Source organism: Clostridium sp. MF28 (assembly GCF_002969175.1).
Classification (GTDB): domain Bacteria; phylum Bacillota; class Clostridia; order Clostridiales; family Clostridiaceae; genus Clostridium; species Clostridium beijerinckii.
Genome location: NZ_CP014331.1, coordinates 2,535,662 through 2,593,332, shown reverse-complemented (window position 1 = coordinate 2,593,332; position 57,671 = coordinate 2,535,662). Strand labels below are relative to the sequence as shown.

Sequence of the window (57,671 nt, the reverse complement as noted above, 5' to 3'; positions counted from 1 at the left end):
CTTGTACTTTACTTACAAATAGTCAAGGACAAAAAATGGGTAAGACTGTTGGAGGAGCATTATGGTTAGATCCTGCAAAAACTTCACCATATGATTTTTATCAATATTGGAGAAATGTAGATGATGTAGATGTTGAAAAATGCTTGGCATTATTGACATTCTTACCAATGGATGAAGTGAGGAGATTAGGTGCGCTTGAAGGAGCTGAGATAAATGGAGCTAAGAAAGTTCTTGCGTATGAGATAACTAAACTTGTTCATGGAGAAGAAGAAGCTAAGAAGGCAGAAGAAGCAGCAACAGCATTATTTGCTGGTGGAGCTGATATGTCAAATGTTCCAACTGTTACTATAGCTAAAGAAGAAATTGGTTTACCTATATTAGAGGTAATGGCAAGTACTAAAATTATTCCATCTAAAAAAGAAGGTAGAAGATTAATTGAGCAAGGTGGCTTGTCTATTAATGGAGTCAAAGTTGAGGACGTTAATAGAATCTTAACTGAAGAAGACTTCCAAGATGGTGCTGTATTAATTAAAAGAGGAAAGAAAAACTATAATAAGATAGAAATTAAATAATTTTATTATACAAAATATGTTGTTAATTGAAGGTGTAAAAACTTTTAGTTAACAACTTTTTGTTTTTTTGAATACTAATAAAAGCTTTCAAATATTGTTGCCAAATAAGTATAAATCATATATATGGCAGTCTCATCTATAATACATACAAACATATTAATAATATTTTATTATGATGTATCGGCAAGTCAGATTAGTATTTATATTTTTTACGGGTATCATATGTTTGTACATAATAAATTATTATCTTGTAAATAATAAAAAATGAAAATTACTTGAATATAAGTAATCCTAATATTTAAACAAAGGAGAGATACAATTATGAAAAACAAACTAGATAACAGAAAAGATAATGTAGATAGAATTCAATATAACATTGATAGAACCATCTTGAATTGCGAACTTGCAGATGAAATGATAGAAAAAACTGATGATCCTAAAATGCAAGAAACATTAAAAGAGAAGAATGATAGAAGAGAAGAAGCGCTTCGAGGCATGAGAGAAGAAATTAGAGATGAGGCATTGGATAAAGAAAGAGGATATAAGTAGAAGGAATACGTATAAATTTAATAGCATTTAACAAAAAAATGAAGTATAAAGTATATTATTAATATATAGTATATCCTATTAAAATATATTAAGTTACTAAGTGTAAAATAAAAATCACTTGTGAATTATTTATAAGTCACAAGTGATTTCTATTTAAAAGCTTAATGAATATCCTAATTATATGAAAAAAGTATTTGTTAATTTACATAGTTTCAGGTTATAATAGTAAGGTGATGAAAAGGTTTAAATTATATAGTAATTATTTCTTGTAACAATCCGATATACAGTATATAATATTATCGCCAACATATTTGTATTTTCTACAAAATTTTCATTAATGGCAGTAGCAATTAATATTTTTGAATTACTATAAAGTTTAATTTTACAGGTCATATTGGAATATTGAAAATAAAATCTTAAGGGAGGAAAAAGTGTGAGCTATAAATTATTAATAATAAACCCAGGTTCTACGTCAACAAAAATATCTGTATTTGAGGATGAAAAGGAAGTATTTGGAGAAACTATAAGACATTCTTCAGAAGAAATAGGAGAATTTAAACATATCTCTGATCAACAAAACTTTAGAACAGAAGTTATATTGAAGATATTGAAAGATAATAAAATAGATATAAAGGAATTAGATGCAGTAGTAGGTAGGGGGGGGCTTTTAAAACCAATCCTAAGTGGCACATATAATGTAAATGATAACATGTTGAAGGATTTAAAGGAAAGTATTAAAGGAGAGCATGCATCTAATCTAGGTGCTATAATAGCAAATGAAATTTCTAAATCTATTGGCAAATCTGCATTCATAGTAGATCCAGTAGTAGTAGATGAAATGGAAGAAATAGCTAGATTGTCAGGTGTTCCAGAGCTTCCTAGGAAGAGTATTTTTCATGCGCTAAATCAAAAGGCAGTAGCTAAAAGATACGCTAGAGAAAACTCTAAAAATTATGAAGATATAAATGTTATCGTAGCACACATGGGTGGCGGTGTTTCTGTAGGTGCACATAAAAAAGGAAAAATAGTGGATGTTAATAATGCACTTGATGGTGAAGGAGCTTTCTCCCCAGAAAGAAGTGGTGGAGTTCCATCAGGCGATTTGGCTAGAATGTGTTTTAGCGGAAAGTATACATTGGAAGAAATCTTAAAGAAAATAACAGGAAAAGGTGGATTTGTAGCTTATCTTGACACAAACGATGCTAGGGTTGTAGAAAGTGCTGCACTAGATGGAGATCCAAAGGCTAAGATGGTACATGATGCTATGGGATATCAAGTTTCAAAGGAGATAGGTGCGGCAGCAACAGTACTTAACGGTAATGTTGACGCTATAATTTTAACTGGGGGAATGGCATATGGAAAGCCTATGGTTAATCTAATAAGAGAACGAGTAGGCTTTATAGCACCTATGGTGATCTATCCAGGTGAAGATGAAATGCTTGCTTTAGCACAAGGCGTAATTAGAGTACTTAACGGAGAAGAAGAAGTTAAAGAATACAAATAAATTATTAAGTGAATTTAATAAGATAATGATAGAGGTGAGGGTTCTTTAAAACGGAGGCTTCACCTTATTTTTTATAACCTTAAAATTTGCAAGTATAAATGCTATAATGTTATATCGAATAGGTGTGTACTCGGATAATATTATAATAGATTAATCATGCTGAATATCTAAATTGTAATTAATAACATTTAATTTTTTAGTTAACTTATGCTATGTTCATACGATAAGTATAATAGAGTGATCGGGAAAGTACGAATGAAATTAGTAGGGGAGAAGATAATATGCCAGGAATTTGGAATATAAATAATGGATATAATATAAATACAAAAAAAATTTCTAGCAAGTTAACTTTTGAAGTAGGGGAACGCTTTACAGGAAGAGTAGTTGCAAAGGGAGATGGAAAAGATATTACAGTCAAGTTATCAGATGGATGGCAATTTATTGCTGAGCTTGAGGGAAATATCAATTTGGATGATCTTAAGTTAGTTAAGTTCCAAGTAAACGGATTTGAAAATGGGAAGTTAAAATTAAAACTAGTAGAAGATTCTGTAGATGAAAAATCAACTGGTGATGAAAGCTTTCAGGAAATAATCGATAAAGAAGGCCTTTCAAAGGAAGATATTGATATTTTAAAACAGATGGTTAAGCGTAATCTTCCTCTAACTAGAGATAATATTAATTTAATTAAAGGATTAATTCAATTTAATGGAAAGATAAGTTCAAATCCAAAGGAAATAGATGCATTTATTCAAACATATCTTCAAAGTAAAAATATATCTGGAAATAGTGAGGAAGGTCAAGCTGTTAAAGAGATGCTTACCAAGTTCCTGAATGAATTTAAGAATATGTCACAAGACGATATACTTACATTTATAGAAAATAATTTGGATTTTTCGGAAGAAAGTATAGATAGTTTTAACAAGTTGTTTAAAGGAAATTCATCAATAGAGCAAATATTAAAAAAGATGAATGAGTCATTAAATTTTATAGAATCACCAAATAATAACCTTGAGACTGTAGTTAAAAATAAAACAATAGATAGAGAAATTGACTTGATGAAGAATACTACAGATACAACTAAAGCAATAGCATCGAAGTTGTATAATGAGAATGATCCTTCAAATAGGAAAATAAATGTTCTGGATGTATTAAAAACATTAGCAGGAAGTGAAGATAGTGAATTAAATATAGCTCAAAAGTTTGCTGATAATGAGAAAAATAACTTAAATACTCAAAAAGTAAATCTTTCACCTTCGTTAGTTGAAAAATTAAATAATAAAGAAATAGTTGAGCTAATAAAGGAAACAATGGGTAATAGTATCACAACTGATAGTGAACCCAAGACACAAGCACAAAGTCTTATAGAATCATCAAATAAAAATAAATTAGAAATATTATTAAGTAATATTGAAGGCAGGGAAGTTAAACTTACTGATAGTGAATATAAAGAATTCAATAAATTATTGAATAATAGAATTGAAGGAAAAGATCACTATGAAGAAACAGTATCTAATGATAAAGGTGGAAATATACAGCCTAAGGAATTGTCAACATCATTTAAGGAAAACTTTGCTGATCTAAAAAATGAGGATTTACTATTAAGAAGTAATTTAGATAGCAAAGAAGCTATAAAAGCTGATATGAAATTCAAGATAGATGGAGTAAGGGATATAGTTAAGAACTTAATAGCACATGTGGATTTAAAGGATGCAGGATATGAAAAAATAATGGATTTAATAAAAAATAATATAAATGATATTAAGGTATTCAATTCCGTAAGCAATGAGTATTATTATTTAAATATTCCTATAAATGCAAATAGCCAAGAATATCCATGTAAACTAATAATAAAGGATAATAGAAAAGATGGTAAAAAAATAGATAAGACTAATGCTAAAATGGTTGTTAGTGTTAAAACAGCTAATTTAGGAGAGGTCGATGGATATTTGACATTAAGAGATAACAGAATTGATGTAAATTTAAAATGTGAAAGTCATTTTGCATCTATTTTAAACAATAATAAATCTAAATTAGCAGATGGGTTATCAACACTTGGGTTGTTTGTTAATATAAGTGTATCCATGAAAGAAAAGCCTGTGGACTTAGTAAGTTGTAGAAATTTCTTTAACGATTTAACTATTTCTGCTATCGATATTAAGGTATAATAATTAGTGTATTCATTTAAAATACGCAGTTAATGTGCAATAAAGGAGTCTTAATTATAATGCTTTTAGATCGTAAGGAATTTTAGCTTTAATTGTACATTTTGGCACTATTGAAAATATTGGTTAGGAGTGTACAGGAGTATGAATCAGAGGAAGAAAGCCGCAGCATTAAAGTATGAATTTAATAGCGATGCACCAGTAGTTACAGCAGCTGGGATGGGGCATATTGCAGATAAAATAATAGAAAAAGCAACGCAAAACGAAGTACCAATAGTATACAATAAAGAGCTAACTGATTTATTGTGTAATGTAGATGTTGGAGATGAAATTCCTACGGAATTATATGAAGCAGTAGCTCATGTAATTGCTTTTCTTACTGATTTGGATAAGAAGAGATTATAGACAGAAGAAACACGGAAGGTGAGAAAATGGCACTTTATACTATTTCAGATTTACACTTAGGTTTTAATGTTGAAAAGCCAATGGACATTTTTGGAGATAAGTGGAAAGCGCATTCTGATAAAATAAAAGAAAATTGGCTTAAAAAAATAACTGAAAAAGATATGGTGCTTATAGCTGGAATATATCTTGGTCTTTAAAAGAGAATGATAGTAAATATGATTTGGACTGGATAAATGAATTACCAGGTAAAAAGATTATAAGCAAAGGAAACCATGATTATTGGTGGGGGAGCATATCGAAATTAAATAAGATGTATGAAAATACTAAGTTTCTCCAAAATAATTTTTATACTTATGAAGATTATGCTATATGTGGGACTAGAGGATGGATGTGCCCAGGAGGGGATAAATATACTAGCAAAGATGAAAAAATATATACCAGAGAACAAATAAGGTTGAAACTTTCGTTAGATGCTGCGAAAAATAGTGGATTTGAAAAGATAATTGTTATGCTTCATTACCCTCCTACAAATGATAAATTTGAGGAATCTGAATTTACACGAATGATTAAAGAATACAGTGTAGAAAAAGTTATATATGGACATTTGCATGGTCCAGTACTACTTGGAAAAGTATTGAATGGATATTTAGATGGAGTAGAATATATATTAACATCAGCAGATTATTTGAATTTTGATCCTAAAAAGATATTATGATGCAGATAAATATAGAATGAAATTTAATTCAACAAATATAAATAGAAAATTTGTTGGAGTTTAAAATTAATCTGAATAATAAGCAAGTAGGTAATTGTATTTATATATTATTATAAATACAACTGGAATAAGTAGGTTATATTTCTTTACATAATTATAATAAGATTTGGAGTGACGTTTTATGATTTATTCCTTAGAAAATGAAAAAATTAAAATTACTGCTAGTGAACATGGAGGCGAACTACACTCTATAACAGGTAAGAAGGAAGGTACTGAATATCTTTGGAATGGGAATCCGGAATATTGGAAATACCACGCACCACATTTATTTCCTATAATAGGCAAGCTAAAGGATTCTAAGTATAGAGTTGATGGAAAGGAATATGAATTACCATCTCATGGATTAGCAAGAATTTCTCAATTTACCTTGCTAAGTCAAAGCAATGAATCTATTACTTTTGAGTTAAAGTTCTCGGATAAAAGTCTTGAAGTATATCCATATAAGTTTTCTTTGCAGGTTACTTATGATATTAAAGAAAATAGTGTAAAGGTAAGTTATAAAGTTATCAACTTGGATGATAAAAAAATCTATTTTTCAATTGGAGCTCATCCAGCATTTATGTGTCCAATTGAAAAAACAGAGATATTAGAGGATTATTATCTTAAGTTTAATGAGAGAGAGGATAGCTCAATTATGTGTTTTGATAGGAATACATATTTTACTCATGAGAAAAAAGATTATTTAACTAATAGTGATATTATTGAACTTAAAAAAGATATATTTAAAGATGACGCATTAGTATTTGATGATTTAAAATCAAATAAAATTACAATAAAATCAAAGAATCATAATAAGTCTTTAAGTGTGGAGTGTGATGGATTTCCTTACATGGGAATATGGGCTCCAGCTGATGGCGCTCCATTTGTATGTATAGAACCTTGGTTTGGTCATGCTGACTATGGCGATTTTAATGGAGACTTTAAGGATAAAGAAGGAATAATGTTCCTAGAAGAAGGAAAAGAATTTAGCTGTAGCTATATAATTTCTATTGAAGAGTAAAAATTATAGCATAATTGAAATAATAAAAGCTATCTAATTGAAAATATTAGATAGCTTTCTATTGTTTATTAATAAATAGATTTTAAAATCTATGATAAATGTTCTATTGAATTACTCATCTTTTTAATAGCATCTTCTTGGCTATTAAGATCTGTAATAATTTCTTTTGATAAAGATTCATGTTCTTTGAAAAGAACGCTTACGTTATCAATTGAATTAATAACAGTATCTTTTGCCTCAGAAGCAGTAGTCAAATTTTCTATGCAAGTGCTAATTTCTTCAGTGGCATCTTCTATAGAAGTTTTAATATCGGAAAAACTAGTTTTAGCTTCTTGTAGTGAGTTATGTTGAGTTGTTAATGCTGAATTACCAGAATTCATTGCATTAGAAGCTTTTAATATGTCTATTTTAATTTCTTCAAGTATACTAGTTATACTTTGAACAGCAAGTTTTGAGTTTTCTGCAAGTTTTCTAACTTCACCTGCGACAACAGAAAAGCCTTTACCAGCTTCACCAGCTCTTGCAGCCTCTATAGCTGCGTTTAATGATAGAAGATTCGTTTGGCTTGCGATTTGGCTTATAGAATCAGTTATACTGTTTACAGATTCAAGTTTTGATACTAAAGCATTTACTGTTGAAGTTGATATTGTGAAAGCGTCTTCAAGCTCATTTAGAGATGTATCTAAATTTCCTATTGTATTTAATCCTGTATCAGCCAATTTATCAGTATCCAACACTTTAATGTGAACATTAGTAATGTTAATTGCTAAGTCTTCCATATTAGCACGAAAACCTGATAAGATATTCTTAACATTACTTATTTCTCTGCTTTGAGCTTCAGCAGAAGATACTAATTCTGATGCAGTAGACGAAGCGTTTTTTATAGAACTATCAATTAAAACAGCTTTTTCTCTTAAATCATTGATGTTAGTTAAATTTTTCTGACTAGCGTTAGTATTGTTTTCCCCACTGTTAGAAACATTTGATACAATAGTTTCTGTCATAGTAGTATTTTTATTATTGTTTTTGTTAAAAAATCCCATGTTATATTCCCCCTTGAAATGATAAATAAAAATATATTTTTATGTGTTGGCAGTTTTAATTAAATCTTTTCCAACGCGAGCCATCTCTTTAATTTTATAAGAAGAATTTGTATTAACAATAGTTTTAGAGTACCATTGTAATGCATCTTGATTATTTCCTAATCTTCGGTTTAATTCTCCCAAAAGATACATTAAAGAATCTCTTTGTAAGCCATATATAGGAAAAATCTCAGTCATATAAGCAGTGTTGAATCCTTCGAGAGCTTGCTTTAAAAACAAAGTTTCTTGAATATTATTATCCAATAATCTATTCAACCAAGCAATTTTTAGAGAAATCATACCTTTTGTACTATTTGGCAAATCAATAAGCATAGCATTTAATAAAGCCAATTTATAGCGCTCAATTGCTAATTTTTCATCTAAAATATGTGGATATTCTCTTGGTTTCCATTTTGGTGTTACGTTACTTAAAACAAGTTCTTTTTTATGTGATTTTAGTTTTTCAAAATCTGATCTCATTGCAGCGTAGCCGCATGAATTACATATTAATACATCATAAAAATACGGATTTACTACAGAGTATCTTATAAAGAAATCTGAATCCTTAGAAATAACTCGTGGTGACTTAGATTTAACTGTTTTAGCTTTAAAATGTGAATTACAAACAGGACAGACTATCTGTTTGTCAAAAAGATGATTTAATATACTCGTATCACTCATTTTCAGTCACCCCATTAAAAATGCAATCTAGAATAAAATTCTATATTATACATTGATTATAACATATTAAAAGCATTCATAAATAGTCTATGAATATTTTTTAAATAGTTTATTTATTATTAATTACACTTAATTTAAAGTTTTTGATATAATAGATAAGGATGAAATTGAGAAATGATAGTAATGTATTAAAGGGTGATATAATGGCAATGAATGATTGGAAGGTTTTCTTAATGCCTTATGAGCAAGCAGTAGATGAACTGAAAGTTAAGTTAAAATCAATTAGAAAAGAATATAGAAAAAAAAATGAATATTCACCTATAGAGTTTGTAACAGGAAGAGTAAAAGAAGTATCAAGTATGTTAGAAAAAGCTAACAAATTTGAAATACCAATAGATAGGATTAGATATGAACTTGAGGATATTGCAGGAATAAGAATAATGTGTCAGTTTGTTGATGATATAGACACAGTAGTGCAGATATTAAGAGAACGTAAAGATATGCAGATTCTTTATGAGAAGGATTATGTAAGGAATGTTAAAGAGAGTGGTTATAGAAGTTATCATATGATAATAAAATATCCTGTAAATATGGCAGAAGGACTAGTTGAAATTTTGGCTGAATTTCAAATAAGAACATTAGCAATGAATTTCTGGGCAACTATTGAACATTCTCTTAATTACAAATATAAGCAACATATACCAGAACAATTAAAGGAAAAACTTAAAAGATCTGCAGATGCAGCATTTAGATTAGATGAAGAAATGTTAGAAATCAAAGATGAAATTAAGGATGCACAAAAATTATTTGAGGTTAAATCACATTTAATTTCAAATATAATGAATTTACTATTAACTTTAATTTCACTAGGTAAGGAAACAGAGGCAGCCAGATTCCAAAAAACTTTAAATAAGTTAATAGAAGATGGGGAAGTTTGGGAGCTAAATAGTTTATTGTTTTCTGTTAAAAGAGAAATTGAAAAATATACAGATTAAGAGTTTTTGTATATTTAGTTCATAAGGAAAATTATGTTTTGTTGTTCAAATAGTTTAAAATATAGCTGTAGATTTTCAATATTTAAAAGAAATATCTGCAGCTATGTTTTTTATTTTGAAGGGGATATTGTATTTATTAATCAAGCATAGTGAATATGTCAGTAATATCAAGTATAATGTTTTATATAGAAATAATATAGTACGAAATTAATATATATGATAAGGAGATAAAAATGGATAGAGATCAACTATTATTGAGATTGAGAAACAATCCTGAATATATTCAGGAAATAGACAAAGTTGATGAGGAATTAGAGTTATTTATTGTTAAGAATAATGGTAACAATATTAAATATATTAAGAACCCGAGTAAGGAAGTGCAAAAACAAGCTATTGCAAATACCCCGCTGTCAGCAAAATATATTAAAGACATTAATGAAGAAGTTGCTATAATGTGTGTTAAAAGCTTGTGGAACTCTTTAGAGTTAATAAATAATCCTACTAAAAAGGTGATAGAGGAAGCTATTAAGACTAAAGGATGGGCTATACAATTTATAGAGAATCCTAGCGAGGAACTTCAATTATTAGCTGTTAGTAGGGACTATGATGCAATTAAATATATAGAGAATCCTTCTGAAGAAATTCAGCTTAAGGCTATAGAAAACTACTATGTAGCAATTAGATTTATAAAGAATCCAAGCCTTAAGGCGAAAATAAAGGCAATAGAGCTAAATGGAGAAGCTATAAATTATATTTCCAACTATGATTTAGATGAAATAAAGAAATTTATATATGAAAATATAAATGTAGTTAAGTATATTTATGAAAGCATAGATGTAGAACTTGTAATTGATGTGCTTCAAGAAAAAATCAAAGAAGAAGATATTAGTAAGAAGTATATTGAAGATTTCTTAGAGTTAGAGGTTTTGGAAATGGATAAAATTAATTTTGTAAGAGAATATGGAAGCAAGAATGCCAAAAAGTTGCTAGTAGATTATAAATTATCTATATAAGAATGGAGGCGAAAAGATTGAATTATTTAGAGTGCTTAAATACAGTAGATTTAGTAGTCGCATCAAATGATGTGCCTTTAATTATAGGAGAAAGTGGAGTTGGAAAGACTTCATTAGTTAAGCGTATAGCAAGAGAAAATGGATATTATCTTGTTACAATAGATGCAAACTTGCTAAAGGAAGGGGAAATAGGAGGACTACCTGTAGTTGAAAATAGGACGACTATATATGCGACACATAGTAAGCTAATTGAAATCAAAAAAGCATTAGATGAAGATATAAATAGAGATGTTATTTTATTTATAGATGAATTGAATAGATGCGATCATGCCGTAGCACAAGAACTTATGAATCTTATCTTAAATAGAGAGATTAATGGATATATTTTGGATGAGAGAGTTAAAGTAATAGCTGCAATGAATCCTTCTAATAAAAATGATGGCTTTAATAATAGTCAATATGATGTTGTTGATATGGACCCAGCTCAAGAAGATAGATTTGTCTGGGTAAAGTTAGACTCGGATATTAAAGAATGGATTAAGTGGGGAATGAGTAATGATGGAAATATAGATGAACATATCATAGAATTTTTGTCTACATTTCCTGAATATCTTCATACTCCTGATTCAGAAGAAACAATAAAGGCTACTCCAAGAAGCTGGGAGAGAGTATCAAAAGCATATAAGGTATTTGTAAAAAATAAGGGAAAATACTCTTTAGATACTCTACTGAATGTTGTAAAAGGAAATGTTGGGATTAGCATTGCAAATGATTTTGGAAACTTTTTGATAAACCTAAAAACACCTTTAGTAAAGGTTGAAGATATATTCAGCAGTGATATTTTAAATTTTGATCTAAAGGAAAAAATAGAAAAGGAAAATCATTCTAGATTATACATATTGTCTAAAAATTCGCTAAGGTATTTGGAAAATATGCCGATAGAAAGGAATTTAAGGCTATTTTCAGAACTTCTAAATTTATATCCAAGAGATTTGAGACTTGGTATTATGAAGGAAATAAAAAGAGATTATAAGGAAAGTGGACTATATGAAAAGTTACTAGGTACTGAAGAGTTCTTAGAAGCATTTTTTAATATATTTGGTTGATGAGTTAAGATATAAAAGTTTTTAATTAAGCTTTGGAAGGAGGCTGAGTTTGTATATGGATTTTGAAGAAAAAAGACAGCAACTTTTAAAAGAAGCCTATCAATTGAGTGAAGATGATAAATTTAGTGATAATTATAAAAGAAATTTCTTTGAGCTAGTAGAGGATATTATATTATATTTGTTGCAAACTCAAGATGTTTTTTTTGGGCAATTCATGCTTAGAGTTCAACGGAAAATAAATACTACCTTAACAGCGCCAATAGCAACTATTCCAAAGCGTGATAGATTCGAGATGTATTTTAATCCATTTTTATTTTTGGATTGTAATAGAAAAGAAATGGCAGCATTATTTAAACATGAAATATATCATATAATGAATTCTCATTTTGAAAGAGAAAGAAAATTGAAGGATAGATTTAGTAAAGAAGCGGTAAATGTTGCTTTAGATATTTCAATTAATCAGTATATAAAAGATTTACCACCCTTTAGCAAAAGGCTTTATGCAGTTAACATGGAATATAATTTATCACTTGAGGAAAATAGAAGTGTCGAGGAATATGCAGAAGAAATTCATAAATCAATTAAGTCTAGAATAAAGCAAGATAAAGTTGATAAAGATGATGATTCGAAATATGAAGTGGATATGTCAAAAGTCCATGATTTGTGGGAAAGTGCTCAAATAAGTGATGAAGATATTAGCAATTTGACTAAGAAAACGGCTCTAAGTGCTTATAATGAAAACACTCCAAAAGGATTAGAAAACATAATTTTAGCGTACAAAGAAAAGGCAGAAATACCTTGGCAACTTGTTCTTAAAAATATACTCCCAAGTGTGAAATCAGGATATAAGAGGACAATAACAAGAAGGGATAGAAGACAGCCGGAAAGATTAGATTTAAGAGGGAGGTTACCTAAGAGTCAAACTGAATTAATTGTAGCAATAGATATAAGTGCTAGCATGAAGGACAGTGATATGCATAAGATACTAGTGGAGATATTGTCTATAACTTCAAATATTAAGAATAAAATCACAATTATCGAATGTGATAGTGAGATTAGAAAAGTATATGACTTAAGAAATGAGAATGACATAAGAAAGAGAAGCAAAGATAATGGATCTACGAAATTTACACCTGTATTTAGGTATATAAATGAAAATAATTTAAGAAGTGCTGTATTAATATATTTTACAGATGGTGTTGGAGAAAGAGAGCTTGAAGTAAAGCCAATTAACAAAAAAACTATATGGGTTGTATCTGGAAATGAAGAATTATCATTAAAAAATCCTTATGGAGAGATTAAAAGAATAAATACTGAAAAGAAGGAAAGCTCAGGTGGGAATATCGGATTGAAAATGGTAAATGAAGCTATACACGACTGGGCTAGATAGGGAAATTATTAACCAATTTTAAATAGGCAAATATAAGGTAATATGTTAAAATAAATTACAGTATAGAGGAGTGATATTCTTGACCCAAGGAATGAAAATTACAGATTATACAAGGTTTTTATCTATACTTCTTGTAGTAAGTATAATACTTAATATATATGTAGTATTTAAATTAAATAATTATAAATATAAACTAGGTCAGGAATCCTATACTAAGATAGAGGATTTTAAGCAAAGAAATGAAAGCAATATGGATATATTGTCTAAAGGAATTGAAGAGAATAGTTTAAAAAATGAAGATTTAGTAAAGCTTTATAAGAATTATGATGAAATGTCTAATGACATAATAGAATTATGGCAACAGTATAGAGCATACACTCAAAATGCAATACCGTTTTTCTCTAAGGTAATTAAAACTGATAAGATAATGGAAAATAATATAAATGAAAAGATAAAGGAGTATATGTTGTCTACTGTAAGTAAAGAGATGAAAAATGAATCAAATAAAATAAGGCTAGAAAGTGAAGATTTACAATCTTTTAAATATATGTATGAGATTTCTTCAAAAACATACGAATACTTTAATGAATTTAATGAAGAAAATTTAAATGGAGCTACAGGTGAAGATAAGGAAAGTAAGGTTATAAAAAATCATTATTGGATAGATCTTTTGGAAGGTATATATAAAATAAGTGATGACTATGGGAATGTGCAGTGGAAAATAGAGTCGGTTGATAGTACAAATAAGTAAAGTGATTAACTGTAGAGTAAGAATTAAGCTTTTTGTAAGGGGAATGTTAGATGGTATAAGAACTCAGAACAACAAAAAAATGTAGAATAAATATTCTTCATTTATTCTACATTTTTTATTATGATTTTAGTGGCATCCTGAGCAAGAACCACCACATCCGCCTTCAGGCGCTATAACAGGCTTTAAACTTAAGCCATTACCTTCATTTTCATCAGAAGAAAGTATTATAAATCCACCAAATTGTTCTATTAGGGATTTTTCGTATATAAATGAAATATCATTCATTTTTTCAACCTCGTCGGCATCAGTAGCTTCTGAAAGAGATATGTTAAAAACTGGACCGCTACATGCATAACCAGCAAAATTTATTCTAATATTGAAATCAGTTATTTTATTTTCTTCTAAAAAAGCTTTAAATTCATTATAAGCTTCTTCACTTATATTAACATTTTTCATATATAAACACCTACTTTATGAAATATTAATGATATTAAATCATTAAAGTAAGTATAGCATATATATATTAAAATAAAAAGTTAATATTAATAGTTATATTATGTCTAAGAATGTGCTATTATATTATGGTTTATTGAATATATAATGTTAATAAATAAATTATACAATATTATACATAAATTGGAAAATGTGCTATAATAATATAGAACTATTAAAGATTTTGCATTAAATATTGTAAGAAGGGGAATTAACTATGAAACCATATAATAAAAGTTTTGTGTTCCAAGAGATAAAGCGATATAGTGACTTAATTAATCAAGGAACTTGTGGCGACTATAAAATAGTTAAAGATACCATAATAAAGCAAGAATTACAAGGTTATATGTATGAAAATGAAGAAGAATATGATATAGATATAATTCAATTATATAAAAATGGCAGTGATTTAATGAAACTAACACCAGAGACAGTTGAAAGTTCATATGGAGCAATTTCTTTTGCTCACGGAAAAGTTGGTGTAATTGGACTTGGCATTGGATATGTAGTTCAAGAAATTGCAAAAAAAAATAGTGTAGAAGAAGTAATTGTATATGAAATTAGTGAAGAAATAATAAAATTATATAATAATAATTTTCCTAAAAATAAAAAAATACGGATAATAAAAGGGGATGCCTTTAAAGCAAAAAAAAATAAATTTGATTTCTTCTATGTAGACATATATAAATGTGAGTTAAGTTCTAAAATAGTTAAGGATTATAAGATTCTAAATGAGCTTCACGAAATTGAAGAATATGCATTTAGAGGATTAGAACATTTTTTATTAAGTTGTAAATATGAGGATATAGTGTGGATTTATATACCTGAAAATTGGATTTCAATGAGTAAGAAAGCATATGAAGCTCTTGATGCTTCAGGATATTTAAATAGCTATAAGCCTTTAGATGAAGAGAATGTTAAAAAAGTATTGTTTGAGTTTAAAGAAATCTTAAATGCATAAATTTTCTTATATATTGTGATATTATTGGTTAGGCATTTAGAATTTATTAGATTTAATACATTAAAATAATACATTATGAACTATTTATTAAAGTATATAGCTTGGAGGAGAACTAATGATATTATCAGGAAAAGAAATATTAAAAAATATTGGTAGTAATATAATAATTGAACCTTTTGATGAGGAAAAAATAAATCCTAATAGTTATAATTTGTCTTTGCATAATGAATTATTAGTTTATGAAAATGATATTTTAGATATGAAAACTCCAAATCCAACAAAAGTTATAAAAATTCCGGAGGATGGATTATTATTAGAACCAGGTAAATTATACTTAGGTAGAACAAATGAATTTACGAGTACTAGTAAATATGTCCCTATGCTTGAAGGACGCTCTTCAACAGGTAGATTAGGGGTATTTATTCATGTTACAGCTGGATTCGGAGATATTGGATTTTCAGGCTACTGGACGTTAGAAATTTTTTGCGTTCAGCCAATAAAAGTTTATCCTAACGTAGAAATATGTCAAATATATTATCATGATATCCATGGAGAATATGATTTATATAGCAGTGGAAAATATCAGAATAATAAAGGAATACAGCCAAGTTTAATGTATAAAGATTTTGAAAGATAGTTGTATTTATGAGCAATACGTTCTAAAAATTTTAAGCATCAAAATCTGTATTAAGTCATCAGGCAATGCAAGGTAAGCACTCTTATAACGAATGAATTATATTGCTCAAAATCTATACATTGTTATTTTAAAACTAAGTTCGTAAATATGTTCAACTTACTAAGTCTTATTTATAATAATAAAATTGAGATTTATTAAGTTGAAACAACAAATACGATATGCAAATATTATCTGCAAATTCATGTAGTTCATCATATACTTATATTTCAATTTTATTTCCGAAATTGCATTCAGAAATATCACTTATATGTTGGTTAATATGAAAAAAGGTTCGGATGTTTTTTTAGATACTCTAGAAGAAAATATCCGAATCTTTTTTTATCTGAGGATAATTAAAATAAAAAATTTCACATATATCTATTCAAAAGATTCTGATGGGGATGTATCATATATAATATAGATAAAGCGCTTTTAACAAATCATTTTTAAATATAAATTAATATATAAAGGAGAATGAAGTAAATGAAATTAGTGATATTAGAGCCATTAGGTGTAAATAAGGATAAGTTATTGGGAATGGCAAAGAATAGTTTAGGAAATGAAGTAGACATAATATATTATGATACAAGAGTAGAAGATACCGAAACATTAATAGAAAGAAGCAAAGATGCTGATGCTGTAGTAATATCCAATCTTCCATATAAAAAAGAGGTAATAGAAAACTGTCCAAATTTGAAAATGATTTGTGTTGCGTTTACAGGAGTAGACCATGTTGCAATGGATTACTGTAAGGAAAGAGACATTTTAGTATGCAATTGTGCTGGATACTCAACTGCTGCAGTTGCAGACTTAGTATTTGGTATGGTTATTTCTCTATATAGAAATATTATACCATGTGATAAGGTGGCTAGAGAAGGTGGAACGAAGAATGGGCTTGTGGGATTTGAACTCGCAGGAAAGAAGTTTGGAGTAGTAGGGGCAGGAGCTATAGGTATGAGAACTGCCGCAATTGCTAAAGCATTTGGATGTGATGTATACGCTTATAGCAGGACTAAAAAAGATGTTGAAGGAATCGAATTTGTAGATTTAGATACATTAATGGCTACTTGTGATATAGTATCGCTTCATGTTCCACTAAATGAAAGCACTAAAGGATTAATAAATAATGAAAAATTATCATTAATGAAAGAAAGTGCAATTTTAATAAATACAGCACGAGGTCCTGTTTTAGATAGTTCAGCACTTGCGGAAGCTTTAAATAATGGCAAAATTGCCGGTGCGGGAGTAGATGTATTTGAAATTGAGCCACCAATTCCTACAGATCATGTATTGTTTGGAGCAAATAATTTAATAGTTACTCCTCATGTTGCATTTGCAACAGCGGAAGCTTTCGAAAAGAGAGCAGTTATTGTTTTTGATAATATAAAAAAATGGTTAAAAGGTACTCCGCAAAATGTAATTAAATAAGTCAATTTATATATGTTAATTTAGAATTAGAAACCTGGGAAGAAAAGCCTTGATGCTTTTCTTAGATAGTATAAATAGAAATCCCTTTTGAGGGATTTCTATTTTTTTATAAAATTTTTATAATTGCTTTAAAAGATTTTTAAAATTAGATTTTATAATGAATTCATAACAAGCAAGGAAATAAATCTTTAAAAATATTGGGAGGCGTTATAAATGAATAAAATTAAAGTATTATATGATGTATTTAAAACTATGAAGGAAAAAGAAGTGTTTAAAGGAAGCGTAAAATTGGAAGCAACTAAAGGAGATGTAAAAGTATTATCATTTTCCAATGAATTTGAAACTAATACTAAAAGTGGGGAAACAAAAGCTAACATAAGTGTTGATTTAGATGCTGAAGGCAAAAAAGTAAAACATGATAGTAATTCTGAATTTAATATAAAGGAGTGCCCGGATCATGGATTTCATAGAGGAATGCATAATCATGGAATGAATATGCACGGAATGCATGGTCACGGTGGAATAAAAGGAGGACTTTCAAAAGTTACTTTTATATTAAATTTATTAAATAATGTGCAAGTGGAGGAAAAAGATGAAAAGGCTATTATTTCTTTAGAATTGAAAGAGGTATTTAAAGAAATCAAGGACATGCATAAAGAATTCCATAAAGGAATGGATGAAGAAAAGATAATGGAGCATATAAGACAAATGAAGGAAAGTGATGATAGAGGTTTTCATAAGCATCATAAATTTATAAAAGAACTATTATGTTCTGAAAACAGCGATGCTATATTAAAAATATATGCAAATAAAAATAATGAAGTTGAGAAAGTAGAAATTTCTTCTAAAGGCGAAAATGCTGTAAATGGATCACTAGATTTAGTTTGGTAAATTAATTGAGTTAGGAGATAGTAGTAAATGCCCAAATATCTTATTTGTACTAACACTAGAAAGTATAATGAATTAGTTGAAGCTCTAAATAATAGAGGAATTCAATTTGAGACAACGCATTGTGATAATAAATGCTTTAAATGTCGCACTAGAGTGATGATTAAAGAAGATGATAAATATATATATGCAACTGATGTGAAAAATCTATTAAGAAAAATGAGTATTTCTTAATGTAAAGAGGGGTTGAAATTCAGAAATCTCTAAATTATTGATGTAAAATTCAATTATTTAGAGATTTTCATTTATAAATAAATAAGTAAATAAGGAACTTTGTTCCAAATCAAAATTTAAGTATCTCATAGAATGATTTTATTAGAATTATTAATAGACAGTTTTAATTTAATTTATTAAAAGTTAATTTGTAATGTTATAATCATTACAATGGTAGAAATTTATTTTAAGGAGGTGGAAAGCATTAGAAGGTTTAGAGGAAGAGTTTATTCTCATTTTCATAATAGAATTGATGAAGAACATCGGGAATTTTTTGAAAAACTCAAAGAGTTAAATGAAATGCGTTATGAGTTAGTTTATGAGCATCAAAAAATACATCATAAGTCTCATCATAAACAATTTAATGAATTTAATAGGATACATAGATATCTAAGATGGATGCGTCCAACGGGAATTTTAATAAGCATGTTACTTGTTTTTTCCATATTTAAATTTGTAGATGTAAAGGCAATTACTATATTTTTTGCAATAATTTTTATTATTCATCAAAGCTCTCATATATATATAACTATGAGAATGGAAAAAAGAATTATGAAACCTATAGAGAAGTTAAAAGATGGTGTTGAACAGATAGCTAGGGGTAATTATGACGTGAAAATTGATAACGACGTATATAATGAAATAGGAATTTTAATATATGATTTTAATAAGATGGCTGAAACCTTAAAAAAATCTGAAGAGATGAAACTTGAATATGAAGAAAATAGAAAAGCATTGATAGCTAATATTTCCCATGACTTAAAAACACCAATTACTTCAATTAATGGATATATTGAAGCCTTAGTGGATGGTGTTGTTACTTCACCAGATAAAGTGAACAATTATCTAAATATAATTCATAATAATACTACTTATATAAATAACCTTATTGATGATTTGTTTTTATTTTCAAAATTAGATATGCAAAAATTAGATTTTAATTTTGGGATAGTTAAATTTAAGGCATTTATGAGTGATCTTATGGAAGAGTTTGATTTTGTTCTTAAAGAAAAGGATATTGAATTTAAATTTGAAGATAGGTTGTCGGAAGAATTAGAAATTAACATAGATGGAAAAAGAATATATCAAGTTATTAGGAATGTTATAGGGAATGCTATAAAATATGGAAGGCAAAAAGATTCAATAATTAAAGTAGAATTAAGTAATAATAATGAATGGATTAAGATAGAAATTAAAGATAATGGTCCTGGGATTCCAGAAGATAAACTTTCAAATATATTTAATAGATTTTACCGTATAGATACAGAACGTACAAAAGACTTTATGAGTACAGGTTTAGGACTTGCAATTGCAAAGGAAATGGTAGAAGCTCATGGAGGAAAAATTTATGCATCAAGTATAATGGGGAAAGGAAGTACGTTTACTATAGAGCTACCAATAAAGTGAAGCTTTTCAGGTGGAGAGAACTATAGCTGAATTTATACCAACAAGGGGCACAATGCTAAGGAGTGTGCAGATGTTATTCGTGATTAAATAGTGATACGAATCATAGATATCTGACATGTGTCATTTAAGGCATAAATAATAAAGAGGAGGAAGCATATGAAACAAATATTAATTATAGAAGATGATATAAATATCGCTGAACTAGAAAAAGAGTATCTTCAATTAAATGGTTATAAAGTGGAAATAATTCAGGATGGTATTCAAGGATTAAAAAAAGCTCTTATTGGTACATATGATCTTATAATAGTTGATTTAATGCTACCAGGCAAAGATGGGTATGAAATAGTAAGAGAAGTTAGAGAAAAATATGAAATACCTATAATAATAGTATCAGCAAGAAGTGAAGATATTGATAAAATAAAGGGGTTAGGATTTGGTGCAGATGATTATTTAACAAAACCTTTTAGTCCTGCAGAATTAGTAGCCAGAATAAAGTCTCATATGCTTAGATATGAGAGGTTATCAGGAAATAGACCCCAACTCAATATTATTAGCCATAAAGCATTGGAGATAAGAACAGATTCACATAAAGTTTTCGTAAATGGAAAAGAGGTTATTCTTACTACAAAGGAGTATGAGCTTATGGTATTTTTAGCTTCTAATCCCAATATAGTTTTCACTAAAGATCAATTATTCGATAGAATATGGGGAGAGGATTATTACGGAGATACAGCAACTGTGGCAGTCCATATACAAAAGTTAAGAAAGAAGATAGAAAAGGACCCAGGAAATCCAGAGTATATTGAAACCCTTTGGGGAACAGGATATAGATTTAATTCATAAGTTTCAATATTGAAATAATATTATCAAATAAAAGTAAGAGTTTAACTAAAGTAATAGTATATATAGATGCCTAAATTATTAATTAGAATTAGTATGTAAATATATTTTCATAGCTTTTCGGAACAAAATATTTATGATTCTGGTAAGTTGACACATAAATATAGCTTTAAAGTTGAATATCTATAACTAATAAAAAAGTGGCCAAGTGGCCACTTTTTTATTTTACAACTATATTAACAAGTCTTCCTTTAATTACAATCACTTTAACTATAGTTTTACCTTCAGTATTTTCTTTAATAGTCTCATTTTCTAATGAAGCAGCTTTTATACCTTCTTCATCTAAATTAGAAGCTACCATGATTTTAGCTTTTATTTTACCATTTATTTGGATTGCAATTTCGACTTCATCTTTAACTAAAGCAGCAGGGTTAAATTCTGGCCATTTTTCATTAAAGATTGTTGAATTATTTCCAAGTAAACTCCATTGCTCTTCAGCAAAGTGAGGAGCAAATGGTGCAAGTAGTTTTATGAAATCAACTATAGTTTCTTTTAAGAAGTTTGCGTTTTTAATATTTTCTTGAGTGTACTTATTAAGAGCATTTGTAAGCTCCATAAGTCTTGCTATTGCAGTGTTAAATTGCATTTTATCTCCGTCTTCAGTAACACCTTTAATAGTATTATGTTTCCAGAAGTTTAATTCTTTTTCAGCTGAATCAATAGAATCTTTAGTGCTCTCATTTGAATTTATTATATTTCTGCAATTTTCAAGGATTCTTTCAATTCTATCCACGAATTTTCCAACAGATTTTATTCCGTCGTCGCTCCAAGCTCCACCTTCAGTATAACCAAATCCAAACATTAAGTACATTCTAAATACGTCAGCTCCATATTCTTTAATATAATCATCAGGAGAAATAGTATTTCCTTTTGATTTACTCATTTTAAGTCCATCTGGTCCTAAGATCAATCCTTGGTGAGTTAAGCTTAAGAATGGTTCGTCAAAGTTTAAATATCCCATATCTCTTAAAGCTTTTGTTATGAATCTAGCATATAATAAATGCATGCAAGCATGTTCTGGTCCACCAACATATTTGTCTACAGGAAGCATTTTGTTGACTTTTTCAGAATCAAAAGGTGCATCATCGTTTTTATTGTCTACATATCTTAAATAGTAAAAAGATGAACATACAAAAGTGTCTAAAGTATCAGCTTCTCTCTTTGCAGGCTTCCCGCAATGAGGACAAGTTGTATTTACAAAATCCTCACATTTACCTAATGGTGATTTACCATCTGGTGTAAATTCAACATTGTAAGGAAGTTTCACTGGAAGATCCTTTTCAGGTACTGGAACTATTCCACAATCATCACAGTATATAACAGGAATTGGAGCACCCCAATATCTTTGTCTTGAAACTAGCCAGTCTCTTAATCTGAAGTTTTTCTTCATTGCTCCTAATTCATCTTTTTCTAATTCTTCAACGATTTTCTTTTTAGCTTCATCAGTTGTTAATCCATCGAATTTTCCTGAATTAACAAGTACTCCATATTCGCAATATGGAAGGTCTGGATTAGTATTTTCTTTATCTGTTATAACTCTTTCGATTGGTAAATTGAATTTTGTTGCAAAAGCAAAATCTCTTTCATCATGAGCAGGAACTGCCATAACACATCCTGTACCATAAGTAGCCAATACATAATCAGAAATCCAAATAGGGACTACTTTTCCATTAATAGGATTTATAGCATAAGATCCTGTGAATACTCCTGTCTTTTCTTTTGAAACTGATTGTCTTTCAATTTCAGATTGCTTCGCAGCAGCTTCTTTATATTCTTCAACAGCAGCCTTATACTCTGGAATAGTTAACTCATCAACTAGTTTGTTTTCAGGAGCTAAAACTACATAAGTAACACCGTTTAAAGTATCAACTCTTGTAGTAAATACATCGAATTTCAAATCTGAATCCTTGACTTTGAAAGTAACCTCTGCACCATAAGATCTTCCAATCCAGTGCTTTTGCATAGACTTAGTTTTTTCAGGCCAATCTAAACCATCTAATTTATCAAGCAATTCATCGCCGTACTCAGTTATTTTAAAGAACCATTGAGTAAGGTCTTTCTTTGTAACCTCAGTACTACATCTTTCACAAACACCATCAACAACTTGTTCATTAGCTAATACTGTATTGCATGATGGGCACCAATTTACAGGTGCTTTTTTTCTGTAAGCTAGACCTTTCTCGTAAAGTTTCAAGAATAGCCACTGAGTCCATTTATAATAATCAGGAAGACAAGTAACAACTTCATTTTCCCAATTAAACATAGCACCCATAGATTTCAATTGTTTTTCCATTGTCTCAATATTCTTTAAAGTAGAATCTTGAGGATGAATTCCAGTTTTTATAGCATAATTTTCAGCAGGTAATCCAAAGGCATCAAATCCCATTGGTTGAAATACATTATATCCTTGCATTCTCTTAAGTCTTGCCCATGAATCTGTTGGACCATAGTTAAACCAGTGACCAGCATGTAATTGAGCGCCTGATGGATAAGAAAACATTTCTAATGTATAGAGTTTTTTACCTGAATTTTCAGGATTAAATTTATAAACCTCATTCTCATCCCAAAATTTTTGCCACTTTTCATCAATTTTTGTTCCGTAATTTGCCATGATATAGCCTCCTATAATTTTAATGTAAAATGCACAATATAATGCATATAAAAGAAAAATGCTTATAATAATTGAAAAATATGTTATTAAAACAAAATTTTAATTAAAATATTAGATCTATGCACTGATAATGGATAAATTAAAAAAAGCTCTCATCTCTAAAACAAAGAGACGAAAGCATAATTTCCGTGGTACCACTCTTAATTAGAAGAGATAAAAAAACAAATTTATCCTTCTCACTTATTATTTTAACGGGTCTACCGTACTTGCTTTTAACAAGTAAGCTCCTAGGCAAGTTCATAATAATATAACACTATTTTACACCAAACAACAGCTCTCTTTAAGATATAATTATTACTAATACTCCTATTCATCGCACAATATAAAATTTTAATAATATTATATATTAAGAAATCAAAAAAAGTCAAGAAGTTGACTTATATATATGTGTTTATATAGTAAAAAATTATTACCACTTATTGTTTATGCAATATTTGGAATGATATTAGCAGTAGTTTTCCTAATCAAAAATGAAATTAATTTTTACTATAAGTAATATTATCTCAAAAAAAGCAAATAATATTTTTTTTAGAATAAGTTATTATGATACAATATTAGAATAGGAAAGAGTTTAATATAGGGATGTGAATCAATGAACATACTTTTAGGCTTAACAGTTATAACTTTAGTTTTAAATATACTTTTTTCTTTATCATTAGTGTTTATAGAAAGAAAAGATCCTACAACAACATGGGCATGGATCTTAATATTAATGATTTTACCTGGCATTGGATTTGTGATTTACATCATGTTTGGTCAAAATCTAAGCAGGCAAAAGATTTTTAAAGAAAAAATAAAGTTTGATGAAAAGAAGAGAAAGAACTTAAACGATACATATAAATCCAATAGACACGGTCATGATGGCGGAGAAAAATTTGCTGATTTAAGGAGGCTAAATTTTAATAATTCTGGCGTAAAATACACTACTAATAATAAAATTGATGTATATGTAAATGGAAAAGAAAAATTTAGTCAGTTAATTGAAGACATAAAAAATGCTAAAAAGTTTATTCATGTTGAATATTATATATTTAGAGGAGATACTATTGGAAAACAGATACTTGATGAACTAACTAAGAAAGTTAAAAGTGGATTAGAGGTTAGATTGTTATTAGATAGTATGGGATCACGCAAGCTAAGAAAAAAAGTTCTTAGGGAATACTTGAATGCAGGTGGGAAGTTTTCACTGTTTTTTCCAGGAATTTTACCGCATATAAATACTCGTATAAATTATAGAAATCACAGAAAAATAGTTGTTATTGATGGTCAGTACGGCTATGTTGGAGGGTTTAATGTTGGAAAAGAGTATATAAGTGAGGATCCAGAAGTTGGTTTTTGGAGAGATACCCATGTGAGAATAGAAGGAGAAGCAGTTAATGCATTAAATGAAAGATTTTTACTGGATTGGTGCCATGCATCTGGTGAAAAAATAATTGATTATAATAAATATGCAAAAGAATTCAAGAAAGACTTAGGGGATGTTGGAATACAGATTGTAACTAGTGGGCCGGATCACAAGGAAGAATATATAAGAAATGCTTATTTAAAATTAATTAATAATGCTAAGAATAATTTGTATTTGGAAACTCCATATTTAGTCCTTGATTCGCCAATATTGGAATCATTAAAAATCTCTGCATTATCAGGAGTAGATGTACGGATTATAATACCGGGAAAACCAGATCATTTCTTTATGCAGTGGGCAGCAAGTTCTTATGTGGGAGAATTATTAGAAGCTGGTGTTAAAATATATAGTTATCAAAATGGATTTATTCATGCAAAAACCATAGTAGCTGATGGGTTAGTAATGAGCATAGGAACAGCTAATTTAGACATTAGAAGTTTTAAGCTCAACTTTGAAGTTAATGCATTTATTTATGACGATAGAATTGCAAAGGATGGAGAAAAGCAGTTTATAAAGGACATGGAGTGCTCAGAAGAGATAACTAGAGAAATATACGATGGTAGGAGTTTGTCTCTCAAAATTAAAGAGTCCTTAATTAGATTGGTATCTCCTATATTATAGTATAGGATAGGAAATTTAAAATTATGATAAAACCACTCTTTTACTTAGAGAAATAAAAGGGTGGTTTTATATGTCTAAGTATTTTATCTAATATGTATTGAATAAACGAGTTTTAAAAATATTTTTCATGAAACCTAAATAATTATTTTTACAAAATTGCTAATGTTATGGAAACTTTTTCTTAACTGAGTATAATTTAATATATAAATTTAATAATAGAGGTGAATAGGAGAAATATTTAATTCATTAGGATTGGAGCATTATATGAAAAGCAAAGAAAAGTTTTATTATTCCCTGACTACTTATATAAATTATGGAGTAACGAGTATAGTGACTACTTTTTATGTGCCATATTTGAATCAAGTAGTTGGATTATCATTAAGTCAAGTTGGAACTGTAGTATCTATAGGAGCATTATTTGCAATTCTTTCCCAGCAATTTTTAGTAAGTAAGTTTTCGATGAGAAAAAACAAAAAAAGATTTATTATCATACATTTATGCGCACTTATTGGAATGATAGTATTTTTAATGTCTGTTAACAAGACTATCATATATTTTTATGCAGCTCTTTATGGAATTATAGTACAAACAATTGGAAATGTATATGAAGTATATGTTGAGGAAATAGCAGTTAGAAAAAATGTAGAGTATTCAGAAATAAGAAAATGGGGATCCATAGGATTTGGGTGCGTAGTTTTATTAAGTGGAACTATAATTTTAAAATATGGATTTAAAACTATGCATATAATAGGAATCATAATGTCATGTATAGTTATATTATTAATAGCTATGAAGTTTAAGAATATTGAAGCAGATGGAAATCCAAATAGGGGAAAATTAATTGCTGTATTTAAAAATAAAAATTCAGTAATTCTCGGAATAATTAATATCTTAATCATAGGAACGTATACCGCAATAGAATTTGCATATTCAACATATTTAATTGAAATAACGGGGAATGCGGATCTAGCTAACTCTATATATAGTAAATCAATATTTTCAAGAGTATGTGTTGAATTTATATCATTCATGCTTGTAGGAAAGTATCTAAAGGATAAAAAGCCTAAGAAATATTTAATAATAGCATTTCTTATAGGAACTACTAGAATACTTCTATTTTCAACAGGTTCAATACCTTTAGTTGTTTTAGGGGATCAATTACATGGTCTAATGTATGGTTGTTATTTAACATTTTTATTTAAATATATAAGAGAAGTAGTTGATGACGAACTAGTTGCTGGTACATATTCATTTGTTAGCGTGCTGGGATCAGCAGGAGCTAACTTTGTATATCCACATATGTTTAGTACAATCCAAAGAAATTTTGGATATACTGCAATGTATCTGGTTGGTTTCTCAATTATGGTAATTTCTTTGCTAGTTTCTATTAAGATTCTTCCAAATGGTAAGAAGGTTCAGGTATAAATTAAATCATAGCATGAAATGTAGAGGTGTCGTGAATTATGGTACCTCTTTTTTATTTCTCATCATAACTGTGCCCAACAATCGTTCTAGAATTTTGTTTTGAAATATAAATTATATTTTGATGTAATAAAATACTGGCATTTAATAAAATTTGATATTTATTTTCTACTAGATAGTTAGTTTATTACATGAAAGAAAACATTTATTATAAATTTAATCTATCTAACTATCTTGATGTTACCATATTAGTGTAAGTTAACTTAACACATTAAATAAAATAAAGTAAAGGGAGAGATTGATTATGTTAAATGAAAAAGCATTAAAAAAAGTAGGTCCAAGCTATGAAGAAGTAGGAGCAAAAAAAGATGGTGGTGTTACACCAACTAGTGATATTAGTGTATTAACAGCAGCTACTTTAATAAGTGCAACATATACAGTTACAATTACAGCAACAAATGACTAAAATCAACTAAGATTATATTGGAGTATTTCATAAACAAAAAATCACCTGTAATAAATTATAGGTGATTTTTAAATAACTAAAAATGGAGGAATACACTTATGGAATTAAATTTAGCTAAAACTTTAACAACTGAAGAGAAGATAAGCCTATTTAAAGGAAATTTATTAGAAAAATATAAAGCGAATAAGGTAATAGATGAATGGATTAAGAACGATAATATGTTAAGCTATGACAATTTAATAAAAAAACTAGAGCTAGAAGGCATTGATTTTGAAAAATTCGCCACTATAGTAAGTGAGAAAGAAATAGATAATCAAGAAGTAAGTTATGCTAAATGGTATGAGTTGTATAAAAATATAATTAGTGAATATTCTAATGTTCAAAATTATAATTTTTATAATGAAGAATCTATAATGTATTTTCTAAATGCTTTTATTTATTGGTGTAATGTGCAGTTAAATAAAGAAATATGCAAATATAATAATATAAAAATTCATTCAAATCAAATTGATGGAATATTAAGTAATATAGGAAAGAATTTATTCAATATTTGTAGTAAAACAATAGTTTATGAATATTATAACCAAGAAAAACAGAATTTTAAATTCTATAATGTAAGTAATTTTAAAAATGTTAGTGATTTGCAAAAGTTCTTTGCAAAATATCCAGTAATGTTAAGGCGTTTGGTGGTTAAAGTAGAATGTTTATTAAATACTTATATAGAATCATTTTTTAGAATAGACAGAGACTTTAAAGAAATAACAGAAAAATTAGATATAAAGTTAGGAAATATTATAACTAATATTACTGGAAATTTAGGGGATACTCATGAGAAGGGCAAATTTGTAATTAAATATGAATTTAATAATACAACTAAAATAATATATAAGCCTAAGGATCTTAATATTGCAAAGAAATTTTATAATATAATTTCATGGATAAACAAAAATTGTGATTGTGAAAAAATTGCTATCCCTAATAATTATTATAATTCTGATTACACAGTAGAAGAATATATTGAAGCAACACCTTGTGAAAATGAAGATCAAATTATGAGGTATTATGAACGATTAGGTCAACTAATAGCTATAACTTTCTTATTAAGCGGAAATGACTTCCATAAGGAAAATATTGTGGCAAATGGAGAATTTCCATACTTAATAGATTTAGAAACTCTTTTTAATCAGCCTATTACAATACAAGCTAAGGATATATTTGATTACAACAATTTAAGGATTCAAGATTCAATAAATCGTACCTCTTTTTTACCATCTAATTCTGGTCTTGCAGATGAAAATGGTAATGGAATTGATATAAGTGGATTATCCTATAAAGATCAAAAGTTACCGTATAAGATTTTGAAGCTGATGGGAGGGGTAGATAATCCTAGGTTTGACTATGTAGAGTGTGAAATCAAGGCACAAAATAACATTCCTATATTAGATAAACAAAAAATAGGTTATATAAAGTATAAAAGTTGTATAAAAGAAGGATTTCTAAAATTAAGCAAGTTTATTATTAAGAACAAATTTGAATTCTTAAAACAAATTGAAGTTTTTAAAAATACAAAGGTAAGACAACTTATGCGTAGTACTATTAACTATGCCAGAATATTGGAATATGCAAGTCACCCCAAGTATACTGTTAGCATGCTAAATTTTCAAAAAATGGTGTATTATATGTGGGAATATCCATTTAATGATAAAAGATTAATAACTTCTGAAGTGGAAGATTTATTATATGATGATATTCCTCTATTTAAAACAATTACAACTAGTAGAGATTTAATAGATTCAAAGGGAAGAATAATAAAAAATTACTTTAATAAATCTGCTTTGGATCATGTTAAAGAGAGAATTATTAACTTTGATGAAAAGTCAGTAAACAGACAATTAGATTATCTTAATATAGCTATTAATAACAGTAAAAATGTTATTGATAAAAAATTAAGAATGAAAAATGAATTATATAAATTTAATAAATCATTGGTAAAAGATGTTAAGTGTGAAAATTTAGATATTTTGTTAAATGATATAAATCAATTAATAGAATACTTTTCTATAAAGTATGAAAATCAATGCATTTGGGAGAACTTGATAAATGGAAAAATTAAATTAGAAAGTGGATATTCAAAAGGAATATTAGGAATATATTATTACTTATATATGTATAACAATGTAAATGGTAATTCAAGCAATAATCTTAAAGAAATAATAGCTGTATTTTCTAATGAGAAGTTTCTTAATCTTGGATTATTTAACAACAAGATTCAAGATTTATTAGATTTCTTAAGTATTATTGATTGTACTTTAGGAAATACATTTAATACAGATATTTTAAACTTAAAATCAAGAATTAACGAAGTTTTAAATAAACAATTAGACAATGGCAAATTAAGTCTTTCGATGACAATAAAATCTATTAAAGTTCTTGGAAAATTATATATAGTTAATAAATCATATGATTTAAAAAAAACTATCTCTAAATTAAAAGATAATTTAGAAATTCAATTGTTAACAGAAGGGTTAACCAATTTGAAATATGATAATGATGTTAGCGTAATTGATTTATTAGATTGCATTATTTTAATAAATTCGATATATCCTAACAAAGAGTTTAACTTCAACTTAGAGTATATAAAGGAACTTAATAATAAATATTTTGAACAAATATATAAATTGGAATCAATTGAGTTCTATAACAATAAAGAGTATAGGAATATTATAAGGAGCCTGAGTCTAAATATAAGTAATAATCATATAGAGTATAATCAATTAAAAAGATTTGTATTAAAAATAATAAAGGAAAAAGAAATTGATGAAAATATTATTTTTATAATAGATATTTTAATTAATTTGTATCTAAAAAATAAGGATCAAGAAATTAAAAAGGTATTAGATGAAAAAATGAAGGATTTAGAACAATATTATGCCATAACTAATAATTACCCAATTGATGAGATGAACCATTTTAAAAATTTGTCTATTGAAAATGGTTTAAGTGGAATTGGGTATGAAATATTGAGATATTTCAATAATAGAATACCAAGCATAATAAATATGATTTAGTTAATTTTATATTTAAATGAGTGGAGAACAGATATGAAAAAAATATTAGGAGTTATAGGAAGTAGAAAAGGTGATAAATCAATTACGTATAAATTTACGAAATTGTTATTAGATAAAATAGTAAATAAATGTGGGAATATACAATATGAAATAATTACACCTGATAAGTATGAAATTATGCCATGTCTGAGCTGTAATAATTGTTTTCTTAAGGGTAATTGTGTTCAGGATAATAATGATAGTATGGGCTTAATTAAAGAAAAAATATTAGAGGCAGATTTAATTATTTTAGGAAGTCCAGTTTTTGCACATAATGTAAGTGGAGATATGAAAACTTTTATTGATAGAATCAGCTACTGGCTTCATGTTTTTAGATTGGCAAATAAAAAATCTATTACAATAACAACATCCGCGTCTAATGGAAACATTAATGTGAATAACTATTTAAGTAAAATATTAACTATGCTAGGATCTCAGAACATATTAGATATAAAAATCACAACTATGATTCCTAACTTGTTAAATGATACTGAATTTATGAAGGATGAATTGATAAATTATGTTGACTTAATTTGCAATGAATTAAATGATTTTGCATGTATTTCAACAGAAATTCAAGAAACAGAATTTAAAAGCTTAAAGTATTATATATCAAATTATGATAGAACTAACTCAGAGTATTTATACTGGGAAAATAGCGGATTAAATAGTTGTGAAAGTTATCAAGAGTATTTGCTTAAATCAAGGTAATTGAAAGGTTGGTAGTAAATATATGATTTCTATAGAAAATGTATCAAAAAAATATAAAAATTTTACTGCTATAAATAATCTTAATCTTAAAATTAGTAATAGTAGTATTATAGGTTTAATTGGACCTAATGGTGCCGGGAAAACAACTACAATTAGTATGTTAATAGGTCTTCTTGATGTATCAGAGGGTGATATTATTATAAATGATATATCTATAAAGGATAGGCCCATAGATGTAAAGAAACAAATTGGATATGTATCAGATGATGAAAATCAGTTATTATGTTTAAAAGCTATTGAATATTTGAATTTTGTTTCAGATATGTACAAAGTATCTGAAAATGAAAGAAGAAAACAAATATTAAATCTTAGTGAGAGATTTAATATTCAAAATAATTTAGATACCAGAATGGATAAGTTTTCAAAAGGTATGAAACAAAAAATAATGGTAATAGCATCATTAATTCATAGTCCAAAAGTTTGGATTTTGGATGAGCCTTTTACTGGACTTGATCCTCAAACATCATACGAATTAAAAAATTTTATGAAGGAATATGCAGCAAAAGGCAATACAATAATTTTATCATCTCATATTTTGGAAATAGTAGAAAACCTCTGTGATAAAATTATATTGATTGATAAGGGCAAAACTCTATATTATGGAGAGCTAATAAAATTAAAAGCGAAATTTAATACTAAGTATACATTAGAAGAAATTTATATGGAGGTATTTAAAAATGAAGGAATTAATATCTCTAGTAAAAATTAATTTAAAGATTAAACGTAATGTTATTTTTGGAGAAGAAAAACAAAAAATAATAAAAAAAATATTAAATATACTTTTTATAGTAGTAGCTCTTACTGGAGCAACAGAAATCTTGCTGATGAAAGTATTTAACATATTGTATCTAAGTAATAATGAAATATTAATTTTTAATTTTATTATAAATTTTGAACTAATTATGATGACAATAATTACATTTATTACAATCATAAATAGGCTATTTTTAGCTAGCGGTTGGAATGAACTATTCATATATCCGATAAGAACAGGTAACTTAGTACTATCTAAATGTATTCTTTGCTATTTTGATAACATTATAATTTCAATACTTGTATTAATACCCTTATTTAGTTATGGTTTCTTAAATAATGAAAGTTTGCATTATTACATCCACATAATCTTATATCAAATTATTATATCAATTATTCCAATTATATATAGCACATTAATATTGTTAACAATATTATGGATTGAAACTTTAATCTTAAAATCAAAAGTTAACCATACGAATAACAAATGGTTAATTATAGTGGATATAATAATAGCTTTATTAACATATATGCTGTTAAAGTCAAGCTTAAATAGTCATATAAATATCATTAATTTATTATTCAATATATTTTTTTATGGAAATGATATACCCGTCGTATTTTCTATAAACAAAGAAATAATGATAAATTTTATGATTATCATTACAATAATTATTTCTAGTTTAATAGGACTTTATTTCATTGGAGAGAATGAATATTTAGCAATTATGAAAAGTGGAGTATTAAATTCAAATGACTCTAAAAAAGTAGAACAATACACAAGTCAATATAAATTTAAAAAAAGGAGTATAATTGTCTCAAATATTATAAGAGATGTTAAGTTGATAATTAGGACACCAGCTCTTAAAATGAGTTGTTTTTCTGTTAATATTGTCTTCGCTGTATGGTTTCTAATATTTATAATTTCTGCAAGAAATAAGCTAATGATTATTCAAAACAATTTTACAGGAATTAAAAGTATTATCATATGTGTATATACCTTTGCTACAACACTTTCTAATGTAACACTAGTAACTTCGTTTTCAAGAGAGGGAAGATATTTAAACCAGCTTAAATCATTTCCTATAGATGGTAAGCAAATTTTATTATCTAAAGTTTTTGTAGGTGTTTTAAGTTGTATTGCGAGCTTAGTGGCTGTGGATGTACTAATAATCTTCATATCAGCTAATTTTTATGAATTTATTCTACTTCAAATAGTAGAAATTATTCAGATTCTAGCTATAATAGTAATTCATATTCAAATAGATTTAAATAGTATGAATTTGAAATGGATTGATATTAAGGAATTAGGTAGTGGGCATGCTATACAAATAATGACACCTTTTTTTATAGTTACTTCGTTGCTAATAGCATATGGTGTATTTATTAAAATGGTATTAAATATTGAAATAACAGAATGGCCTAGTATTATTTTTTCAATATTAGTAAATGGAATATATTCTTTGTATTCTTTGAGAAAAATGATAATCAATGTGAAATAGGAGAACTTTTAATGAATATATTAAAATTTTCAATTCAATATTTTAATAAATTTAAGCTGAGTATTTATTTAGCAATATCTTTAATATTATGGAGTATATCAATATATCTGCCTTTAATAAATGGGGAGTTTATAGATGTGCTAACGGGTAAGAACTTAAAATTAAGTGTATATGGCATTTTAATAATTATATCAACATTAAGTATATTACGTATATTATTAACATATATTCTAAATATTTTATATGTCAAGTTATTATCAAAAACAACCTTTGAAGTAAGTTATCATATACTAGATCATATCAAAAAGCTACCAATATTCTTTTTTTACAATCAGAATGCAGCCTATTTGAACCAAAGAGTAAATACAGATTCAACAGCTGTATCAGAATTCTCTATAAATCAAATAAAAAACTTAATTTTTAATATTTTATCATTAGCAATAAGTTCATTTATATTGATAAAAATAAATTTAAAAATATCATCAGTATTAATAATCCTAATTCCAATATATTTAATATTATATTTTTTCTTCAAGAAAAAATTATATAAAGCAAATTTTAAATATAAGGAATCTCAAAACTTGTATTTTGGAGAAATTAACTCACAGTTAGAAAGTATAAAGTTTATTAAATTTAATTCACTCTTTTCTATACTTAATAAAAATTTGAAAAATAAATTTTCTATAGTATTTAGTGATACTATAGAGTTGGCAAAGGTAAATAACATGTTCTCTAATTCTGGAATGTTAGTTACAGTAATGGCCAATATCCTAATATTGATACTTGGAGTACAACAAATAATGAATGGTGAACTAAGTATAGGTCAATTTACTGTAATCGGCACATATTTTAATACAATTATAAGTGGAATAGATTATTGCTTATCATTTTTAGAAACTTATCAAAATGTATTAGTGTCTTATAATAGAATAGAAGAGATATTGGGTTTAGAAAGTGAAGTGAATGGAATTAATAACATACAAAGTATAGAAAATATTTTAATAGAAGATTTATCATTTAAATATCCAGATGGAAAAAATATAGTTTCTAATTTAAATTGTGAATTGAAAAAGGGGTTTATTTATAGATTAAAAGGTGAAAATGGTGTTGGAAAAAGTTCAATAATTAATATTATAACAGGTTTATACAATGGTGAATATGATGGTGTTGTTAAATATAATGGAATAAATATATTAGATTTTAATATGTATAAAGTCCGAGGAAATTTGATTGGAGTTGTTGAGCAAGAACCAACTTTATTAAAAGATAGTATTTTAAATAATATTACTTATAATTTAGATGATTATAATATAAATGTATTAGAAAACTCTGTTAATAAATTTAAACTAGATAAATTTATTTCTAGATTAAAAGATGGCTTAAATACTAATATATCGGAAAGAAGCTGCAATATTTCGGGAGGAGAAAAACAAAAAATAAGTATAATAAGAACTTTATTAAAAAATCCTGATGTAATTATTCTAGATGAAGCAAATTCAGCGCTAGATTTTGATAGTACATTTCAATTAAATTCAATATTGAAGAAAGAAAAAGAAAATAAAATAATAATATTAGTATCACATAATACTGCTTTTGATGAAATTGTGGATTTTGAAATTGAATTGGGAAGTTAGATTTTAAAGTATTGAAATTAATACTACCTTTATATAAATATATGAATTATCACTTTAACATTAATGGAATATAGATTTTTGGGAGAAGTAAAATGAAAGCGTTAAAATTGATTCAAAAATTGTGCTATCTAGCTAGTATGATTTTAATTATTAATCTAATACCTATAAATACAAAGGCGGAAGTAATTAAGTCTGACAATATAGATATCATTATCCTATTTAAGGATGATTGCATTGATGAGAATGTTAAAAGTTTTATAATAAATTCAGGTGGAAATATAGTACAAGATTTGTCTGAAATTGGAGGTTTAGAAGTAAAGTGTAAAACTGATTTGATCCCCAATATTCAAACTTATTCAACAATTCAATCCATAGCACCAAATCATGATATAGATGTTTTTACTGAGAAAACAGTGAAGCTTAGTCAACAAGGGAATTCAGATGGAGAATCAGATGCTGATATATATAACATGTATCAATGGGATATAAAGGAAGTGACTGACAATGGCAAGAGTTTTCAATTAGAATCAGGAAATCATGATATTGTAGTAGGAATTATAGATTCTGGCGTTGATGTTAACCATCCAGATTTAGTAAGTAATTTGTTAGGGGGAGAAAATCTTGTACCGGCAGATTTTAAAGGAGATAATACTGAAACAGGGGATCCTAATGATATTATTGATAGGCTTGGTCATGGAACAATTGTAGCAGGAAACATTGCAGCAAATGGTAGAACAAAAGGTGTGGCTCCTGACATAGGATTCAAAAGTTATCGGATTTTTAATAAAGACGGAAAAACAAATGCATCTATAGCATCATCTGCAATAATTAAAGCTGTTGATGACGGGGCTAGTGTTATAAATTTAAGTTTTGGAGGGTATGATCTAAAAGGTAAATGTTATTGGACAGATTCTAAGACTGGAGTTAAATATAAAATGGGTGACGATATGGCGGAATATTCATTATACAAACGTGCAATTAAATACGCTATAAAAAAAGGTGTGACTGTAGTTACAGCAGCGGGGAATGATAGTTTAAATTGTGATGATAAAAAGCAACTAACTAATTATCTTAATACAACAAATCAAGCTGATGGATTTTCATATTTTGGAATGACATATGAAAATCCAGGAAGTATAGAAGGCGTAATAAATGTTTCAGCTACAGGAAAAGATGATTATATAGCAAGTTATTCTAATTATGGAGCAAAATTTATAGATGTAACCGCACCAGGTGGAGATTATGCTGAAAATGAAAAGATATCTGATTTATGTTTAACTACAGGTATGGGTGGATACACTTATACTCAAGGAACATCTGTGGCTGCACCCAAAGTTTCTGCAACAGCAGCACTCATTCTTTGTAAAGACAAAACTTTAAAACCTAAAGAAGTTGCTAAAAGAATTTATAAAACATGTAAAAAGTTAGAAGGAGAAAATTCTGATAAATATTATGGAAAAGGGATGGTTAATGTTTTTAATGCTTTAAGCAATTAGGTTATTATTCTTGAGAGATCTTCATTGAGTTATTAATTACTATAATTATTTGAATATGAGTTCTTATGAATTTATATTCTGTTTTTGTATAAAGAATACCACCGGTTAGACCGGTGGTTCCGGAAAGCTTCTAGCTATGCGTAGAAAAAACTAACTTTGTAAATAGAATAAATTCATTTGAGATGCTTAAAGCATTAAAATGAACAAACTTGTAAGTTAAAAATGTTTAGTTTGAGTATATAAAAAAAGCATATTATGAAGCAAAAAACAAAGAAAATCCACACAAAAGAGCCATTTTAATGACACTAGGGGAGCTTTGCATAAGTTAAATGCTTCAACGTGCGAGTAGCACGGCCAGTAACAAAGCCTTACAGGCGCAGGGCAAGCCACTCGTTTTCACGGGTGGTCCTGACTTCTAAGATATATTGATACAAAACTAATTTAGTAAACCCTTAAGCATTCGTGTGGCAACAAAGCATTCTTGGCCATTTATCATGTGAATTACTCTATTGTGTATATCTATTTCGGTTATGTTATCCTTATTAACTAAAAAAGATCTATGACATCTATAGAAGCGATTATCTAATTGTGATTCTATATCTTTTAGTTTTGCGTAAAATTCAATTTGTCTATCCATTGCATGAATAATTACTTTATGTATAGTATGTGAAGTTTCGAAAAATAAAATTTTACTATATTCAATATTTATAATTTTATCATCTACTTTAAATGTAAAATTTTTTTGAAGCTCAGTTGACTTTGAAGAATACTTTTTTTGGGCATTTAAAATACATTCATGTATTCTTTGTTTTACATTTTCAATAGTATCTTTTATGATATAATCCATTGCTTCTACTTTATAGATAAATGTTAAATAACTCATTTCTGCATGAGTAGTTACAAAAACAATAAATCCTCTTGGATCATATTCTCGTATTATTTCTGCGAGTTTTATACCATTTATATTAGAATTTAAATCCACATCTAAAAAGTACAGTCCAGAAATCTTATTTTTCTTCAGATGGCTTATAATATCTTCTGGCTTTGATGTTGCTAAAACAATCTCCATATCAAAGTTTTCAATCATTATAATGTCTTTAATATATCTTTTGATTTTTATTAGTTGTTCAATATTATCTTCACAAATCATTATATTAAGCATGTACATTTATCCTCCTTATTTTGAAATGTTTAGTACTTGAATATTTTGAATAAACTGTCCATTTTCGAGGCTTGTTTCAAGTGATATATTCTGGTAATTATTTAATATTTTTTTAGATTACTAAGCCCGCACCCCCTGTTCGATCCTTTTGTTGAAAATCCATATGCGAACATCTTATAAATAGGAGGAGTATCATCTAGACAAGAATTTATAATTAAAATACAGGTGGAATTTTTCTTATTTATAATGCCTATTTTTACACTCGGAACTTTGCATAAAATGGCAGCTTCAATCGCATTATCTAGAAGAATTCCTATAGATCTACACAAATCTATAATATCCATCTTTATGAACTGAATAGGTTCCATGATATCAATAAATAAATCTATCCCTAATTCTTGTGCCCTGATAACTTTTGATGATAATATTCCTTTTAATTCAACAATCTTGATATTCTGAAGTTTATCTAGCTTATAATTTTCATTTGAAATATTTTCGCTTAGTTTTAATATTTTTTTGTTGAAAAACTTCTCTAATTTTTCAAAATCTTTATATTCAAAGTAACCTGCCATAGATGAAAGAATATTTATATAATCATGTTTAAATTTTCGCATATCATTATACATACTTTCTAAATTTAAAGTATATTCTTGTAAGCTCTCAAATTGTATTTTCTTATTTTCATACTCTAAGTCATTTTTAAAATGAATAATAACAATATATACCATTATAATAGTCAAAAAAAAGTAAGATAAAAATAATATGCTGTCTATTAATATAATTAAATTATCTACGTGAACAAATTTAATGATCATTGCATTGATATAAAATATTAAAGCTGTTAATGCAATATTCGAGAATATAAGTACAGAAAATTTGTTTCTAACGTTTATATCTTTTAAATTAAATTTAAATTTTTTTAGTATATATGCAACAAAAGAACTGAATATCAAAGCAATGAAAAATAATGATATATGCATTAGAATAACTATAATATTATTATCTAAAAGTTTATTAACGTCTTGATTAAACAATTCTATAAAAATGGCACCTTGAATAGTATCTGATACTATAAAAATTATGATTGAAAGCATAATAGAGATAAAATTTTGAATGATTTTTTTGTTTTGAAGAAAAAGTAAAATCATCATAGTTATAAAAAAAAGGGGAAGTGAAAGCATTTCAAGATTTAAACATCCAATACCTGATATTAAATAGACAATAACTAAATTTAAGAGGAAGTCTTTTTTTTTGAATTCTATTATTTTTAAATTATAAGTAACAAAAACATAAGCAAACATAGCTACAAATGAAGTGAAAATTTTTATTGTCATAGTTTTTTAGCTCCTTAAATAATGTTAAAAATTTATTAAATAGGAAATTTATATAACTATTTTACAACATACACCATTATATTACAATAAATTAAAGCTTAGGCACAATGATCCAAGTTTAGGGTGTTAATAAAGTGGAAGGACTTTAAATTTTTAATTGGGATTATGTTAAACAATAAAAATGATTATAAGAAAAGATATACATATAATAAATTTGAAATCGAAGTCAGTGAAAACTTGTGTAAAGTAATATAACAGAAACAATAGAAAGATTTTTTATCGATTATAAAGGAAGGCATAAAATATGGCATACGCATTTTAGAAGATTGGAAAAGTTAGGAATAAGATTAAGAGTACTTTTAATGTATAAATTTAAAAATGATTACAAGTCATTCATAGAAAAGGAAATGTCAGTATTATTTGGATAAAGCATAATATATTTATACATCAAAAATATTAAAAAGTAATATCCATAAACTGAAAAAAGTATTTTCTTTAAATTAAGAGAATACTTTTTATCCATAAACTAAAATAAGTTATATTAAATCTAATTTTCTAGCCCTATTCTTCTAATTCTAATAACTCTTTAGGAAATTTGCTTTCATAAAGGCCTCCGGAAAAGCAACACTTTGAAGCAGAAGATTCAGCAATATTTACTGCAAGCTTTCCGAGATATTGTAGTGAAGTTTCAAGTAAATTTTTAATCAATATTTCTTTGATAGTATTCATAATTTTTATATCTCCTATTAAATAATTTGTATATGATCGGTATTATTGTGAGTGCCTCACATAATGCCCCGTAGCTAATAAAAAATTTTAAAGAAAAGTCATTTATGAAAAATGTAAGTGTCATCAAAATACTTCCTGATAATAAAGCCTTCTTTTTTAAGGATTTTCTTAACTTCCTTCCAGTTAGAGGTCGTGCATCTGTATCTGCTGGTGCATACAAATATAATAATAATATTGTGGTTGAGAACATAAGTAAAATCATGTAATTGTCTGCATGTATAAAATTAGGTATATATGCTCCAGTAAAGAAATAAATAGAAGTTAATATTGTACAACTAATACTATTTTTTGCATGTATGCCAAAGGCATAGCGCCGTATAAATGCAAAACTTAGCATAATTGTTAAAGTTTTTTGTAATATTCCTAATAAGAAAGCTATTAAAAGAATAAAAGAAGTTTTAGATAAATTAATAATAATTACTTCTAGTCCATATTTCATTTTTTTATAATTAACATTATCTAGTTGATTATCTCTATTAATTTTTGCTACCAATTTAAGTGCAATTTCCTCTGATAAAGCTTTTTTGCTCAAATCGACCTCCATTTTTTTATTTCTAATTACATAGATGTAATAAAATCTATTAATTATTTTGATTTTAGAATTATATAGTAAATAATTAAAGTACAAAATAATCCTACAAGTATAATTCTTTTAATAAAAATGTCAATTTAATAAACATTACAAATATAAAAATAAGTAAATTTAATATGAACAAAGCAGATAGATGGTTTTTCAATTTACACTTCCATTTTATCATTTTACTTAACAGTTATATTATACCACTTAGATTTTAGTTTTCTAAATTTTATAATAATATCCTGCATTTATGTAATGAATGCATATTATAATTAATTTTATAAGATATACAAAGTGATGAATTGAGAAAAAAGTTATAAAAGAAAATTAGAGAAAAATACCAGAAATTTAAAATTAGTGTAACAAGCTAAAAATGCACGAATGTACAGTTGATTATATGGAGTTTTAAATAAGATAAATAATAAAAAGAGTCGGATTAAAAGAATAAGTTATTGGCAGTCATATTTTATGGATTCAGATTAAATTATGCAAGATTTCATTGAAACTATAAATAAAGTTCCTATACAAAATTTGATAAATATTAATTTTAATCAACATATTTCCAACACTATATTAATATTTTATCACTATAATTGTTAAACAGTTATTGAATTAGCTATAAATATGAAAAATAATTAATATTGACAATTAGATATAGTTTGTTATAATGATAAAAAGATTAAATGTAAATATTGTAATTAATGTTCGTGAAAATAATTATTAAATTTAGAAATGGAGAAAATCATGGAAAAGGATATTGTAAAATCAGTTATGCAAAAATTTTATAGCTTTTTTTATTTTACATTCTGGGGCTTTTATTTTAGCGCTGGCTATTTATTTTGCAAAAAACTGAAAAATACCTTTTTAATGAGTTTTTTATATTTTATATAAGTTTGTAATATATATCAGCATTGATATTTTATGGAACTCATTATACATGAGTTCCATTTTTTTTTCGCAAATAATTAAACATGTGCAAGGGGGCAATATAAAATGGTAGTAATATTAAAGAAAAAAGCAAAGCAGGAAGAAATAGAAAGATTGACAAAACAACTAGAAGCAAAGGGTGTTTCAGTGAGCTTAGTTGTCGGATCAGATGTTAGTATCTTAGGATTAGTTGGGGATACAAGTGCAATAGATCCTTCAGTTGTAGCGGCTAATGGAATAGTTGAAAGAGTTATGAAAGTTCAAGAACCTTTCAAAAAAGCAAATAGAATGTTTCATCCAGAAGATACAATAGTAGACATTAATGGAGCTAAAATTGGGGGAAAGAAAATAGCAATGATTGCAGGTCCATGTTCTGTTGAAAGTGAAGAACAAATCATTGAAATAGCAAAAGAAGTTAAAGAAATTGGGGCAAATTTCTTAAGAGGCGGAGCATTTAAGCCAAGGACTTCACCATATGCGTTCCAGGGAATGAAATATGAAGGGTTAGAACTTTTAAAGAAAGCAAGAGCTAATACAGGATTGCCAATAGTTACAGAGCTTATGTCTCCTTATGATATAGAAACGTTTGTTGAAAATGTAGATGTAATTCAAGTTGGCGCTAGAAATATGCAAAACTTTGATTTGCTAAAGGAACTTGGAAAAACTAACAAGCCGATATTATTAAAACGAGGTTTATCAGCAACTATAGAGGAATGGTTAATGTCAGCTGAATATATTATGGCTGGTGGTAATGAAAATGTAATTCTGTGCGAAAGAGGAATAAGAACATTTGAAAACTACACAAGAAATACTTTAGACTTAAGTGCAGTACCTGCTGTTAAAAAATTAAGTCACTTACCTATAGTAATTGATCCGAGTCATTCTGCAGGAAAGTACTGGATGGTTGAACCTCTAGCAAAAGCAGCGGTTGCAGTTGGAGCAGATGGACTTATTATTGAAGTTCATAATGATCCAGAAAATGCATTATGTGATGGTCCACAATCAATAAAGCCAAGTAAATTTGCAAAACTTATGGAAGAGTTAAAAGTTATTGCAGCGGCCGTTGGAAGAGAAATATAAATTTATTAAATTAAAGAACAGTCGGCATTAACAATTACTCATTACAAGTATCTAAAAGATAGAAAAGAGTTATAACGTAATCTTAGTCATGATGCTAACTGTTTAAGTAAAAGAGGAGTGTTGATAAATGGAAGATTTAGTTGTTGAACTTGGTGAAAGAAGTTATCCAATCATAATTAAAAAAGGATTAATTAATGAAGTAAATCTGGAAATCCAAAAAGTTTTTAAAGGTAAAAAGATATTTATACTAACTGATAAAAATGTAGGTTCTCATTATGGAGATAGGATAAAATCATGTTTAATTAAATCAGGATATGATGTTAAGCTAATGGAACTAGAGCCAGGTGAGGAAACTAAAGCGTTTAGTACCCTTCCTTTGATATATAATGAACTATTAGATTTTAAAATTACAAGAAGTGACTTGATTATAACTTTAGGCGGAGGAGTAATTGGAGATCTTGGAGGATTTGCTGCATCAACTTTCTTAAGAGGTGTAGATTTTGTTCAAATACCAACTTCACTTCTTGCTCAAGTTGATAGCAGCGTAGGTGGAAAGGTTGCTGTAGATTTAGAAAGAGGCAAAAATTTAGTGGGAAGTTTTTATCATCCTAAATTAGTTTTAATAGATCCAAATGTACTTGAAACTTTAAGTGAAAGATTTTTTAGAGACGGAATGGCAGAGGTTATTAAATACGGATGTATAAAAGATAAGGAATTCTTTTACTTTTTGAAAAGCTTAAAAAATAAAGAAGAGGTTATGAACAATATAGAAAAAATTATCCACAAATGTTGCTTTATAAAAAAATGCGTTGTGGAAAATGATGAAAAAGATACTGGAGAGAGAATGCTGCTAAATTTTGGACATACACTAGGTCATGCCATAGAGACATATTATAACTTTAAGAAGTTTACACATGGGGAAGCAGTAGCTATAGGAATGTATGAAATAAGTAAGATTGCAGAAAATAAAGGATTAACTGATCAAGGCGTTAGTGAAGAGATAAGAGAGATACTAGTGCAATACAATCTTCCTTATGAAGTTGAAATAGATGATAGCTCGGAAGTTTTAGATACAATAGCATTAGATAAGAAAAATATTGATAATGTATTAAAAGTAGTATTATTAAGAAATATTGGAGAATCATATTTAGAAAAAACAAATGTAGAATTTTTTAGTTAATGATGTATATGAAAAAATAGGTTAGCAAGCAGATATGTTATTTTTGAGTATGTCTTAAGCAATGAATAAAAAAGTGAGGTAAAATCATGGGGAACTTAAAAATTTATCCTGGAAAATTAAGTGGGGAAGTTAAGATACCGCCATCTAAAAGTATGGCACATAGAGCAGTAATTTGCGCAGCTCTTGGAGATGGTGTTAGTAAGGTTACAAATATAGATTATTCTGATGATATTATTGCTACAATTGAAGCAATGTCATCATTGGGAGCTAAAATAACGAAAAAAGAAGATTATCTGGAGGTTTATGGAATCAACAGTCCAGAAAATATTAAAGCTAATTCAGTTAAGGAACAAAGAACTATAGATTGCAACGAGTCAGGATCAACTCTTAGATTTTTAGTACCTATAGCAGCTTTATTTGATGGAGTTAATAGATTTGTTGGAAGAGGTAATTTAGGAAAGAGACCATTAGACACTTATTACAAAATTTTTGATGAACAAGGAATTAAATATTCTTATAAAGATGGTATTCTTGATTTAAAGACTGAAGGAAAATTAAAAGCTGGAGAGTTTAAGATGGAGGGGAATATTAGCTCGCAGTTTATAACAGGATTATTATTTACGCTTCCTCTTTTAGATGGAGACTCTAAGATTGTAATTACAACAGAAATGGAATCAAAAGGATATATTGATTTAACTTTAAGAGCCATTAAAGACTTTGGTGTAGAAATTATAAATAATAATTATGAAGAATTTATTATAAAGGGAAATCAAATTTATAAGAGTATAGATTACAGAGTTGAAGGTGACTACTCACAAGCAGCATTCTTCTTCTGTGCTGATGCACTTTCAAGCAATATTGTGCTTAATGACTTGAAACTAGATTCTCTTCAAGGGGATAAAGAAGTAATTGACATATTACAAAGAATGGGATTGAAATTAAATAATAAAGATAATGGTTTAATTGGAAGCGCAAGTCTTGGACTTAAGTCTACTATAATTGATGGTTCTCAGTGTCCAGATATAATCCCAGTAGTATCATTGGTTGCTGCATTAAGTGAAGGAACAACAGAAATTATAAATGCAGGAAGACTTAGAATTAAGGAATGTGATAGATTAGCAGCAGTAACTTCAGAGCTTAATAAATTAGGTGCTAAAATTATTGAAAAAGAAGAAGGATTGATAATTGAAGGTGTAAAGGAGCTTAAAGGAAACGTGGAAGTTTGGAGTCATAAAGATCATAGAATAGCAATGACTATGGCTATAGCATCAACTATGTGTAAAGAACGTATTATACTTAAAGATTATGAGTGTGTGTCAAAGTCATACCCGCAATTTTGGGATGATTTTAAGAATTTAGGAGGTGTGTTTGATGAGTGGAATGTGGGGGAATAAATTAAAGGTTTCTATATTTGGTGAATCTCACGGAGTTGGGATTGGAATTACAATTGATGGGCTTCCTTCAGGCGTTGAGATTAATCTTGAAGAGGTTATGAAAGAAATGGCAAGACGTGCGCCAGGAAAAAGTAATTTATCTACAGCTAGAAAAGAAGCAGATGCACCAGAAATTTTAAGTGGATTATTTGAAGGAAAGACTACAGGAACTCCTCTTTGTGCAGTGATTAGAAATGCAGATATGCGTTCTAAAGATTATGGAAAGCTTAAAGATTTAATGAGACCAGGTCATGCAGACTACCCAGGGTTCATCAGATATAATGGATTTAACGACTATAGAGGCGGAGGATCTTTCTCGGGAAGAATTACTGCACCATTAGTATTTGCTGGAGCTGTATGCCAGCAAGTACTAGAAAGTAAAGGAATTAACATAGGAGCCCATGTTAAGAGTATTGAAAATGTTGAAGATAAGAGTTTTTACGATGTAGAATTAAGCAGAGAACTTTTAGGGGAATTAAAAACAAAGGAATTGCCTTTATTAATCCAAGAAAAAGAAGAAGAAATGAGAGATACAATTCTGAAAGCAAAAAAAGAACAAGATTCTGTAGGTGGAACTATTGAATGTACTGTTATTGGAATAAATCCGGGAATCGGTAATCCGTTTTTTGATTCAGTTGAATCAACTCTAGCTCATTTAATGTTTTCTGTCCCAGCAGTTAAGGGAATAGAATTTGGAAAAGGCTTTGAAATGAGCAAATTAAGAGGATCTGATTGTAATGATGAATACTATTATGACGGTGATAAAGTAAAAACTTATACTAATAATAATGGTGGAATTACAGGTGGAATAACAAATGGAATGCCAATATTATTTAAGGTTGGAATAAAGCCAACACCATCAATATCAAAAATTCAAAGAACGATAGATATTGCAGAAGAAAAGGAAGCAGAGCTTGTTATTGAAGGTCGTCATGATCCTTGTATCGTGCAAAGAGCTGTTCCAGTAATAGAAGCTGTAACCGCAATTGGAATACTTGATTTAGTGCTTTAGTAATAAAAATTTATAATTCTAAGTTAATGAATATATAGTTTTCTTATTGCAAATAGTGTATTAAGAAAGCAAAGTGTTAATTTGAATGAGTTAAGGTGCATTAAAGAAATTAAATATTTTTTAATTGTTCCTAAGTAAGGAGAAATGAAATGGCGGCTATAGATGATTATAGAAATAAGATTGATGAAATAGATAAAGAGATAACAAGACTTTTTGAAGAAAGAATGGATGTAGTAATAAAGGTAGGAGAATATAAAAAACAGAATAATTTACCTGTTTTCAATAAAGCTAGAGAAGATGAAGTTATTGAAAAGAATATAGGATACCTTAATAATAAAGATTATGCCGAAGGGTTGAAACAATTTTTTATTAATATTATGAATATTTCTAAAGATTTAGAAGATAAAGAAGTAAAGGGAGATATAAGAGCTACGACTATAGATAAGTTTGAAGAAAAAAATGTGAAAAGTGACATTAAAGTTGGCTTTTATGGTGTTGCAGGATCATTTTCAGAAGAAGCAATGATTAAGCATTTTGGTAAGAAAGATGATGCTAAGGCGTATGATGAATTTGAGGATGTATTTTTAGCAGTGAAAAATGAAGAAATTGATTATGGAGTTTTACCAATTGAAAATTCTTCAACTGGTGCTATTTCACAGGTTTACGATCTCTTGTATAAGTATGGATTCTATATAGTTGGAGAAGAGTGCATTAAAATAGATCAAAATTTAATTGGAATTAAAGGAACTAAATTAGATAATGTTAAAGAAGTATATTCACATCCACAAGGGTTTGAACAAAGTACTGATTTTTTAAAAGGATATAGTAATTGGAAAAAGATACCTTTCCATAGTACTGCGGATAGTGTTAAACTTGTTAGTGATTTACAAGATATGTCAAAGGTTGCTATTGCAAGTAAAAGAGCAGCTGATATATATAATTTAAGCATAATAAAAGAAAATATAAATAATAGAAGAGAAAATTCTACAAGATTTATAGTTATATCAAAAGAATTGGAATTAAATAACAGTTGTGATAAAGTAAGTGTTGTATTTTCTCTTGAGCATAAAGCAGGTACTCTATATAAATTATTAAGACACTTTGCAGAAAATAATATAAATATGATGAAGATCGAATCAAGACCTATGGAAAAGGGAGCGTGGAAATATTTCTTATATGTAGATTTTGAGGGTAATCTTGAAAATGAACAAGTTAAAAAGGCATTGAATTTAATTGAACAAAGCAGTGCATATTTTAAACTTATTGGTGGATACAGGAAATACTGTTAAAAGGGGGCATTAATTTGGAATTTTACGGATTAATAGGAGAAAAGTTATCTCATAGTCTTTCACCTAAAATTCATAATACGCTTTTTAAAGATTTAAAAATAGAAGGGGCATATAAGCTTTTTGAAGTTGAAAAAGAGAATTTAGGTAAACTTATAGAATCAATAAAGCTTCTTAAAATAAAAGGAGTTAATGTAACTATTCCTTATAAGCAAGATGTAATGGAATATTTAGATTTTATATCGGATGAAGCTAAAAAAATAGGAGCAGTAAATACTATTTATTTAGAAGATAATAAGTTATATGGGTACAATACAGATTATTATGGGTTTGGAACTATATTAAATAATAATGAGATTGTTATAAGAGATAATGTTGCGATGGTTCTAGGAAATGGTGGAGCGGCTAAGGCTGTTATTACTTACCTTTTAGATCATGGCATTAAAAAGATTTACTTAGTTTCAAGAAAAATCAAAGGGAATTCTGCAGATAAAGATGAAAGAATAGAATTTAAAACTTATGAAGAAATATCAGAGATAAAAGGTGATATTTTAATTAATACGACTCCGCTTGGCATGTACCCTAAAGTTGATGATACTCCTGTTAATGAGGATATAATAAATAACTTTAATTCATTAATAGATATAATTTATAACCCGAGGGAGACAAGGTTCCTAAAAATAGGGAAAAATTCAAATAAAAAAGTATGTGGTGGTATTGAAATGCTAGTAGGGCAAGCTATAAAGGCGGAAGAAATATGGCAGGAATGCCAATTAGATAATAAACTAACTCAAGGTTTATATTCAATATTTGAAAATGAATTTAAGTAGGTGGCACATATGAAAAACAAAGTAGTATTCATTGGAATGCCTGGATGCGGAAAGAGTACAATTGGCAGATTGGTAAGCGAAGAATTAAAAATTAACTTTATTGATATGGATAATTATATTGAAAATATGACATCTAAAACGATACCTGAACTTTTTGAACACGGAGAGAATTATTTTAGAGATTTTGAATCTTTAGCTTGTAGAGAATTAGCTAAAGAGGGAAAGGCTATAATTTCTTCAGGTGGTGGAGTAGTAAAAAGAAAAGAGAATATAGACATATTAAAAGAAGAATCGTTTATTATTTTTATTGATAGACCATTAGAAGAACTTTTAGGAGATGTGGATATATCAAAAAGACCTTTACTTAAAGAAGGTAGGGAAAAAATAATTAAGTTGTATGAAGAGCGCTATGAATTATATAGATTATGTGCAGATAAAATAATTAGAAATGATAGAGAAATTGGAAATATAGTTAATGAAATAAAAGAAGTTATTCTAGATAACTTGGAAATGAATTAAGTATATAAGATGCAATAATAAACTTATTTTTGAAATTCTAGTAAGCCAAGTACTAAACTAGAAGAAAGTGTAGAAACTCAGTTGCAATGTACATATATATGTTATGTTGAAAATCTTACATTGTAATCTTATAGAATTAATATAATTTACTATCACAACTTATGTTGAGAAAACTCGCTAACTAAATAATTTATTGTAATATACATTATAGTTAAAAAAATATAAATGCTGAAGGGAGGGAGTATTAATGAAGATAATGGTAATAAATGGACCGAATTTAAATATGGTTGGAGTTAGAGAAAAAGGGATTTATGGAGCTAAATCTTTTGAAGATATATGTGAGTATATTAAAGAAGAAGGCAAAAAAAGAGGACATGAAATAACTTTATTTCAGAGTAATTGTGAAGGTGAAATAATTGATGAACTTCAAAAGGCATACTTTGAAAATTATGATGGGATAATAATAAATCCAGGAGCTTATACTCATTATAGTTATGCAATTCATGATGCAATAAAAGGAATAAATATTGATACAGTAGAAGTGCATTTGTCCAATGTGCATGCGAGAGAAGATTTTAGAAAGAAATCTGTAACAGCACCCGCTTGTATAGGACAGATGTGTGGATTTGGAGAAGATGGATATATATTAGCTATTAAGGCGCTAGAATTGAAAAAGATGTCTAAATAGTTTATATTATATATAGGAAGCTCGGCCTACTTTATTCGCTGAGGAGAAAGTTCTCAACTAATTTTGGATCTGAGCTATCTGTTTGTAGTACAGAAGTATAGTAGAAAAAAGAAAAGTAAAAAATTAAAAAGTAGTACAGGAGGAAATTAAGATGATAATTATTATGAACCCAAAAGCAAGTGAGGAAGATGTAAGGAAGGTAAAGGCAGTAATTGAATCAAAAGGATTAGAAGCTCATCTTTCTAAAGGAGACACATATTTTATAGTAGGAGCTGTTGGTGATACTTCAATATTAGATCCTAAAAAATTACAAGTATTAAAAGGTGTAGATAGGGTTATGAAGGTTCAGGAACCTTTTAAGAAAGCAAACAGGATATTTAAGCCTGAAGATACAGTAGTTAATATTGAGGGATCAATAGTTGGCGGTGGAAGACTTGGAATAATGGCTGGACCGTGTTCTGTAGAAAGTGAAGAACAAATTGTTGAAATCGCAAAAAGAGTAAAAGCAGCAGGAGCCAACTTTTTAAGAGGTGGGGCATTTAAACCAAGAACTTCACCTTATAGCTTTCAAGGTTTAGAGCTTGAAGGATTAAAACTTTTAAAAACAGCAAAACAGGAAACAGGACTTCCTATAGTAACAGAACTTATGTCTACTGATTACTTAGATACTTTTGTTGAAGAAGTGGATATGATTCAAATTGGTGCTAGAAATATGCAAAATTTCGATCTATTAAAGCAAATAGGTAAAACAAATAAACCAATACTATTAAAGAGAGGTTTATCTGCAACTATAGAAGAATGGCTTATGTCAGCAGAATATATCATGGCAGGTGGAAATGAAAATGTAATTCTTTGTGAAAGAGGAGTAAGAACATTCGAAACTATTACAAGAAATACATTAGATTTGCAAGCAGTTCCAGTAATTAAGAAATTATCTCATTTACCTATAATTGTTGATCCAAGTCATGCAGGTGGTTATGCTTACTTGGTAGAACCAATGGCAAAAGCAGCAATTATAGCTGGGGCTGATGGACTTATGATAGAAGTTCATAACGATCCTGAAAATGCACTAAGTGATGGACAACAATCACTTACTCCAGATCAATTTGATGTGCTAATGAGTAAAGTTAAAGCTGTAGCAAAAATTGAAGATAAGCAAATCTAATTCTATATAAGGGAGCTATAGATATGAAAATAGTAGTTGTAGGTCTTGGAGTAATTGGGGGATCATTTACTATGGCTTTAAAAGAAGCTGGGTATAAAGATGTTTATGGAATAGATATTAATGAAGAATCTCTAGAAAAAGCTAAAAAACTTGGATTAATAAGAGAAGGCTTCAAAAACGGAGAAGAAGTAATTAAGAGTGCAGATTTTATAATTATTTCATTATATCCTAGATTAGTTAAGCAATTTATTATAGATAATAAAAGCAATTTTAAAGATGGTGCAGTAATAACAGATGCTACTGGAATTAAAAAAATGTTTATCGAAGATATTGTAAATATATTACCGGAGAATATAGATTTTGTTTTTGGCCATCCAATGGCAGGACGGGAGAAAAAAGGAATAGATTTTGCAAGTAGCCAAGTTTTTAAAGGTGCAAATTATATTTTAACACCGGTTTCTAGAAATAAAGAAGAAAATTTAAACATGGTAGAAGATCTGATTTATAAAATTGGATTTAAAAGAGTTAAAAGAATAACTCCAGAATATCATGATGAAATGATTGGCTACACAAGTCAGCTTCCGCACTCATTAGCTGTAGCACTGGTAAATAGCGATGTTGAAGGAAGAGAAACAGGAAGTTTCATTGGAGATAGCTATCGTGATTTAACAAGAATTGCTAATATAAATGAAGACCTTTGGAGCGAACTTTTCCTTGGAAATAAAGAGAATCTATTAAAAAGCATTGAAAATTTTGAAGTAGAATTGGATAAAATAAAAGATGCAATAAAAGATGATGACAAAGAAACTTTAAAGGAGATATTTATAAAGTCTACAAAGAGAAGAGAGAAGCTATAAATAATAGACGATATATTTGTTATATAAGATTATAACAGATATATCGTCTATCTTTTTTATTCAGTAAAACTAGATGAATGAGATTGAATTCATAGAACGTGAATAAAAATAATATTATTTAAATCTAAATGATATAACATATCATTGATAACTGATATATAGTGTTATATAATTGAATACAGGAGAGTAATTTATATTAATAAAGTAAATACCAAAATGATTATTAATATAGTTAGGGGGAGATTACAATATCGTTTTTTATAGGAATAGATATAGGTGGTACAAATTTAAGGGCAGCAGTTATATCCAAGGAGGGAGATATAGTACAAATATTTAAAGTTGAAAACGAAGTGCAAAAGGGGGCAGCTTATAACTTAAATAAATTAGTTAATCAAATAAAGGGACAATGGAGCAGTTATGAAATAGAAAAAGTGGGAGTAGGTGCACCAGGGCCACTAGATTTAAAAGTAGGTAAATTATTAAACCCTGTTAATTTAAAAGGATGGGAAAACTTTAATATAAAAGAATATCTAAGTGAGAAATTGGGATTACCTGTTCAAGTTAATAATGACGCTAATGTAGCAGGGCTTGCAGAAAGTTTAGTTGGAAGTGCTAAAGAATGCGAATCAGTATTTTATATAACGGTTTCTACTGGAGTTGGCGGAGCATTAATTATTGACAAGAAGATTATAAATGGAGCACATAGTCAAACAGCAGAAATCTACAACATGATAATAAATGAGGACAAGTATAGTCACGCAGGTACAAATAAAGGCGGACTTGAAGGACAATGTAGTGGTGTAAATATAGCTAGAATAGCATCAGAAGCATATGGAAAAACATTAAGCACAAAGGAAGTGTTTGATCTGTATAAAAGCAATGATGAAAAGGCTGTCCAGGTAATAGAAAAATGGATTAACAATATTTCAATTGGTATAGCTAATGTGATAGCTGTAGTAGATCCAGAAACTGTAGTTATTGGTGGAGGAGTATTAATATATAATACTTATTTGCTACCTAAAATTATTGAGTGCACTAAGACTAAGGTTTCAGATCCATCTATTGTTGATATAAGAATAGCGCAAATTGGTGATAATGCAGGTCTTATTGGTGCAGCAATGTTATAGAAGAAAATACTATTTCATTTTGTAAATATTTAACGCATGAAGGAAATAAAATAATTTAAATAAAGAAATCTAGGAGGCATAAGATGAGTATACAATTCAAGTTCCCAGAAAATTTTTGGTGGGGATCAGCAACATCAGGTCCACAAAGTGAAGGACGATTTAATAAAAAGCATAATAGTGTATTTGATCATTGGTTTAATATAGAACCAGAAGCATTTTTTAATGGAGTAGGCCCTAATGTAGCATCAAACTTTTATAACAGCTATAAAGAAGATTTAAAATTGATTAAAGAAATAGGTTTAAATAGTATTAGAACATCAATTCAATGGACAAGATTAATAAAAGATTTTGAAACTGGAGAAGTAGATGAAGATGGTGTAAGATTCTACAATGCTGTAATAGATGAATGTATTGCAAATAATATCATCCCAGTTATGAATCTACACCACTTTGATTTACCAGTTGAATTATATGATAAATATGGCGGATGGGAATCAAAACATGTAGTAGACTTATTTGCATTGTTTGCAAAGAAGTGCTTTGAGTTATTTGGAGATAGAGTTAAACATTGGGCAACATTTAATGAACCTATGGTTGTTGTTGAAGGTGAATATTTATATCAATTCCATTATCCAAAGATAGTTGATGGGAAAAAAGCGGTGCAAGTTTTATATAATCTAAATTTGGCATCAGCAAAGGCTATAAAAGAGTTTAAAGAATCAAATTGTGGTAAGAATGGTGGGAAGATTGGCATTATTCTTAATTTAACGCCTTCATACCCAAGATCACAAAATGAAGAAGATGTAAAAGCAGCTAAATTTGCAGAAGATTTCTTTAACAATTCATTTTTGGATCCAGCTATAAAAGGTGAGTTTACAACGGATTTAGTTGAAGTTTTAACCAAAGATAATGTAATATGGGAATCAACAGAAGAAGAATTAGAAATAATAAAAAACAACACAATTGACTTCTTAGGAGTTAATTATTATCAACCAAGAAGAGCAAAAGCTAAGGAAGAAAAATTCGACGATTCAAAAGGTTGGATGCCTAATAAGTATTTTGACGATTATGAAATGCCAGGAAGAAGAATGAATCCATATAGAGGATGGGAGATATACCCACAATGTATGTATGATATAGCGATTAATATAAGAGATAATTATAACAACATTCCATGGTACATATCTGAAAATGGAATGGGAGTTGAAGGGGAAGAAAAATATATAAATGCAGATGGAGTTATAGAAGATGATTATAGAATAGAGTTCTATGAGGAGCATTTATCATATCTTCATAAAGGGATAAGTGAAGGATCTAATTGTTTTGGTTATCATACATGGACTCCGATAGACTGTTGGTCATGGGCTAATGCATATAAAAATAGATATGGATTTATTGCTGTAGATTTAGCTACTCAAAAGAAGACAATTAAAAAATCAGGAAGATGGATTAAAGAAGTAGCAAAAAATAACGGATTTTAGATAGAAAATTATATTTAACAATCAAATGGCTGTCTCAAAACAATAATATTGAGACGGCTATTTGAATTATATTATAACTAGATTTTAAATATAGAGGTGATTTTTCAATGAGAAAATTTATGGCTTTTGATATAGGTGGAAGCTCAGTAAAATGGTCTGTAATTAACGAAAATGGAGAATTTATTGAAAATGGGAAGTTTAATGTTCCAAGTGATAAAGAAGAATTTTTTTCTAAGTTATCAAGAACAACCAATGAAATGAAGGAAAAATTTGATGTTAAAGGAATTGCAATAAGTGCTCCAGGAGCAGTTGATAGTGAAAGTGGATTAATAGGAGGAACAAGTGCTATTCCATATATACATGGGCCTAACTTTAAAGAGATTTTAAATGAAAAGACAAATTTAAACGTTGAACTTGAAAACGATGCTAATTGCGCAGCCCTTGGGGAATGTTGGCTTGGAGCTGGGAAGGACAATAAAGATTTAGCTTTTGTAGTTTGTGGTTCAGGAATAGGAGGAGCAATAGTTAAAGATAAAAAAATTCATGTGGGAGTTCATAAACATGGTGGAGAATTTGGATATTGCTCAATGGATTATGAATTAGATGGGACACCTAAATTCACAAGTTGGAGTAAATCAGGTTCTACAAAAGCACTGGCTGAAAAGGTTGCAAGGCTAAAGGGATTAGATGAAGGGGATATTAACGGTGTAGAGGTTTTTGAAATGTGCAGTAAGGGAGATCAAATTGCACTTCAAGAAGTAAATAAGTACTATTTTATAATGGCCATTGGAATCTACAATATTCAGTATATCTATGATCCAGAAGTAATTATTTTAGGTGGTGCAATAAGTGAAAGAAAAGATTATGTTGATGAAATAAACAAAAGACTAGATATAATGATGAATAATGGCCTAGAAGGAACAATAAAACCAGTTATAAAGGCATGCAAATATGGAAATGATGCAAATAAATTAGGAGCATTATGTAATTATATTCAAAGAGAAAAAATTCTATAAATTAGAGTATTAAATTATTTATAATTACTGAGCTATTTCAAAAGGAAAGTGATTCTTAGATGCATCATTTAAAAATTGGCAATTGATCACTTTATTATTAATTTTGAAATAACTCAGTCTTCTCTTTGTTATGATAATAGATTATCCTAAATGTTCAGTAGATTGGTTATATATTTGCGTATATAATTTTATTCCATGAGTTTTTAAAAGTAGAAATACAGCTAAAAACTTTAATAGTTATTCTGAGTATACTTCCTTACCCAAAACTAATACCTTTTTTATATTTATATCATCATCAAACAATATCAAGTCTGCATCATAGCCTTCCTTGATCTGCCCTTTATGATTCTCAACTTTACAATGTTTAGCGCCATTATAAGATGCCATTTTTATTACTTCATAAAGTGGTAAATTAGAGTTTTTGTATACATTTTTTACTGCTTTATCAAGGGTAAGAACAGAACCAGCTAAAGCACCATTTTTTAAGCGTGCTTCACCATCATTAACAATAACATCTTGCCCTCCTAAGGAGTAGTTACCATTAGGCATGCAGCAAGCCATCATAGCATCAGAGATTAATAAAACATTATCAGTACCTTTTTGTTTGTAAGCAATTCTTAAAGCTGGGTATGAAATATGAATTCCATCTGAAATAGTTTCAGTTGTTATATCACTGTCAAATACAGCTCCTACTACTCCTGGATTTCTGTGAGTTAAAGGAGTCATAGCATTAAAAAGATGAGTTGCATGGCAAGCACCACATTCAATAGCTTCCATAGCCTCTTCATACGTAGCACTGCTATGACCTAATGAGCAGACTATTCCAATTGAGGATAAATACTTAATAAGTTCTTTAGCACCTTCAACTTCTGGAGCTAATGTTATAGATATAATAATATCCTCATAATCCTTAACTATATCATTGTAGGTTGAAATAGATGGCGCCAAAATATAATTAGGATTTTGAGCACCAATTGCTTTCGGACTTACAAATGGACCTTCTAAGTGCACTCCAAGAATATGAGCACCGTCTGAACCTTTTTCTTTTACTTTTTTAATTGCATCTAAAGATTTTCTTATATCGTCCACAGCAACAGTCATAGTTGTAGGAGTGAAAGAAGTTGTTCCGTGTTTAATTATAGTTTTAGAAATGGTATTAATTGATTCACTGGTACCGTCCATTGTATCTGAGCCTCCTGCGCCGTGTATATGAACATCAATAAAACCAGGTGAAACATATAGACCATTTGCATCTAAAATGCTATCTGTATCTATATTAGACGGATTTATCTCTTTAATTTTCCCATCTTCAACTAGAATTGAGCCTTGTTCTATCTTGTCTAGGTAAATTATATTACAATTTCTTATTAACATATTTCTTCTCCTTTTAAGTCAAATTTCATATATTATAGTAAGTGGACATTATCAGTTTATATATTCAGTATATAGCATGTATAAAGAATTTTTCAAGTGTATGTTGACAGAATTAAAAGAATAAATTATAATTCTCTTAGTGGTAATTACCACTTGAAAAATATTAATTATTTAAGGAATTACAGAATTGAAAGTACTTAAAAGAAGCGTTTATAGGAAATTTTAAATTATTTGATTTATATTTTCTTTTGTGTACAAGAATAGTATAATTGTTGGGAAAACTACTAGAACTAAAAGAGGTGCACTTATGAGTACGATAAATAAAAATTCTAATATTCCTTTGTATGTTCAACTAATGAATATTCTCATTGAAAAAATAGAAAGCAGCATGGAAGAAAATGAAAAATTGGACTCCGAAAGAGAAATATGCAAAAAATATGCTGTTAGCAGAACTACAGTAAGAGAAGCATTAGACGAGTTGGAAAAAAATAATTATATTTATAAAGTTCAAGGAAAAGGAAATTTCATTTCGCCAAGAGTTGTAGAACAAGATTTAATAAAGGTATCATCTTTTACAGAGGAAATGAAAAAACGTGGAAAAAATCCGACTTCTAAATTATTAAATTTTGAGATAATGGAAGCCAACAGCAAAGTGTCTAAAAAATTAAATATAGAAAAGAACGAGCTTGTGTATAAAATCTCGAGAATAAGGATTGCGGATAACATTCCTATGATATATGAAATGACTTATTTGCCGTATGAAAGATTTAAGCAGCTTACTAGGAATATGATAGAAGAAAATCCATTATATGAGATATTAAAAAATACTTTTAATATTAACATTACATCTGCTGAAGAAGTAATAGAAAGTGTTTTAATAAATAAATTAGAAAGTGTTTATTTAGAAATACCTCAAGGGCAGGCAGGATTAAAGTTTGAAAGAATAGCATATGAGCAAAATGAGATTGTTGAATAT

The 57,671-nt window shown here is 28.1% G+C and carries 50 protein-coding genes, 1 pseudogene and 1 other annotated feature (2 of these 52 running past the window's edge); of the genes and pseudogenes, 42 read left to right on the top strand and 9 right to left on the bottom strand.

Annotation, left to right across the window (positions count from 1 at the left end):
- The 7 genes and pseudogenes from tyrS to AXY43_RS11305 all read left to right on the top strand — a co-directional run.
- Window positions 1–572, top strand: partial view of a tyrosine--tRNA ligase gene (tyrS, locus tag AXY43_RS11335; protein WP_105411551.1) — the 3' end only. 649 nt of this gene lie to the left of the window's left edge; only the last 572 of its 1,221 coding nucleotides appear in the window; the start codon falls outside the window, past its left edge; its stop codon occupies window positions 570–572.
- A 321-nt stretch (window positions 573–893) separates the two neighbouring features.
- Window positions 894–1,121 (top strand): small acid-soluble spore protein Tlp, encoded by a 228-nt coding sequence (gene tlp, locus AXY43_RS11330; RefSeq protein ID WP_023973947.1) that lies wholly within the window; start codon window positions 894–896, stop codon window positions 1,119–1,121.
- A 433-nt stretch (window positions 1,122–1,554) separates the two neighbouring features.
- On the top strand, window positions 1,555–2,625 hold the full coding sequence (buk, locus tag AXY43_RS11325) for a butyrate kinase (RefSeq protein ID WP_012060764.1): 1,071 nt from the start codon (window positions 1,555–1,557) through the stop codon (window positions 2,623–2,625).
- A gap of 281 nt (window positions 2,626–2,906) precedes the next feature.
- Window positions 2,907–4,790, top strand: a complete 1,884-nt coding sequence (locus AXY43_RS11320) for a flagellar hook-length control protein FliK (RefSeq protein WP_023973946.1) — start codon at window positions 2,907–2,909, stop codon at window positions 4,788–4,790.
- 141 nt (window positions 4,791–4,931) lie between these two features.
- A complete protein-coding gene (locus AXY43_RS11315) occupies window positions 4,932–5,192 on the top strand; it encodes an EscU/YscU/HrcU family type III secretion system export apparatus switch protein (protein WP_012060762.1) in 261 nt (86 codons plus the stop codon).
- 26 nt (window positions 5,193–5,218) lie between these two features.
- Window positions 5,219–5,907, top strand: a pseudogene (locus tag AXY43_RS11310) (metallophosphoesterase).
- A 181-nt stretch (window positions 5,908–6,088) separates the two neighbouring features.
- A complete protein-coding gene (locus AXY43_RS11305) occupies window positions 6,089–6,967 on the top strand; it encodes an aldose 1-epimerase family protein (protein WP_105411550.1) in 879 nt (292 codons plus the stop codon).
- An 89-nt stretch (window positions 6,968–7,056) separates the two neighbouring features.
- Here the strand turns inward: AXY43_RS11305 and AXY43_RS11300 are convergent, their stop codons facing one another.
- Entirely contained in the window at window positions 7,057–8,010 is a 954-nt protein-coding gene (locus AXY43_RS11300; protein ID WP_017211248.1) for a methyl-accepting chemotaxis protein, read from the bottom strand.
- 39 nt (window positions 8,011–8,049) lie between these two features.
- A complete protein-coding gene (locus AXY43_RS11295; RefSeq protein WP_017211247.1) occupies window positions 8,050–8,730 on the bottom strand; it encodes a DUF2225 domain-containing protein in 681 nt (226 codons plus the stop codon).
- Window positions 8,731–8,933: 203 nt separating this feature from the next.
- Here AXY43_RS11295 and AXY43_RS11290 point away from each other — a divergent pair, with 203 nt between their 5' ends.
- The 5 genes from AXY43_RS11290 (at window position 8,934) to AXY43_RS11270 (ending at window position 13,985) form a co-directional block, all read left to right on the top strand.
- The gene (locus tag AXY43_RS11290) at window positions 8,934–9,725 is read left to right on the top strand and encodes a GTP pyrophosphokinase (protein ID WP_023973943.1); all 792 of its coding nucleotides are present in this window, start codon (window positions 8,934–8,936) and stop codon (window positions 9,723–9,725) included.
- 233 nt (window positions 9,726–9,958) lie between these two features.
- A complete protein-coding gene (locus AXY43_RS11285) occupies window positions 9,959–10,738 on the top strand; it encodes a hypothetical protein (RefSeq protein ID WP_023973942.1) in 780 nt (259 codons plus the stop codon).
- Between the two features lie 17 nt (window positions 10,739–10,755).
- Complete coding sequence (locus AXY43_RS11280; RefSeq protein WP_012060755.1) at window positions 10,756–11,844, top strand: ATP-binding protein; 1,089 nt, start codon at window positions 10,756–10,758, stop codon at window positions 11,842–11,844.
- 55 nt (window positions 11,845–11,899) lie between these two features.
- Window positions 11,900–13,234 (top strand): vWA domain-containing protein, encoded by a 1,335-nt coding sequence (locus AXY43_RS11275; RefSeq protein ID WP_077829135.1) that lies wholly within the window; start codon window positions 11,900–11,902, stop codon window positions 13,232–13,234.
- A gap of 79 nt (window positions 13,235–13,313) precedes the next feature.
- Complete coding sequence (locus AXY43_RS11270; protein WP_039769897.1) at window positions 13,314–13,985, top strand: hypothetical protein; 672 nt, start codon at window positions 13,314–13,316, stop codon at window positions 13,983–13,985.
- Between the two features lie 126 nt (window positions 13,986–14,111).
- Here the strand turns inward: AXY43_RS11270 and AXY43_RS11265 are convergent, their stop codons facing one another.
- The gene (locus AXY43_RS11265; RefSeq protein WP_017211242.1) at window positions 14,112–14,441 is read right to left on the bottom strand and encodes a HesB-like protein; all 330 of its coding nucleotides are present in this window, start codon (window positions 14,439–14,441) and stop codon (window positions 14,112–14,114) included.
- Between the two features lie 253 nt (window positions 14,442–14,694).
- Here AXY43_RS11265 and AXY43_RS11260 point away from each other — a divergent pair, with 253 nt between their 5' ends.
- The 7 genes from AXY43_RS11260 (at window position 14,695) to AXY43_RS11230 (ending at window position 20,953) form a co-directional block, all read left to right on the top strand.
- Window positions 14,695–15,438, top strand: coding sequence for a hypothetical protein (locus AXY43_RS11260; protein ID WP_017211241.1), 744 nt, complete (start codon window positions 14,695–14,697; stop codon window positions 15,436–15,438).
- Window positions 15,439–15,553: 115 nt separating this feature from the next.
- The gene (gene dcd / locus AXY43_RS11255) at window positions 15,554–16,075 is read left to right on the top strand and encodes a dCTP deaminase (RefSeq protein WP_105411549.1); all 522 of its coding nucleotides are present in this window, start codon (window positions 15,554–15,556) and stop codon (window positions 16,073–16,075) included.
- Window positions 16,076–16,597: 522 nt separating this feature from the next.
- Window positions 16,598–17,542 carry a 2-hydroxyacid dehydrogenase gene (locus tag AXY43_RS11250; protein WP_105411548.1) on the top strand — a complete coding sequence of 315 codons (945 nt, stop codon included), beginning with the start codon at window positions 16,598–16,600 and terminating at the stop codon, window positions 17,540–17,542.
- Between the two features lie 213 nt (window positions 17,543–17,755).
- A complete protein-coding gene (locus tag AXY43_RS11245) occupies window positions 17,756–18,433 on the top strand; it encodes a hypothetical protein (protein ID WP_012060748.1) in 678 nt (225 codons plus the stop codon).
- A 27-nt stretch (window positions 18,434–18,460) separates the two neighbouring features.
- Entirely contained in the window at window positions 18,461–18,664 is a 204-nt protein-coding gene (locus tag AXY43_RS11240) for a hypothetical protein (protein WP_017211237.1), read from the top strand.
- Between the two features lie 210 nt (window positions 18,665–18,874).
- Window positions 18,875–20,110 (top strand): sensor histidine kinase, encoded by a 1,236-nt coding sequence (locus AXY43_RS11235; RefSeq protein WP_012060747.1) that lies wholly within the window; start codon window positions 18,875–18,877, stop codon window positions 20,108–20,110.
- A 156-nt stretch (window positions 20,111–20,266) separates the two neighbouring features.
- The gene (locus AXY43_RS11230) at window positions 20,267–20,953 is read left to right on the top strand and encodes a response regulator transcription factor (RefSeq protein WP_012060746.1); all 687 of its coding nucleotides are present in this window, start codon (window positions 20,267–20,269) and stop codon (window positions 20,951–20,953) included.
- Window positions 20,954–21,170: 217 nt separating this feature from the next.
- On the opposite strand, the gene leuS is transcribed toward AXY43_RS11230, so the two are convergent.
- The gene (leuS, locus tag AXY43_RS11225; protein ID WP_012060745.1) at window positions 21,171–23,621 is read right to left on the bottom strand and encodes a leucine--tRNA ligase; all 2,451 of its coding nucleotides are present in this window, start codon (window positions 23,619–23,621) and stop codon (window positions 21,171–21,173) included.
- Between the two features lie 164 nt (window positions 23,622–23,785).
- Window positions 23,786–24,004: a binding site (T-box leader), on the bottom strand.
- Between the two features lie 269 nt (window positions 24,005–24,273).
- On the opposite strand from leuS, the gene cls reads away from it, so the two are divergent.
- From cls to AXY43_RS11185, 9 genes are all read left to right on the top strand, one after another.
- Entirely contained in the window at window positions 24,274–25,707 is a 1,434-nt protein-coding gene (gene cls / locus AXY43_RS11220) for a cardiolipin synthase (protein WP_012060744.1), read from the top strand.
- A 264-nt stretch (window positions 25,708–25,971) separates the two neighbouring features.
- On the top strand, window positions 25,972–27,132 hold the full coding sequence (locus AXY43_RS11215) for an MFS transporter (RefSeq protein ID WP_012060743.1): 1,161 nt from the start codon (window positions 25,972–25,974) through the stop codon (window positions 27,130–27,132).
- A 301-nt stretch (window positions 27,133–27,433) separates the two neighbouring features.
- A complete protein-coding gene (locus AXY43_RS27890) occupies window positions 27,434–27,595 on the top strand; it encodes a hypothetical protein (RefSeq protein WP_012060742.1) in 162 nt (53 codons plus the stop codon).
- A 98-nt stretch (window positions 27,596–27,693) separates the two neighbouring features.
- Window positions 27,694–30,663, top strand: coding sequence for a type 2 lanthipeptide synthetase LanM family protein (locus AXY43_RS11210; protein WP_012060741.1), 2,970 nt, complete (start codon window positions 27,694–27,696; stop codon window positions 30,661–30,663).
- A gap of 33 nt (window positions 30,664–30,696) precedes the next feature.
- Window positions 30,697–31,413, top strand: a complete 717-nt coding sequence (locus AXY43_RS11205; protein WP_012060740.1) for a flavodoxin family protein — start codon at window positions 30,697–30,699, stop codon at window positions 31,411–31,413.
- A 22-nt stretch (window positions 31,414–31,435) separates the two neighbouring features.
- Window positions 31,436–32,182, top strand: coding sequence for an ABC transporter ATP-binding protein (locus tag AXY43_RS11200; RefSeq protein WP_012060739.1), 747 nt, complete (start codon window positions 31,436–31,438; stop codon window positions 32,180–32,182).
- Window positions 32,151–33,728 carry a hypothetical protein gene (locus AXY43_RS11195; protein WP_038458015.1) on the top strand — a complete coding sequence of 526 codons (1,578 nt, stop codon included), beginning with the start codon at window positions 32,151–32,153 and terminating at the stop codon, window positions 33,726–33,728. Before AXY43_RS11200 ends, AXY43_RS11195 begins: the two co-directional genes overlap by 32 nt.
- 11 nt (window positions 33,729–33,739) lie before the next feature.
- Entirely contained in the window at window positions 33,740–35,362 is a 1,623-nt protein-coding gene (locus tag AXY43_RS11190; RefSeq protein WP_012060737.1) for an ATP-binding cassette domain-containing protein, read from the top strand.
- A gap of 92 nt (window positions 35,363–35,454) precedes the next feature.
- The gene (locus tag AXY43_RS11185) at window positions 35,455–36,858 is read left to right on the top strand and encodes a S8 family peptidase (protein ID WP_077829128.1); all 1,404 of its coding nucleotides are present in this window, start codon (window positions 35,455–35,457) and stop codon (window positions 36,856–36,858) included.
- Between the two features lie 436 nt (window positions 36,859–37,294).
- On the opposite strand, the gene AXY43_RS11180 is transcribed toward AXY43_RS11185, so the two are convergent.
- From AXY43_RS11180 to AXY43_RS11165, 4 genes are all read right to left on the bottom strand, one after another.
- Complete coding sequence (locus tag AXY43_RS11180) at window positions 37,295–38,020, bottom strand: LytR/AlgR family response regulator transcription factor (protein WP_038458012.1); 726 nt, start codon at window positions 38,018–38,020, stop codon at window positions 37,295–37,297.
- A 101-nt stretch (window positions 38,021–38,121) separates the two neighbouring features.
- Window positions 38,122–39,354 carry a sensor histidine kinase gene (locus tag AXY43_RS11175; protein WP_105411547.1) on the bottom strand — a complete coding sequence of 411 codons (1,233 nt, stop codon included), beginning with the start codon at window positions 39,352–39,354 and terminating at the stop codon, window positions 38,122–38,124.
- A 561-nt stretch (window positions 39,355–39,915) separates the two neighbouring features.
- A complete protein-coding gene (locus AXY43_RS11170) occupies window positions 39,916–40,083 on the bottom strand; it encodes a cyclic lactone autoinducer peptide (protein ID WP_077829127.1) in 168 nt (55 codons plus the stop codon).
- Window positions 40,055–40,675, bottom strand: coding sequence for an accessory gene regulator ArgB-like protein (locus tag AXY43_RS11165; RefSeq protein WP_049767649.1), 621 nt, complete (start codon window positions 40,673–40,675; stop codon window positions 40,055–40,057). Before AXY43_RS11165 ends, AXY43_RS11170 begins: the two co-directional genes overlap by 29 nt.
- Before the next feature lie 1,038 nt (window positions 40,676–41,713).
- On the opposite strand from AXY43_RS11165, the gene aroF (AXY43_RS11160) reads away from it, so the two are divergent.
- The 13 genes from aroF (AXY43_RS11160) (at window position 41,714) to AXY43_RS11100 (ending at window position 55,321) form a co-directional block, all read left to right on the top strand.
- Window positions 41,714–42,727 (top strand): 3-deoxy-7-phosphoheptulonate synthase, encoded by a 1,014-nt coding sequence (gene aroF, locus AXY43_RS11160; RefSeq protein WP_012060733.1) that lies wholly within the window; start codon window positions 41,714–41,716, stop codon window positions 42,725–42,727.
- Between the two features lie 127 nt (window positions 42,728–42,854).
- Window positions 42,855–43,907, top strand: a complete 1,053-nt coding sequence (gene aroB / locus AXY43_RS11155) for a 3-dehydroquinate synthase (RefSeq protein WP_012060732.1) — start codon at window positions 42,855–42,857, stop codon at window positions 43,905–43,907.
- 86 nt (window positions 43,908–43,993) lie between these two features.
- Window positions 43,994–45,301, top strand: a complete 1,308-nt coding sequence (aroA, locus tag AXY43_RS11150) for a 3-phosphoshikimate 1-carboxyvinyltransferase (protein WP_012060731.1) — start codon at window positions 43,994–43,996, stop codon at window positions 45,299–45,301.
- The gene (aroC, locus tag AXY43_RS11145) at window positions 45,279–46,352 is read left to right on the top strand and encodes a chorismate synthase (protein WP_012060730.1); all 1,074 of its coding nucleotides are present in this window, start codon (window positions 45,279–45,281) and stop codon (window positions 46,350–46,352) included. Before aroA ends, aroC begins: the two co-directional genes overlap by 23 nt.
- 149 nt (window positions 46,353–46,501) lie before the next feature.
- Complete coding sequence (pheA, locus tag AXY43_RS11140; RefSeq protein ID WP_012060729.1) at window positions 46,502–47,641, top strand: prephenate dehydratase; 1,140 nt, start codon at window positions 46,502–46,504, stop codon at window positions 47,639–47,641.
- A 14-nt stretch (window positions 47,642–47,655) separates the two neighbouring features.
- Complete coding sequence (aroE, locus tag AXY43_RS11135; RefSeq protein ID WP_012060728.1) at window positions 47,656–48,468, top strand: shikimate dehydrogenase; 813 nt, start codon at window positions 47,656–47,658, stop codon at window positions 48,466–48,468.
- Window positions 48,469–48,477: 9 nt separating this feature from the next.
- Window positions 48,478–48,987, top strand: coding sequence for a shikimate kinase (locus tag AXY43_RS11130; protein ID WP_012060727.1), 510 nt, complete (start codon window positions 48,478–48,480; stop codon window positions 48,985–48,987).
- A gap of 247 nt (window positions 48,988–49,234) precedes the next feature.
- On the top strand, window positions 49,235–49,675 hold the full coding sequence (gene aroQ / locus AXY43_RS11125) for a type II 3-dehydroquinate dehydratase (RefSeq protein WP_012060726.1): 441 nt from the start codon (window positions 49,235–49,237) through the stop codon (window positions 49,673–49,675).
- Between the two features lie 151 nt (window positions 49,676–49,826).
- The gene (aroF, locus tag AXY43_RS11120) at window positions 49,827–50,840 is read left to right on the top strand and encodes a 3-deoxy-7-phosphoheptulonate synthase (RefSeq protein ID WP_012060725.1); all 1,014 of its coding nucleotides are present in this window, start codon (window positions 49,827–49,829) and stop codon (window positions 50,838–50,840) included.
- A gap of 23 nt (window positions 50,841–50,863) precedes the next feature.
- Window positions 50,864–51,697, top strand: coding sequence for a prephenate dehydrogenase (locus AXY43_RS11115; RefSeq protein ID WP_012060724.1), 834 nt, complete (start codon window positions 50,864–50,866; stop codon window positions 51,695–51,697).
- Window positions 51,698–51,945: 248 nt separating this feature from the next.
- The gene (locus tag AXY43_RS11110) at window positions 51,946–52,824 is read left to right on the top strand and encodes an ROK family protein (protein ID WP_038458006.1); all 879 of its coding nucleotides are present in this window, start codon (window positions 51,946–51,948) and stop codon (window positions 52,822–52,824) included.
- A gap of 83 nt (window positions 52,825–52,907) precedes the next feature.
- A complete protein-coding gene (locus AXY43_RS11105) occupies window positions 52,908–54,305 on the top strand; it encodes a glycoside hydrolase family 1 protein (RefSeq protein WP_012060722.1) in 1,398 nt (465 codons plus the stop codon).
- Window positions 54,306–54,412: 107 nt separating this feature from the next.
- A complete protein-coding gene (locus tag AXY43_RS11100; protein WP_012060721.1) occupies window positions 54,413–55,321 on the top strand; it encodes an ROK family protein in 909 nt (302 codons plus the stop codon).
- Window positions 55,322–55,558: 237 nt separating this feature from the next.
- Here AXY43_RS11100 and nagA read toward each other — a convergent pair whose 3' ends face one another.
- A complete protein-coding gene (nagA, locus tag AXY43_RS11095) occupies window positions 55,559–56,695 on the bottom strand; it encodes an N-acetylglucosamine-6-phosphate deacetylase (RefSeq protein WP_012060720.1) in 1,137 nt (378 codons plus the stop codon).
- 307 nt (window positions 56,696–57,002) lie between these two features.
- Here nagA and AXY43_RS11090 point away from each other — a divergent pair, with 307 nt between their 5' ends.
- On the top strand, window positions 57,003–57,671 hold the 5' portion of the coding sequence (locus AXY43_RS11090; RefSeq protein ID WP_012060719.1) for a GntR family transcriptional regulator. The gene runs 57 nt beyond the window's last position; the window shows 669 of its 726 coding nt (coding positions 1–669); it begins with the start codon at window positions 57,003–57,005; the stop codon falls past the right edge of the window.

Coding starts and splice junctions, on each gene's coding strand:
- AXY43_RS11180 (WP_038458012.1), bottom strand. CDS start 38,020: ATGCTTAATATAATGATTTGTGAAGATAATATTGAACAACTAATAAAA.
- AXY43_RS11195 (WP_038458015.1), top strand. CDS start 32,151: ATGAAGGAATTAATATCTCTAGTAAAAATTAATTTAAAGATTAAACGT.
- aroC (WP_012060730.1), top strand. CDS start 45,279: ATGAGTGGAATGTGGGGGAATAAATTAAAGGTTTCTATATTTGGTGAA.
- aroA (WP_012060731.1), top strand. CDS start 43,994: ATGGGGAACTTAAAAATTTATCCTGGAAAATTAAGTGGGGAAGTTAAG.
- AXY43_RS11285 (WP_023973942.1), top strand. CDS start 9,959: ATGGATAGAGATCAACTATTATTGAGATTGAGAAACAATCCTGAATAT.
- tlp (WP_023973947.1), top strand. CDS start 894: ATGAAAAACAAACTAGATAACAGAAAAGATAATGTAGATAGAATTCAA.
- aroB (WP_012060732.1), top strand. CDS start 42,855: ATGGAAGATTTAGTTGTTGAACTTGGTGAAAGAAGTTATCCAATCATA.
- AXY43_RS11260 (WP_017211241.1), top strand. CDS start 14,695: ATGAAACCATATAATAAAAGTTTTGTGTTCCAAGAGATAAAGCGATAT.
- aroQ (WP_012060726.1), top strand. CDS start 49,235: ATGAAGATAATGGTAATAAATGGACCGAATTTAAATATGGTTGGAGTT.
- AXY43_RS11305 (WP_105411550.1), top strand. CDS start 6,089: ATGATTTATTCCTTAGAAAATGAAAAAATTAAAATTACTGCTAGTGAA.
- AXY43_RS11175 (WP_105411547.1), bottom strand. CDS start 39,354: ATGACAATAAAAATTTTCACTTCATTTGTAGCTATGTTTGCTTATGTT.
- AXY43_RS11200 (WP_012060739.1), top strand. CDS start 31,436: ATGATTTCTATAGAAAATGTATCAAAAAAATATAAAAATTTTACTGCT.
- AXY43_RS11265 (WP_017211242.1), bottom strand. CDS start 14,441: ATGAAAAATGTTAATATAAGTGAAGAAGCTTATAATGAATTTAAAGCT.
- AXY43_RS11170 (WP_077829127.1), bottom strand. CDS start 40,083: ATGAATACTATCAAAGAAATATTGATTAAAAATTTACTTGAAACTTCA.
- AXY43_RS11250 (WP_105411548.1), top strand. CDS start 16,598: ATGAAATTAGTGATATTAGAGCCATTAGGTGTAAATAAGGATAAGTTA.
- dcd (WP_105411549.1), top strand. CDS start 15,554: ATGATATTATCAGGAAAAGAAATATTAAAAAATATTGGTAGTAATATA.
- AXY43_RS11300 (WP_017211248.1), bottom strand. CDS start 8,010: ATGGGATTTTTTAACAAAAACAATAATAAAAATACTACTATGACAGAA.
- nagA (WP_012060720.1), bottom strand. CDS start 56,695: ATGTTAATAAGAAATTGTAATATAATTTACCTAGACAAGATAGAACAA.
- AXY43_RS27890 (WP_012060742.1), top strand. CDS start 27,434: ATGTTAAATGAAAAAGCATTAAAAAAAGTAGGTCCAAGCTATGAAGAA.
- AXY43_RS11205 (WP_012060740.1), top strand. CDS start 30,697: ATGAAAAAAATATTAGGAGTTATAGGAAGTAGAAAAGGTGATAAATCA.
- AXY43_RS11320 (WP_023973946.1), top strand. CDS start 2,907: ATGCCAGGAATTTGGAATATAAATAATGGATATAATATAAATACAAAA.
- AXY43_RS11295 (WP_017211247.1), bottom strand. CDS start 8,730: ATGAGTGATACGAGTATATTAAATCATCTTTTTGACAAACAGATAGTC.
- AXY43_RS11130 (WP_012060727.1), top strand. CDS start 48,478: ATGAAAAACAAAGTAGTATTCATTGGAATGCCTGGATGCGGAAAGAGT.
- AXY43_RS11235 (WP_012060747.1), top strand. CDS start 18,875: ATGGTAGAAATTTATTTTAAGGAGGTGGAAAGCATTAGAAGGTTTAGA.
- AXY43_RS11215 (WP_012060743.1), top strand. CDS start 25,972: ATGAAAAGCAAAGAAAAGTTTTATTATTCCCTGACTACTTATATAAAT.
- AXY43_RS11315 (WP_012060762.1), top strand. CDS start 4,932: ATGAATCAGAGGAAGAAAGCCGCAGCATTAAAGTATGAATTTAATAGC.
- aroF (WP_012060725.1), top strand. CDS start 49,827: ATGATAATTATTATGAACCCAAAAGCAAGTGAGGAAGATGTAAGGAAG.
- AXY43_RS11190 (WP_012060737.1), top strand. CDS start 33,740: ATGAATATATTAAAATTTTCAATTCAATATTTTAATAAATTTAAGCTG.
- cls (WP_012060744.1), top strand. CDS start 24,274: ATGAACATACTTTTAGGCTTAACAGTTATAACTTTAGTTTTAAATATA.
- AXY43_RS11185 (WP_077829128.1), top strand. CDS start 35,455: ATGAAAGCGTTAAAATTGATTCAAAAATTGTGCTATCTAGCTAGTATG.
- AXY43_RS11105 (WP_012060722.1), top strand. CDS start 52,908: ATGAGTATACAATTCAAGTTCCCAGAAAATTTTTGGTGGGGATCAGCA.
- aroF (WP_012060733.1), top strand. CDS start 41,714: ATGGTAGTAATATTAAAGAAAAAAGCAAAGCAGGAAGAAATAGAAAGA.
- AXY43_RS11275 (WP_077829135.1), top strand. CDS start 11,900: ATGGATTTTGAAGAAAAAAGACAGCAACTTTTAAAAGAAGCCTATCAA.
- leuS (WP_012060745.1), bottom strand. CDS start 23,621: ATGGCAAATTACGGAACAAAAATTGATGAAAAGTGGCAAAAATTTTGG.
- AXY43_RS11290 (WP_023973943.1), top strand. CDS start 8,934: ATGGCAATGAATGATTGGAAGGTTTTCTTAATGCCTTATGAGCAAGCA.
- AXY43_RS11240 (WP_017211237.1), top strand. CDS start 18,461: ATGCCCAAATATCTTATTTGTACTAACACTAGAAAGTATAATGAATTA.
- pheA (WP_012060729.1), top strand. CDS start 46,502: ATGGCGGCTATAGATGATTATAGAAATAAGATTGATGAAATAGATAAA.
- AXY43_RS11115 (WP_012060724.1), top strand. CDS start 50,864: ATGAAAATAGTAGTTGTAGGTCTTGGAGTAATTGGGGGATCATTTACT.
- AXY43_RS11230 (WP_012060746.1), top strand. CDS start 20,267: ATGAAACAAATATTAATTATAGAAGATGATATAAATATCGCTGAACTA.
- AXY43_RS11245 (WP_012060748.1), top strand. CDS start 17,756: ATGAATAAAATTAAAGTATTATATGATGTATTTAAAACTATGAAGGAA.
- AXY43_RS11100 (WP_012060721.1), top strand. CDS start 54,413: ATGAGAAAATTTATGGCTTTTGATATAGGTGGAAGCTCAGTAAAATGG.
- AXY43_RS11210 (WP_012060741.1), top strand. CDS start 27,694: ATGGAATTAAATTTAGCTAAAACTTTAACAACTGAAGAGAAGATAAGC.